Origin of the sequence: Rhodoferax sp. (assembly GCF_013297935.1) — a bacterium.
In the GTDB taxonomy this organism is placed as follows: Bacteria; Pseudomonadota; Gammaproteobacteria; order Burkholderiales; family Burkholderiaceae_C; genus Allorhodoferax.
The window spans coordinates 223,413-279,773 of record NZ_JAAFIX010000004.1 but is presented as its reverse complement, the minus strand read 5'-3'; the positions used below and the strand labels follow the sequence as shown (position 1 = coordinate 279,773).

Annotated in this window: 55 protein-coding genes and 2 tRNA genes (1 of these 57 cut by a window edge); 33 read left to right on the top strand and 24 right to left on the bottom strand. The window is 56.1% G+C overall.

Annotated elements, in window-relative coordinates; genetic code table 11:
• A partial coding sequence (locus QZW03_RS08605; protein ID WP_296509571.1) for an SCP2 sterol-binding domain-containing protein occupies positions 1-374 on the top strand: 374 nt, incomplete at its 5' end.
• Positions 375-382: 8 nt separating this feature from the next.
• Positions 383-859, top strand: a complete 477-nt coding sequence (locus QZW03_RS08600; RefSeq protein WP_296509570.1) for a MerR family DNA-binding transcriptional regulator — start codon at positions 383-385, stop codon at positions 857-859.
• 76 nt (positions 860-935) lie between these two features.
• On the opposite strand, the gene QZW03_RS08595 is transcribed toward QZW03_RS08600, so the two are convergent.
• A complete protein-coding gene (locus QZW03_RS08595; protein ID WP_296509569.1) occupies positions 936-1,598 on the bottom strand; it encodes an NUDIX domain-containing protein in 663 nt (220 codons plus the stop codon).
• A 122-nt stretch (positions 1,599-1,720) separates the two neighbouring features.
• Here QZW03_RS08595 and QZW03_RS08590 point away from each other — a divergent pair, with 122 nt between their 5' ends.
• From QZW03_RS08590 to QZW03_RS08565, 6 genes are read left to right on the top strand one after another with little or no spacing between them, the layout of a single operon-like run.
• On the top strand, positions 1,721-2,527 hold the full coding sequence (locus tag QZW03_RS08590) for an isochorismatase family protein (protein ID WP_296509568.1): 807 nt from the start codon (positions 1,721-1,723) through the stop codon (positions 2,525-2,527).
• A gap of 9 nt (positions 2,528-2,536) precedes the next feature.
• On the top strand, positions 2,537-3,766 hold the full coding sequence (gene pncB, locus QZW03_RS08585) for a nicotinate phosphoribosyltransferase (RefSeq protein WP_296509567.1): 1,230 nt from the start codon (positions 2,537-2,539) through the stop codon (positions 3,764-3,766).
• A 47-nt stretch (positions 3,767-3,813) separates the two neighbouring features.
• The gene (pnuC, locus tag QZW03_RS08580) at positions 3,814-4,392 is read left to right on the top strand and encodes a nicotinamide riboside transporter PnuC (RefSeq protein ID WP_296509566.1); all 579 of its coding nucleotides are present in this window, start codon (positions 3,814-3,816) and stop codon (positions 4,390-4,392) included.
• The gene (locus QZW03_RS08575; RefSeq protein WP_296509565.1) at positions 4,389-5,489 is read left to right on the top strand and encodes an AAA family ATPase; all 1,101 of its coding nucleotides are present in this window, start codon (positions 4,389-4,391) and stop codon (positions 5,487-5,489) included. The genes pnuC and QZW03_RS08575 overlap by 4 nt, the downstream gene beginning before the upstream one ends.
• Positions 5,490-5,526: 37 nt before the next feature.
• Complete coding sequence (locus QZW03_RS08570) at positions 5,527-7,236, top strand: NAD+ synthase (RefSeq protein WP_296509564.1); 1,710 nt, start codon at positions 5,527-5,529, stop codon at positions 7,234-7,236.
• 24 nt (positions 7,237-7,260) lie between these two features.
• Entirely contained in the window at positions 7,261-8,301 is a 1,041-nt protein-coding gene (locus QZW03_RS08565) for an NUDIX domain-containing protein (protein ID WP_296509563.1), read from the top strand.
• A gap of 140 nt (positions 8,302-8,441) precedes the next feature.
• Here QZW03_RS08565 and QZW03_RS08560 read toward each other — a convergent pair whose 3' ends face one another.
• Positions 8,442-8,828, bottom strand: a complete 387-nt coding sequence (locus QZW03_RS08560) for a translational machinery protein (protein WP_296509562.1) — start codon at positions 8,826-8,828, stop codon at positions 8,442-8,444.
• A gap of 149 nt (positions 8,829-8,977) precedes the next feature.
• Between QZW03_RS08560 and QZW03_RS08555 the strand changes: the two genes are divergently transcribed.
• The 3 genes from QZW03_RS08555 to QZW03_RS08545 all read left to right on the top strand — a co-directional run bounded on the left by QZW03_RS08555 (position 8,978) and on the right by QZW03_RS08545 (position 11,264).
• The gene (locus QZW03_RS08555; protein ID WP_296509561.1) at positions 8,978-9,577 is read left to right on the top strand and encodes a type IV toxin-antitoxin system AbiEi family antitoxin domain-containing protein; all 600 of its coding nucleotides are present in this window, start codon (positions 8,978-8,980) and stop codon (positions 9,575-9,577) included.
• Positions 9,574-10,476 carry a nucleotidyl transferase AbiEii/AbiGii toxin family protein gene (locus QZW03_RS08550; RefSeq protein ID WP_296509560.1) on the top strand — a complete coding sequence of 301 codons (903 nt, stop codon included), beginning with the start codon at positions 9,574-9,576 and terminating at the stop codon, positions 10,474-10,476. Before QZW03_RS08555 ends, QZW03_RS08550 begins: the two co-directional genes overlap by 4 nt.
• Before the next feature lie 122 nt (positions 10,477-10,598).
• Entirely contained in the window at positions 10,599-11,264 is a 666-nt protein-coding gene (locus QZW03_RS08545; protein ID WP_296509559.1) for an SPOR domain-containing protein, read from the top strand.
• Between the two features lie 132 nt (positions 11,265-11,396).
• On the opposite strand, the gene QZW03_RS08540 is transcribed toward QZW03_RS08545, so the two are convergent.
• Both QZW03_RS08540 and QZW03_RS08535 read right to left on the bottom strand, forming a co-directional pair.
• A complete protein-coding gene (locus tag QZW03_RS08540; RefSeq protein ID WP_296509558.1) occupies positions 11,397-12,302 on the bottom strand; it encodes a PEP-CTERM sorting domain-containing protein in 906 nt (301 codons plus the stop codon).
• 181 nt (positions 12,303-12,483) lie between these two features.
• Positions 12,484-12,603: transfer RNA gene (locus tag QZW03_RS08535), tRNA-Met, on the bottom strand.
• A 162-nt stretch (positions 12,604-12,765) separates the two neighbouring features.
• On the opposite strand from QZW03_RS08535, the gene QZW03_RS08530 reads away from it, so the two are divergent.
• From QZW03_RS08530 to QZW03_RS08510, 5 genes are all read left to right on the top strand, one after another.
• Positions 12,766-14,175, top strand: a complete 1,410-nt coding sequence (locus tag QZW03_RS08530; RefSeq protein WP_296509556.1) for a site-specific integrase — start codon at positions 12,766-12,768, stop codon at positions 14,173-14,175.
• Positions 14,172-14,660, top strand: a complete 489-nt coding sequence (locus QZW03_RS08525; RefSeq protein WP_296509555.1) for a hypothetical protein — start codon at positions 14,172-14,174, stop codon at positions 14,658-14,660. Before QZW03_RS08530 ends, QZW03_RS08525 begins: the two co-directional genes overlap by 4 nt.
• 213 nt (positions 14,661-14,873) lie before the next feature.
• Positions 14,874-15,092 (top strand): hypothetical protein, encoded by a 219-nt coding sequence (locus tag QZW03_RS08520; RefSeq protein WP_296509554.1) that lies wholly within the window; start codon positions 14,874-14,876, stop codon positions 15,090-15,092.
• 25 nt (positions 15,093-15,117) lie between these two features.
• Positions 15,118-16,065, top strand: a complete 948-nt coding sequence (locus QZW03_RS08515; protein WP_296509553.1) for a hypothetical protein — start codon at positions 15,118-15,120, stop codon at positions 16,063-16,065.
• A 977-nt stretch (positions 16,066-17,042) separates the two neighbouring features.
• Entirely contained in the window at positions 17,043-18,371 is a 1,329-nt protein-coding gene (locus tag QZW03_RS08510; protein ID WP_296509552.1) for a hypothetical protein, read from the top strand.
• A 309-nt stretch (positions 18,372-18,680) separates the two neighbouring features.
• Here QZW03_RS08510 and QZW03_RS08505 read toward each other — a convergent pair whose 3' ends face one another.
• The gene (locus QZW03_RS08505; protein ID WP_296509551.1) at positions 18,681-19,490 is read right to left on the bottom strand and encodes an NYN domain-containing protein; all 810 of its coding nucleotides are present in this window, start codon (positions 19,488-19,490) and stop codon (positions 18,681-18,683) included.
• Positions 19,491-19,699: 209 nt separating this feature from the next.
• Between QZW03_RS08505 and QZW03_RS08500 the strand changes: the two genes are divergently transcribed.
• Positions 19,700-21,025 (top strand): DUF5623 domain-containing protein, encoded by a 1,326-nt coding sequence (locus QZW03_RS08500; protein WP_296509550.1) that lies wholly within the window; start codon positions 19,700-19,702, stop codon positions 21,023-21,025.
• A 72-nt stretch (positions 21,026-21,097) separates the two neighbouring features.
• On the top strand, positions 21,098-21,853 hold the full coding sequence (locus QZW03_RS08495) for a hypothetical protein (protein ID WP_296509549.1): 756 nt from the start codon (positions 21,098-21,100) through the stop codon (positions 21,851-21,853).
• 47 nt (positions 21,854-21,900) lie between these two features.
• On the opposite strand, the gene QZW03_RS08490 is transcribed toward QZW03_RS08495, so the two are convergent.
• The 9 genes from QZW03_RS08490 to QZW03_RS08450 all read right to left on the bottom strand — a co-directional run bounded on the left by QZW03_RS08490 (position 21,901) and on the right by QZW03_RS08450 (position 33,402).
• Positions 21,901-22,899, bottom strand: coding sequence for a site-specific integrase (locus QZW03_RS08490; protein ID WP_296509548.1), 999 nt, complete (start codon positions 22,897-22,899; stop codon positions 21,901-21,903).
• A 308-nt stretch (positions 22,900-23,207) separates the two neighbouring features.
• Complete coding sequence (locus tag QZW03_RS08485) at positions 23,208-24,071, bottom strand: restriction endonuclease (protein WP_296509547.1); 864 nt, start codon at positions 24,069-24,071, stop codon at positions 23,208-23,210.
• 74 nt (positions 24,072-24,145) lie between these two features.
• A complete protein-coding gene (locus tag QZW03_RS08480; protein WP_296509546.1) occupies positions 24,146-25,039 on the bottom strand; it encodes a nucleotidyltransferase in 894 nt (297 codons plus the stop codon).
• 8 nt (positions 25,040-25,047) lie between these two features.
• Complete coding sequence (locus QZW03_RS08475) at positions 25,048-26,013, bottom strand: patatin-like phospholipase family protein (protein WP_296509545.1); 966 nt, start codon at positions 26,011-26,013, stop codon at positions 25,048-25,050.
• Positions 26,014-26,037: 24 nt separating this feature from the next.
• The gene (locus QZW03_RS08470) at positions 26,038-26,367 is read right to left on the bottom strand and encodes a M48 family metallopeptidase (RefSeq protein ID WP_296509544.1); all 330 of its coding nucleotides are present in this window, start codon (positions 26,365-26,367) and stop codon (positions 26,038-26,040) included.
• On the bottom strand, positions 26,364-29,339 hold the full coding sequence (locus tag QZW03_RS08465) for an HsdR family type I site-specific deoxyribonuclease (protein ID WP_296509543.1): 2,976 nt from the start codon (positions 29,337-29,339) through the stop codon (positions 26,364-26,366). Before QZW03_RS08465 ends, QZW03_RS08470 begins: the two co-directional genes overlap by 4 nt.
• Before the next feature lie 29 nt (positions 29,340-29,368).
• Positions 29,369-30,238, bottom strand: coding sequence for a DNA damage-inducible protein D (gene dinD, locus QZW03_RS08460; protein ID WP_296509542.1), 870 nt, complete (start codon positions 30,236-30,238; stop codon positions 29,369-29,371).
• Entirely contained in the window at positions 30,235-31,554 is a 1,320-nt protein-coding gene (locus QZW03_RS08455) for a restriction endonuclease subunit S (protein WP_296509541.1), read from the bottom strand. The genes dinD and QZW03_RS08455 overlap by 4 nt, the downstream gene beginning before the upstream one ends.
• A 3-nt stretch (positions 31,555-31,557) precedes the next feature.
• On the bottom strand, positions 31,558-33,402 hold the full coding sequence (locus QZW03_RS08450; RefSeq protein ID WP_296509540.1) for an N-6 DNA methylase: 1,845 nt from the start codon (positions 33,400-33,402) through the stop codon (positions 31,558-31,560).
• 514 nt (positions 33,403-33,916) lie between these two features.
• On the opposite strand from QZW03_RS08450, the gene QZW03_RS08445 reads away from it, so the two are divergent.
• From QZW03_RS08445 to QZW03_RS08435, 3 genes are all read left to right on the top strand, one after another.
• Entirely contained in the window at positions 33,917-35,041 is a 1,125-nt protein-coding gene (locus QZW03_RS08445) for a hypothetical protein (RefSeq protein WP_296509539.1), read from the top strand.
• Positions 35,042-35,450: 409 nt separating this feature from the next.
• Positions 35,451-35,849 (top strand): type I restriction endonuclease subunit M, encoded by a 399-nt coding sequence (locus QZW03_RS08440; RefSeq protein WP_296509538.1) that lies wholly within the window; start codon positions 35,451-35,453, stop codon positions 35,847-35,849.
• Position 35,850: 1 nt separating this feature from the next.
• Entirely contained in the window at positions 35,851-36,615 is a 765-nt protein-coding gene (locus QZW03_RS08435) for a hypothetical protein (RefSeq protein ID WP_296509537.1), read from the top strand.
• Here QZW03_RS08435 and QZW03_RS08430 read toward each other — a convergent pair.
• Positions 36,593-37,006, bottom strand: coding sequence for a helix-turn-helix transcriptional regulator (locus QZW03_RS08430; protein ID WP_296509536.1), 414 nt, complete (start codon positions 37,004-37,006; stop codon positions 36,593-36,595). The two genes, QZW03_RS08435 and QZW03_RS08430, sit on opposite strands and share 23 nt — an antisense overlap.
• A gap of 116 nt (positions 37,007-37,122) precedes the next feature.
• Here QZW03_RS08430 and QZW03_RS08425 point away from each other — a divergent pair, with 116 nt between their 5' ends.
• Positions 37,123-38,151: a dienelactone hydrolase family protein gene (locus QZW03_RS08425; RefSeq protein WP_296509535.1), complete on the top strand. Its 1,029-nt coding sequence runs from the start codon at positions 37,123-37,125 to the stop codon at positions 38,149-38,151.
• A gap of 658 nt (positions 38,152-38,809) precedes the next feature.
• On the opposite strand, the gene hrcA is transcribed toward QZW03_RS08425, so the two are convergent.
• Positions 38,810-39,814: a heat-inducible transcriptional repressor HrcA gene (gene hrcA, locus QZW03_RS08420; protein ID WP_296509534.1), complete on the bottom strand. Its 1,005-nt coding sequence runs from the start codon at positions 39,812-39,814 to the stop codon at positions 38,810-38,812.
• Between the two features lie 40 nt (positions 39,815-39,854).
• Between hrcA and QZW03_RS08415 the strand changes: the two genes are divergently transcribed.
• The 3 genes from QZW03_RS08415 to rapZ are packed head-to-tail and all read left to right on the top strand — an operon-like array spanning position 39,855 to position 43,319.
• Complete coding sequence (locus QZW03_RS08415; protein WP_296509533.1) at positions 39,855-40,751, top strand: NAD kinase; 897 nt, start codon at positions 39,855-39,857, stop codon at positions 40,749-40,751.
• A gap of 20 nt (positions 40,752-40,771) precedes the next feature.
• A complete protein-coding gene (gene recN, locus QZW03_RS08410) occupies positions 40,772-42,421 on the top strand; it encodes a DNA repair protein RecN (RefSeq protein ID WP_296509531.1) in 1,650 nt (549 codons plus the stop codon).
• A gap of 7 nt (positions 42,422-42,428) precedes the next feature.
• On the top strand, positions 42,429-43,319 hold the full coding sequence (gene rapZ / locus QZW03_RS08405) for an RNase adapter RapZ (RefSeq protein ID WP_296509530.1): 891 nt from the start codon (positions 42,429-42,431) through the stop codon (positions 43,317-43,319).
• Between the two features lie 3 nt (positions 43,320-43,322).
• Here rapZ and mutY read toward each other — a convergent pair whose 3' ends face one another.
• The 3 genes from mutY to mutM are packed head-to-tail and all read right to left on the bottom strand — an operon-like array spanning position 43,323 to position 47,210.
• Positions 43,323-44,384: an A/G-specific adenine glycosylase gene (mutY, locus tag QZW03_RS08400; RefSeq protein ID WP_296509580.1), complete on the bottom strand. Its 1,062-nt coding sequence runs from the start codon at positions 44,382-44,384 to the stop codon at positions 43,323-43,325.
• A 5-nt stretch (positions 44,385-44,389) separates the two neighbouring features.
• Entirely contained in the window at positions 44,390-46,351 is a 1,962-nt protein-coding gene (locus tag QZW03_RS08395) for a dynamin family protein (protein ID WP_296509529.1), read from the bottom strand.
• A 43-nt stretch (positions 46,352-46,394) separates the two neighbouring features.
• Positions 46,395-47,210: a bifunctional DNA-formamidopyrimidine glycosylase/DNA-(apurinic or apyrimidinic site) lyase gene (gene mutM, locus QZW03_RS08390; protein ID WP_296509528.1), complete on the bottom strand. Its 816-nt coding sequence runs from the start codon at positions 47,208-47,210 to the stop codon at positions 46,395-46,397.
• A gap of 39 nt (positions 47,211-47,249) precedes the next feature.
• Here mutM and QZW03_RS08385 point away from each other — a divergent pair, with 39 nt between their 5' ends.
• The 8 genes from QZW03_RS08385 (at position 47,250) to QZW03_RS08350 (ending at position 53,402) form a co-directional block, all read left to right on the top strand.
• A complete protein-coding gene (locus QZW03_RS08385) occupies positions 47,250-48,986 on the top strand; it encodes a tetratricopeptide repeat protein (RefSeq protein ID WP_296509527.1) in 1,737 nt (578 codons plus the stop codon).
• The gene (locus QZW03_RS08380; RefSeq protein ID WP_296509526.1) at positions 48,983-49,486 is read left to right on the top strand and encodes an outer membrane lipoprotein LolB; all 504 of its coding nucleotides are present in this window, start codon (positions 48,983-48,985) and stop codon (positions 49,484-49,486) included. Before QZW03_RS08385 ends, QZW03_RS08380 begins: the two co-directional genes overlap by 4 nt.
• Positions 49,487-49,494: 8 nt before the next feature.
• Positions 49,495-50,370, top strand: a complete 876-nt coding sequence (ispE, locus tag QZW03_RS08375) for a 4-(cytidine 5'-diphospho)-2-C-methyl-D-erythritol kinase (RefSeq protein ID WP_296509525.1) — start codon at positions 49,495-49,497, stop codon at positions 50,368-50,370.
• A 14-nt stretch (positions 50,371-50,384) separates the two neighbouring features.
• Positions 50,385-50,461 (top strand) — tRNA-Gln (locus QZW03_RS08370).
• Between the two features lie 79 nt (positions 50,462-50,540).
• Entirely contained in the window at positions 50,541-51,503 is a 963-nt protein-coding gene (locus QZW03_RS08365) for a ribose-phosphate pyrophosphokinase (protein WP_296509524.1), read from the top strand.
• Positions 51,504-51,605: 102 nt separating this feature from the next.
• Entirely contained in the window at positions 51,606-52,229 is a 624-nt protein-coding gene (locus QZW03_RS08360) for a 50S ribosomal protein L25/general stress protein Ctc (protein WP_296509523.1), read from the top strand.
• A gap of 100 nt (positions 52,230-52,329) precedes the next feature.
• Entirely contained in the window at positions 52,330-52,968 is a 639-nt protein-coding gene (gene pth, locus QZW03_RS08355; protein WP_296509522.1) for an aminoacyl-tRNA hydrolase, read from the top strand.
• Between the two features lie 23 nt (positions 52,969-52,991).
• The gene (locus tag QZW03_RS08350; protein ID WP_296509521.1) at positions 52,992-53,402 is read left to right on the top strand and encodes a hypothetical protein; all 411 of its coding nucleotides are present in this window, start codon (positions 52,992-52,994) and stop codon (positions 53,400-53,402) included.
• A 30-nt stretch (positions 53,403-53,432) separates the two neighbouring features.
• On the opposite strand, the gene QZW03_RS08345 is transcribed toward QZW03_RS08350, so the two are convergent.
• The 5 genes in view from QZW03_RS08345 to QZW03_RS08325 are tightly spaced (at most 32 nt apart) and all read right to left on the bottom strand, a layout consistent with a single transcriptional unit that may run on beyond the window.
• On the bottom strand, positions 53,433-53,696 hold the full coding sequence (locus tag QZW03_RS08345; RefSeq protein WP_296509520.1) for a YfhL family 4Fe-4S dicluster ferredoxin: 264 nt from the start codon (positions 53,694-53,696) through the stop codon (positions 53,433-53,435).
• Between the two features lie 32 nt (positions 53,697-53,728).
• Entirely contained in the window at positions 53,729-54,181 is a 453-nt protein-coding gene (locus QZW03_RS08340; RefSeq protein WP_296509519.1) for a universal stress protein, read from the bottom strand.
• 18 nt (positions 54,182-54,199) lie between these two features.
• Complete coding sequence (gene coaD / locus QZW03_RS08335) at positions 54,200-54,688, bottom strand: pantetheine-phosphate adenylyltransferase (protein WP_296509518.1); 489 nt, start codon at positions 54,686-54,688, stop codon at positions 54,200-54,202.
• Positions 54,689-54,709: 21 nt separating this feature from the next.
• Positions 54,710-55,354 carry a 16S rRNA (guanine(966)-N(2))-methyltransferase RsmD gene (gene rsmD, locus QZW03_RS08330; protein ID WP_296509517.1) on the bottom strand — a complete coding sequence of 215 codons (645 nt, stop codon included), beginning with the start codon at positions 55,352-55,354 and terminating at the stop codon, positions 54,710-54,712.
• A 21-nt stretch (positions 55,355-55,375) separates the two neighbouring features.
• On the bottom strand, positions 55,376-56,361 hold the 3' portion of the coding sequence (locus QZW03_RS08325; protein WP_296509516.1) for a pitrilysin family protein. 355 nt of this gene lie beyond the right edge of the window; the window shows 986 of its 1,341 coding nt (coding positions 356-1,341); its start codon lies beyond the right edge, outside the window; the stop codon is at positions 55,376-55,378.

Here is a 56,361-nt window from a genome sequence, read left to right as displayed (position 1 = left end):
CACTATGCATTACGTTATGCTCGGCCACTACCATCCGCCACGGTCCATTCGATTTACCCGACACCGGAGAACACAACATGTCCCTCGAATCCGCAACCCAAGCCATCCGCGCCAAAGTGGGCGACGATAGCGGCCTCAACGCCACCCTGAAATTCGACATGGGCGCTGACGGCGTCATCGTTATCGACGGTGCCAGCACCCCCAACACCGTGAGCAACACCAACACCGATTCCGACTGCACTGTGGGCATCACCCTCGACAACCTGCAAGCCATGTTGGACGGCGACCTGGAGCCCGCCACCGGCTTCATGGCCGGCAAGCTCAAGGTCAGCGGCGACATGGGTGTCGCCATGCGCCTGCAGCGCGTAATCTGACCCTGCACATGGCCAAAAGCGCCCCTGTGCCCGACGCACTGACCGACGCGCAAGCGTTTGTCGACTCTCACCGCGACGAGGGCACCACCGAACTCTTCGGCATCACCGAGCTGTGCCGGGAGTTCGGCATCACCCTGCGGGCGCTGCGCTTTTACGAAGACAAGGGTCTGCTCGCCCCCCGCCGGGTGAACGGCGCCCGCGTCTACACCCGGCGCGACCGGGCACGGCTGGCCCTGATCCTGCGGGCCAAGGCCATCGGCTCGCCGCTCTCTGAAATCAAAACCTATCTAGATTTGTATGGCGACCACGGCGAAGGCCGTGCGCAGCAGCTGCAATACGTGATCACGCGCACCGACAACGAGATCACCGAGCTGGAGAAAAAGCGCGCCCAGATCGACGCCACCCTGGCCGAGCTGCGCGTCATCAACGGCAGCTGCCGCGCACTGCTGATAGAGCGCCAGCGCAAACACAAGGTCAAAGCTTGATTGCTCAGGGTTTAGTGCCAAATTGGCACCTAGCCAACGTGGAATATGCGCAAGCAGCTCCTAAATCAGGAGCAGTTCACAGGCCTCTATCCCGTACTGAGAGCCTGTCTCGGTATTTCTTTCGGACTACGTAAACCTGACTAGGTCGACTCCTACCGGCATTTCGCAGCAGACCTGGGACAGGCTCCAAGAGATCCAAGTCAACCAACTTGCGTCGGAAATTCGCCATATTGATGCTCTCCCCTAGGACAAGCTCGTAAGCAGCGTGCAACTCGGGAATCGTGAACTCCTCGGGACACAAGTGCACCGGCAGCGAGGAATAGCTTGCTTTGCTTCGAACCCGCGCCACAACTGCAGAAACTATCTGTCCATGGTCAAAGGGAAGGTTGGGCAGGCGATTTACAGGAAACAGTGTGATGCGGGCCGACACTACCGGGACAAGCGCATAGTAGACCAAGGTTAGCGACCAGCCACGAGAGTCACGCACCGGGCCAGAGAAGCTACCGAACTCTTCGAGATAGGGGCTCTCCACATCGACCTTGTCGCGCAAAACCCGGGCTGCAGCTGCCTTGGCCGAATCATCTTCTTGAGTATGTATAAAGCCCCCTGGCAATGCCCAGTGTCCAGCAAAGGGCTCCGCCTCCCGCTTATGCAAAGCAACGCACAGCTCATTGTTTGCAATGGTAAGCAGTACCGCATCGACAGTGAGAATAGGAGAGTTCATGAAAGCAGCTTGCATATAAAACCATTAGACAACTAAATCACCAAATTTCCAATTGAAATATTTAGTTGCAATTTGAATTTATATTGAGTACATTTAAGCCAAGCCACGAGGTTTCATCTCTCTCAAGGAGCACCGTCATGAAGAAGCTACTCGTCATTGATCCACAAAACGACTTTTGCGATATCGCTGGCGCAGCCCTGCCCGTGGCGGGGGCCAGCGCCGATTTACAGCGCCTAACATCCTTTGTTGCACGAGTTCCACTGGACGACATTACCGTCACATTGGACTCTCACCCCAGCGTCGCGGTGGAGCGCACAACCTTCTGGAAGACAGCAGATGGCAACTCGCCCGCGCCATTCAGCTTCGTTACCCGCGCCGATGTGATTAATGGCAAATTTACTCCCCGGGACGCATCCCTTACTGCGCAGGTGCTGATCATGCTGGACCAACTGGCGAGCACAGGCCGGCCAGGATTGATGATCTGGCCGGTGCACTGCGTGACTGGTACCTGGGGTCACAACATATTCACTCCATTGGCCAAACAACTGAACCAATGGGAATTCACCCGACAACGCGCAGTGCGCAAGGTTTTGAAGGGCGAGTACCCCCTGACCGAGCACTTTGGCGTCTTTGAAGCGGATGCGCCAGACGAAGCCGTTCCTTCTACCCAGTTCAACAACACCCTTGCGGCAGAACTGACCCAAAATGTGGATGTACTTTTTGTTGCCGGCGAAGCAGGTAGCCACTGCGTAGCGTCCAGCATTGACCAACTCATGCGCTACCTAAACGGGGTCGCAGAACAACGCCCTCGCATCATCTTGCTGACTGACTGCATGAGCCCCGTCACCGACTTCGAAGCGGACCAGAACGCCTTCGTGCAGCGTGCCACGGCCTGGGGTGCCGAAACAATGACCAGCGCCCAAGCAAGCGCAATGTTCAACTAGGAGAAACTTGTGAGCCAGACAAGAAACAACACCCCCGTCATCCGCAGCTTGCTGGAAACAGACCTGTACAAATTCACCATGCAGCAACCGATGCTGCACTCCATGCCGACCAACCAGGCGGAATACCGCTTCGTGTGTCGAAACACGCCAGAGTTTCCGCTGGCCGAACTGGCTGCCGAAGTGAATGAACAACTGGATGCCTTGTGCACCCTGCGATTCAAGGAAGACGAACTGGCATACCTGGCCGGGCTCCGCTACATCCGGTCTGACTACATCGACTTCTTGCGCCTGTTCCAGTTTCAACGCCGTTTCATCACCGTGTCCACGCAAGGCGATTCATTGTGCATCACGGCCAAAGGACCACAAGTCCATGTGATGGGATTTGAAATCTTTGTGTTGGCTATCGTCAATGAGTTGTACTTCCGCCGGCTGACGCAGGAGCGCGGCGGCAAGGAAGTCTTTATGGAGGAAGGCCGCCATCGCCTGCAAGCCAAGATCGTTCAACTGCGCGACTATGCGCCGAGCTTTCCACAACGGCACCCGTTTGAATTCTTTGACTTCGGAGTACGCCGGCGATTCTCGGGAGAGTGGCAGACAGAGATGGTGCAAACACTGGCACGCGAAGTTCCGCAGTACTTCAAAGGCACATCCAATGTTCTGTTAGCCAAGGAGTGCGACTTGGTCCCCATTGGCACGATGGCACATGAGTACCTGCAAACCTTCCAGGCTACCGGAGTTCAGCTCAAAGGCTTTCAAAAGGCGGCGCTGGAGACATGGGTTCAGGAGTACCGCGGCGACCTGGGCACTGCCCTCACCGACGTGGTGGGTATGGATGCGTTTCTCGCCGATTTCGACCTCTACTTTGCCAAGTTGTTTGATGGCTTGCGGCACGACAGTGGAGATCCGGTCGAGTGGGGCGAAAAGGCATTGGCGCACTACGCCAAACTCAAAATTGATGGAAATACCAAACGTCTCGTCTTCTCGGATGGCCTCGATGTTCCCACTGCGTTGCATCTGCACCAGCACTTTGCCAATCGCGTGCAGACTGGCTTTGGCATTGGCACCAACCTGAGCAATGACACCGGCTTGAAACCCCTGAACATCGTGATGAAGCTCGTCAGCTGCAATGGCCAACCGACGGCCAAGCTCTCGGACACGCAGGGAAAAACTTTGTGTGAAGACGCCACCTTCCTAGCGTACTTACGACAGATCTTCCAGAAACCCGAATTGGACTCTTAGCCATGGACATAGGCTCAATCCTTAGCGATACATTTCAGATCGGCACAGTGAACTTAGCAATCGGCGATGTACTAGGCTTTGTTACCGGGCTGTTATGTGTCTGGCTCACCGCCAAAGCCAGTATCTGGAATTTCGCGTGGGGCATTGTCAACAGCCTGATATTGGGTTTGGTTTTTCTAGACCAGAGACTCTTTGCCGACTCCGCGCTACAGGTGGTTTTTGTCGCGCTTTCAATTCAGGGCTGGTGGCAATGGAAAGTACGAGGCAACCCTTTGGCGAATGGCTTCGGATGGACTACCTGGCGTGAACAGGCAATACTGCTTGCGATTGCAATCGTGATGGCGTGGTCGATGTGGTTGATCTTGGTAGAGCTGCGTGGTAGCGCGCCACCCTTGGACGCACTCATCACCACGCTCAGCATATGCGCACAGTGGCAACTCAACCGGCGTCAAGTTTCCAGCTGGTACTGGTGGATCGCGGTGGACTTGATTTCTGTGCCTCTCTACTGGAGCCGCGGCCTCTATCTGATTGCGTGTCTCTATGTCGTCTTCTTGGCACTGTGTGTATATGGCTTGCGCAATTGGCAACAGACCCGTCGTGCGCAATCACCTTTGGCCTTGGCATGAGTAGACGAAATTTCCGGCATGGCCTCGTGATTGGCAAGTTTTACCCGCCACACTTGGGACACGAATACCTGATTCGTACTGCGGCCGCGCACAGTCAATCGGTGACCGTAGTTGTGATGGGCGCAAGCACTGAAAAGCTAACCATCGTACAGCGTGTGCAATGGTTACGCACTGCCTTTTCGGATCACCCCAACGTACGAATCGTGGGCGAACTTGATGACGTACCGGTGGACTACCAGGACGAAGAAATCTGGCACGCACATGTGGACATCATGCGTAAAGGCGTTCACCAAGCTGACGAAAGCTGGAACCCAAAGCCCCCGGTGGACGCCGTCTTCACTTCTGAACCCTATGGCGAACGCCTCGCCAAATACTTTGATTGTCCTCATGTCTGTTTGGACAGAGCAAGGAGTCTCTACCCCACTTCAGGCACTGCGGTGCGCGCAGATGTGGCGGGCCAATGGCACATGTTGTCGCCCGCAGTGCAGGCTGGCATGGCGCTGCGTGTGGTCGTATTGGGCGCAGAGTCCACTGGAACAACCACGCTGAGCAAGGAATTGACAGACGCACTCCATCAGCGCGGCGGAGTTTGGACACGAACACAGTGGGTGGCCGAATACGGCCGCGAATACAGCGCCAACCTGCTGGCTTTGGCAAGATCAAACGATCCGCAAGCTACTTCAGGTGACATTGCTTGGATATCTCCAGACTTTGTTCAAGTCGCCCAAATGCAATGCCGCCTCGAGAACGCTGCAGTAGCGCGCGGTGGTCCAGTATTGATATGCGACACCGATGCCTTTGCCACCCGCATTTGGCACGAGCGATACATGGGCGCAGGCAACGCTACGGTAGATGGTATTGCCGCCAATATGCCGCCACGCGCACTTTATATTCTTACCAGTGACCGGGATGTTCCCTTCGAAGATGATGGACTGCGCGACGGAGAGCATCTTCGAAGTTGGATGACCCAACGATTCCGCACAGCACTTGCATCTCAAAACGTACCTTGGATCGAAGTTCACGGCTCGCCGAAGTCGCGTTGCAGCGATGCACTGCTAGCCTTTGACAACCTGTTTTCCCAGCAATGGGCCTTCTGACTTTCACGATAGTTCTCAAACCTGCGTAAGCAATGACATGTTGAAAATTACCAGCGCACAAATCAACCCCACCATCGGAGACATCCAAGGCAACATTGCCCTGATGCTGCACGCCGCACGACAGGCGCGAGATGAACATGCCCACATGGTTGTCTTTCCTGAACTGAGCCTCACAGGCTACTACCCTGCCGACCTGCTCGACGACACACATTTCCAGACCCGATTGGACGTGGGACTTGAGCATCTAAAACTCGCCAATCGCGAGACTCCGAACCTCCTGTGGGTAGTAGGTACCCCCATACGCCGTCAAGGCCCCGGCAAAACATTCCACAACGCCCTGTTGGTGCTGAAAAACGGCGAGATAGTGGTGGAGTACTTCAAGCAGCTCCTTCCCACTTACAACATCTTCGACGAGCGTCGTCATTTTGAGCCCGGACCCGATGTGGCGCGCGTTCTTCGAATTGCCGACCAGCAGGTGGGCCTCATGATTTGCGAAGATGGCTGGAACGACGATGGCAATGACTACACCGTCAATCCATTCCAACGCCTGGCTGACGCATCGCCCGACCTCGTGGTGTCCATAAACGCCAGCCCAAGCAACGTGGGCAAACGAGAGCAACGGCACATTGTTTTCGGCAAAGCTTGCATGCGCCACAAACTTCCCTTGCTGTATGTGAATCAGATCGGAGGGCATGACCAACTGGTCTATGACGGAGCCTCCTTCGCCATGGATGCCGAGGGACATGTTGTCTTTGAAGCAAGACGTTTTGCCGAAGACGTGACCACTCTGACCTTTCACAGCCACAGCCAAAGCTTCACGGATGCACACGGCGAAGCGCTAGCGCCTGTCGATAGCGCGGGCCTGTCCACCATGGAGTTCTACCGCCAGCAAATTGTGCTGGGGCTCAAAGACTATGCACGTCGCTGCGGCTTCAGGACGGCCGTCGTCGGTTGCTCGGGTGGAATCGATTCAGCCCTGACATTGGCATTGGCAGCCGAAGCACTAGGGCCCGGGAATGTAGTCGGCATCACCATGCCCTCCAAGTTTTCGAGCGAGGGCAGCGTATCGGATTCAGCGACCTTGTGCAAAAACCTGGGCATCCAACTGCTAGAGCATCCCATTCGCAGCATCGTCGCCGAGTTTGAATCAGGATTTGTAAGCGCATTTGGCACACCATTGCAAGGCCTGCCGCTGGAGAACCTGCAGGCGCGTGTACGTGGCACCACGCTCATGGAATATTCAAATGCCTTTGGGCATCTGCTACTCACCACCGGCAACAAATCCGAAGTCAGCGTGGGCTACTGCACTCTGTACGGCGACACCAATGGTGGACTGGGGCTGATTGGTGATCTGTACAAGACGGAAATTTTTGAACTCTGCCGGCATGTCAACGCTACGGCCGGGCGCGAAATCATTCCCGCAGCAATCATCGAGAAGCCGCCTTCAGCCGAACTGGCACCGGGACAGAAAGACACCGATAGTCTTCCACCCTATGAGGTTTTGGATGAAATCCTCAAGTGCCTCATTGAAGGCGAGCGCCTGCCAGAATGGGAACGCCAACGCTCAGAATCAAAAGTGGCAGAGTTGCGCACTGAAGCGACCGGCAGAGCCCTGATTGAACGGGTTAAAAAAATGATTGCTCGCAACGAATACAAACGCCGTCAAGCGCCTCCCATTCTGCGCGTTCGCGGACGTGCATTTGGCAGCGGTCGCCAAGTCCCGATTGCAGCAGTGCAATACGCCTGACAAATTTTTTCCCTGGGTACCTGTATGACTCCAAACACTTCCCCCCAGTTGGGCACCGCACTCATCGTCGGGCGCTGGCAAATCTTCCACAAGGGGCACGAAACCCTTTTGCGCACCGCGCTCAGCATGGCGCATCAGGTGATCGTGGTTATCGGCTCTGCTTACCGGTCGCGCAATCCGCAGAATCCGTTCACTTGGCAGGAGCGCCAGAGCATGATTCTGTCCACCCTGTCGGAGTACGACAGGACGCGCGTGCAATTTTTACCTGTACGAGACTACTACGACGACACGCGCTGGAACGCAGCCGTACGCGAAGGTGTGAAGAAGCTGGTACCGGGTGCACCTTCCAATGGGATCACTCTCGTCGGCTTCAAGAAAGACCACACCAGCTACTACCTGAACAACTTCCACCCCTGGGCCTGGAAAGAAGTCACGCAAGACATCGAAATTGATGCAACAGCATTGCGCAACGTCTTCTTTGAAGGCGCCGACCCTGATGCACGCCTCGAAGTCATGCGCCCCTATGTCAGCGCCCCGGTACTGGCTTACCTGCAAGCTTGGGCGCGCTTGGCGGTGTATGCCGAAAGGGTGAAGGAGCATGCCGCGGTGATGACCTATCGCAAGCGTTGGGCGGCCCCTTTCCACTTGACTGCAGATGCTATCGTTCAAGCCAGCGGACACGTCTTGCTCGTGAGACGCGGTGGAGACATCGGCCACGGCCTGTGGGCCCTCCCCGGAGGGTTTGTTGACCCGGGCGAACGCATGTACACCGCAGCCTTGCGCGAACTACATGAAGAGACAGGCTTGAACTCGCTAGCATCCACCATGCAAGCCGCCTTCAAATGCAGCGTGGTGTTTGATCACCCCGGTCGCAGCCCGCGCGGGCGCATCATCACCCACGCCTGCCATTTCGATTTGGGCAACATTGGTCTGCCTGAGGTCAAAGGCGCCGACGACGCACAGGAAGCCCGGTGGATCCCACTAGAGCGCCTCGCCGGCATGGAAGACCATCTGTTTGACGATCACGCTGCGGTACTGGACCATTTTTTTGATTCGTATCGCTAGATTTCGACCAACACTGATCAAGCACCAGCGCAAACCCAAGGCCAAAGCCTGATGACGCGGGGTTGAGTGCCGAATTGGCACCTAGCCACCGCAGAATATGCGCAAGCAGCTCCTAATTCAATAGCAACTTAGCGCGCCACTCAGGCCAGCATCTGGTCTTTGGCTACAAAGTATTTGCGGGCGTAGGCCACCAGCTGGGCGTCGGTGGGGTGGTCAATGCTTTCCACACCCACTACCTTGCTGCCCACCTGCGGGTCGTGGCTGTGCAGGTGCTTGATGAGCTGCAGCTTGGCCTGCGCGGGGCCCACCACCAAGATTTCTTCAGCGCCCTTGAGCGCGTCGGCAATAGCGTGCAGGTACTGCTTGTCTTCGGCTGCTTTGCCCGAACCCACCACGCCGCCTTTGGCGTGCAGGTGCGAATGCGGGTGCTTGGGGCGCACGATGGAGGCCTCTACATCGCCCGATGCAATGTGCATAACATGGGCTTCGGAGTGATCTAACCAAACGACTGCGTGGTAATGCGACATGGAACTTCTCTCTGTGGGTTGAACAACACCTCCAGCGTAGGCGTCTGGCTGCGGCGGGTGTTGCGTTGGGTCAAGGGCATCGCACGCATTTGCGAAGTTGCTATTTGCACTACTTGCTAATAAGTAATGCAATTAATAAACTCCGCACCATGAACCAGTCAGACCACATCCTCGCGCTCGCAGCGCAAAAGCACCTGCTGCGTGCGGCTGATGTGCGGGGCATTGGTTGCTCGCCCCAGCTTCTGATCCGCCTGCACCAAGCCGGCAAACTGCAACGGGTAGCGCGGGGCCTGTACCGCCTGTCCGATGCAGACTTGACCGAGCACCACACCCTCATCGAGGTCTGCCAGCGCCTCCCCAAAGCCGTGCTGTGCCTGCTGAGCGCCCTGCAATTCCACAACATTAGCACCCAAATACCGCACGAGGTGTGGGTCGCGCTGCCAGAGGCCAGCCCGACCCCCTCTTTGGGTTACCCCAGCCTTCGGGTGACTCGCCTGCGCGGCGACGCGTACACAGCAGGCATTGAAGAATTCACCGAGCAAGGCGCCGCCCTGCGGGTCTACAGCGCGGCCAAAACCGTGACCGACTGCTTCAAATTCCGCAACAAAATCGGCCTGGATGTCGCGCTGGAGGCACTGAAAGACGCCTGGCGCAGCCGCAAAGTCACCATGCCCGAGCTGCAGCACTTCGCCAAAATCAACCGGGTGGAGCGGGTCATGCAACCTTACCTTGAGGCCGTCGCCGCATGAGCACGCATGCGCCGGCCTCCATCCTCGCGCGGCTGCTCTCGCTGGCCAAGCAGCGGGGCGACGACTACAGCCTGCTGCTCAACCGCTTTGCCCTGGAGCGCTTGCTGTTGCGCTTGAGCGCATCGCCCCACGCAGACCGCTTTTTGCTCAAAGGCGCACTCTTGTTCGCGCTTTGGTACGACACCCCCCACCGCCCCACGCGCGACGCCGACCTGCTGGGCTTTGGCCCCGACGACGAAGCCAACCTGGTCGCCACCTTTGCCGACTTTGCCACCATGGACATGGGAGACGGCATTCTGTTCGACCCCGCCTCCATCAAAGCCAGCCCCATTCGCGAAGACAACACCTATGGCGGCACCCGCATCACGCTGGCAGCACGCATAGGCACCGCTCGCTGCGCATTGCAAGTCGATGTGGGCTTTGGCGATGCAGTAACACCTCAGCCGCTCACTCTGGCTTACCCCACGCTGTTGCCAGGCTTTCAGGCGCCCCGCCTGAGGGTGTATCCGGTGTACACCGTCTTGGCCGAGAAATACCACGCCATGGTCATGCTGGGCCAAGCCAACAGCCGTATGAAAGACTTTTACGACCTCGCCGTCATCGCGCAACGCAGCCCCCTAGACGGCGCCACACTGGCTGCTGCCATCAGCGCCACATTTGCGCGGCGGCAGACGCCACTACCCGCAGAGCGACCACTCGCACTCACCCCGGCATTCGGTAACGACACCGCCAAACAGCGCCAGTGGCAAGCCTTTTTAAACAAAAACCGCATCACCGCCGCCGGGCTGCCCGACACCGTGGCGCTGCTCGATACGCTACTGTGGCCCGCCACCCTTGTGGCAATGAGCCAAAGCAATGCCACTGCCACGTGGCAACCGGTATCTGCCCGCTGGGTGTGAGGCCTGCAAACGGCAAAAACATGCTTTACATACAGTACATTTTGAGGATTGCGCCGGCGTGGCCCGTGCAAGCGGTGGCAACACCATCCCGTGACCCGTTATTACGAGAAAGCAGCAGCTCCATGTCTTCTGTGCACCACTTGCCCTTGCCCTCTAACTCCCTGCGCGCCGCCCGCGCTGTGCTGGCCGCCGGTGTGGTGGCAGGCGCCCTATCGGGCTGCGCTATCTGGCCCAAGGCACTCACCTGGGGGGGCAACGATGCGCCCGCGCCTGCACCCGCTGCTGCAGAGCCCTTGGCACCCCCACCCGCTCCGCCGGTAGTGATGGAAGAAGCCCCCAAACCCAGCCCGGCGCCCGTGCCCTCCAGCGTGGCCGAAACCATCACCATCGAGCCTCAGCCGGTCATGAAGAGCACACCGGTCATGGCCCCGCCAGAGGCCCCCTCCGCCAAGGCCGCCGCCAAAAGCAAGGCCAAGGGTAAAGACATGGCCGCGCACGACGCTGGACACAAAGCCAGCGCCAAGTCCGCCGCCCCCAAAGGCAACGGCGGCGAGCTGGTGCCCGGCTTCTATATCAACGTAGGCTTGTTTGCCGTGCCCACCAACGGCACCAACGCCTTCCGCACCCTAGAGAAGGCCGAGCTGCCCGTGTTCACCGATGTGGTGAAAAGCAAAAAAGGCCCCCTCACCCGCGTGCGCGTGGGCCCTTACCTGAGCAAAGACCTGGCCGATGCTGCGGCTGAGAAGATCAAGGGGATGAAGCTGGAAGCGGTGGTGTTTCAGCGTTGAGGGGCTCTTGCGCTGATGCCTTCAGCGCGGAATGAGAAAAGCCTGTGGGTCGTGAGACGCACAGGCTTTTCAATTTGGAGAGTCGGCTAAGTGGACAACAGCGCTAGTCGAACACTCGGCTCGCTCTGGATGTCAGGCAACCTTAGACTTCCGGCGCGCAAAGCGACCTACGACCAACAAACCGGCCAGCATCAAGGCATAGCTTTCTGGCTCCGGAACGGCAGCAGTGATGCGGGTGCCGCCCGTTCCAGAAATCTGCAGGGGATCCGCGATATTGACAGATACCCCACCGCATTCGTAGGCACATCCATCAGGATCTTCCCAGCGCGCAAAACTCGAAAGGGTGTAAGTGACATCGACGGCCTGACCCGCCGCAAACGAACCCAAGTTCACCGCGCCTGCGAAACCCTCTATGGAGTAATTGGCTCGTTGCTGCTCATAGTCAGCAGCAGGCTGGTACCAGACATCACTATGCGCCACAGGAACACCGGTTTGAGCCAAGCTTGCTCCGGCTCCATTCAGGGTCAAGGTCTGACTTGCTGACCAAACAGACTGACCATTCACCGAGATGTCAGCAACAAAGCCACCCTGCATGTTGCGCGTGGCCACATTAGCGGTCCAGCCTCCCAAACGCACATACCCGCCAGTGATGTCGATATTCATGCTGTAGCTCATCGGCACCAAGCCATTCACAAAGCTCGTGTGCCACACCGATGAAGCTAACGCGGTACCACCAACGTTCAGGCCAATGGAACTAGACATATCACCCAGCACGCTTGTGTAGGCGTTTAGATACATATAGGTTGAATGACCGGCGGCGTCAGGATCGTCCGTTCGAACGAAGTCGTCGGAAGTGGCCGACACATCGGGGCTCCCCACGTTGGCAATAGAAGCCCCATTCAGGGTGTCGAGATAGGTCCCTGCATTCAGTCCGATCGGGTCATAGGACACGATGGCTTTCACATCCTGAGCGTGGGCAGAGCCCAGAACAGACATGATTACTGCAACACTGGAAGCCCAAACTTTTAAATTGCTCATATTCCTACTTTGGTTTTAACTCATCGAAATGAGCGACTGCAATGACAGCCCCTCCCCCGGGATCAAGTTTAAAGACCACTTAGGACACAAGGGATAGTTCTTTCAGACTATTCGCTGAAAGCGGCAGGAAACAAAAAAACCCGCTGCGAGAGTCGCAACGGGTTTGAAAGAGATGTGTGAGTGGTAGGCCGTGACAGACTTGAACTGTCGACCAAAGGATTATGAGTCGAAATGAGCCAGTCTTCATGAGTGTTCATCGCAAGTCACTCTTGCCCCGTTTTCTCTTATAAATCAACAGCTTAGCGCGCTGGCGGGCTACTCTCCTTTTCATCGCCCGCTAAGCCACATCACTACTGTTGGTTGTAATACGGTTGCAGCGACTCCCAGATTGCAACCACAGTAGCTCAAAAAATATTTTTGAGTAGCGGGTTCACAGGTCTTCTCCCGAAACTGGAACCAGCACATGCCATCAAATTCGACAACGCAACCCTACACTCCACGCCACAAATCCGAGATTAGTCGCGTCGTCTTCACCAAAAAATTTCTGGATGCACTGTCACCGGCTTCCAGCGCAAGTGCCCAATGGACCTGGCACTATGACATTCAAGTACCCGGACTCGCCATCGGTGTCGGTCCATCTGGAATCAAAAGCTTCTATTTGATACGCAAGTTCAAACGCCAGTCACGTCGCTTCTTGCTGGGTAAGTACCCTACGGTTGAGTTGAACACTGCAAGAACGATGGCACGGGACTTCAACGCCAAATTAGCACAAGGTATTGATCCCAAAGCCGCAGTCACAAGCGGGATGACATTCGCAATGCTCTTCAAAAAGTTTATGACCGACTACTCATATCGGCGCAATCGAACGGCTGAGATGAGCGTCAAAGCCTACGCTCGGTACCTTGCGACTGACCGATACGGAGTGAATTTGGGGAACAAATTGGTCGATGACATCACCGATACACACATCCAAGCCATCTTCAACGGCGTATCCAATCACGCCCCCATTCACGCAAATCGCGTACTGGCATTGATGCGCTGCATCTTCAATCGTGCTATCACCTGGAAGATCAGAACTGGCGATAACCCATGTAAGGGAATCGAAAGAAACAAAGAGAAGTCCCGCGAACGGCGCGTTAGCCGCTTCGAAATACCGTATCTCTTTCGGTCACTTGAATACGAACTCAATGACACCCTGCGGGACTTCATCTATGTGGCGCTGTTTACTGGGGCACGGCGTGGCAATGTGCTTCCAATGCGCTGGGATGAAATTGACTTTGATGCGTGCTACTGGCAAATTGATTTGACAAAAAACGGTACCTCACAGACTGTTCCATTGGTACCCACTCTCGTGGAAATTTTGAAAGTGCGGCGAACAAAGATCGCATCAGAATGGGTCTTTCCGGCCAACAGCAAGTCTGGGCACTACATGGAACCCAAAAAGGCTTGGAAAACTCTGCTGGAACGAGCAACAGCACTCCGACTGATTGATCGCCTCGCAGAGCACTACAAATGGTCCGACAGTGAAAAACTGATTGCAATTGGCAATGTGGTCGCCGCTCCATTGACTGGATTCACCACCTATTCTGAAATGGCAGAAGAAGCCAGAATTTCATTGAAGCCATTGGATATGCGGGATATACGTGTCCATGACCTCCGTAGAACAATGGGGTCATGGCAAGCGGACCTCAATACCAGTCTGGCAATCATCGGCAGAACGTTAAACCATCAGTCGCCACAATCGACAAAGGTCTATGCACGATTGTCACTTGACCCTGTTCGTCAGGCAATGGAAGCCGCAACCGCAGCGATGCTCGCTCACAAAACAGTCCGTCAGGATAGCCTGCAAATGGGCATGGAGATTACTAAATGAAAAGCAACAGCAAGAAGAATCGAGTCGCCGACTTGGAAGCACAACACGATCCAGAGGGAATCTACCGCTCTGTAGAAGCAAAGCATGCGGCCGAAATTGGACGAGTCCGTCTTGATTCGTTGACAAAGGGAACACAAGAATTGGCGTTACTACGGGGTGCAACAGAACCTAACGATCCATTTGAACTATTGGACCACCTGAAGAACCACCCGCCATCGGTTGAGTCGATTTGGATTCTGTTGATGGGAACTCAACTAGATTCCAGTTTTTTCAAAAAAATCGCCAACAAGCGACACAAGTTATCAAAAGCACTGAAGGAATCGGCACTAGCTGACTTTCATGGTTCAACACTCTCAAAGAACAATGTAGCCATACGCTTCCATGAAGCATTGCCACCTTTGTCACCGGAAAGTCCAAAAACCAAGATCGTCTCAAAGAAGACCGTCCGCAATTGGCTGGCTGGGGTTGAACGGCTGAAGCGTTAGAAAAAATGCTCCCGCTGCGCGCAGCGGGAACTGCACAGCAACGACATTGACAGGTTCAATAGAGACCTCTGTAACCAATCACCAAAAGGAGGTGAACATGTCTCGAAATCTTGTCCAGTTCTCTCGGCGCTTTGCCGACCACAAACCCAATCCACAGCCGACCCGTTTGCGAATCTTATGGATCGTGCATTTGGATACCCTGAGGAGCACACATTGAGCACCCTACTTGAACGTGTTCTGCCTGATGATGAATTGCTGGTGCCAGATAAAGTGGCCGCATCCATCTTAGGTTTGGACAACCCAAAAACACTTGCAAACTGGCGCTCACAAAGACGCAATACCGACCTCGAATTCATTCGTATTGGTCGCAACGTCCGATACCGCCTCGGTACTCTGAGAGCATTTCTCAAGAGCAAGACTATCAAAGGTTGAGCGCACATGCGCATTAGGAATCAATATGGAACCTACTCAATTAGTGAATCATGAAAGTGAGATTGCTCCGCCCGTCACTGTCGACGGGCATAACGGCAACACTGGCGAGTCTTTACCTACGCAAGATGTGTTGAATGACTACTGCTGCTTCAACAAAGGCGATCTAGCAATCGTAGTGTTGGGCAAAGATGTCAGCCCCATTATTGCAATGGTAGGTATTGAGGAAGTGGTACTGAACGGCAAGATGATTGCCGGAATGTCGAACTCCAAAACAGCGCATGTTCAGTCCCTTGTTTGCGGGTCAGATCGGAATCTGAAACTGGCCACGGACGTGAGGGCACGGATTCAAAGCGCAAACAAGCGCAGCACCACGCTGGTTGATGGTAAGCCGAGCTTTCAGCATCTTTCCGTTGAGGGTGCCAGAGCGACCATTAATTCGACTGATGCGGTTGCAGGCAACTGCGTGTCTATTTACCAAGGTTGCGCCGCGCTTGATGGAGCCGACAGTTTGCCCGCGATTCAAACGTGGAAGGACTTTGCTGCTAAGAAGAAGCTAAAGGTGCTTATGTTTGTAGGCGAGAAGAATTTTGACAAAGGTGGCATCGCAGCACAATTTGCAGACCACATCATCAAGGTTGAAAACTGCGAATCTGATGCTGGATGGGAATCCGCCATGTCACTGGAGTCGAAAGTCTTGGTAGACCTCTTGGGCTCCAGCAATGCAGACAAGACGTTTCTACAGGCAAAGGGGCTCCGCGATCAATTGAAGTTTTCCATCGAGGCCTTTCTATCAGCAGATGCGTTCAGTCGATCCATATGGAAGTTAGCAGAGTCAGGCATGGCGCAATCAACGATTGCAGAGAAGGTCGGGAAGAACAAATCCACCATTTCCCGAATTTTGGAAAAGTTGCCGAAGATCGACAAGCGACAGCGCAATGCCTCAGTACCGCAGCATGTTGCAGAAGTTGCATGAATTAGAGGACCAGTACTTAATCAACGCAACCAGCGCAACCACTCCCAATACCGGACAACTCGAAGACTTCAACCTCAAACGGAATTTATTCCAGAAGGTCGATGCTCTTGGTAGATGTCCAACTCGATCGAAAACCCAACTGCAAAGTCGCAGTCGATCAGCCCCTGATTTAAGCGCCAGCACTCTGGCTTGACGATCAGGACTCGGGTGACCTTCGAGTAGGTCAAAACACCCTTTAGCTAAACCAATCGCTGATGTTTTACATCAGCCTGGGCGTAGCGTTGTCTCAACGCTTCAACCCAGACCAAATCGAAAGTAAATTATGAACCTAGCATTTTCAGCCCCAGGTACCGTGACCATCTGTGGAGCTTCCTTTCTCGGGCCACACAAAGACGGGCAAGAACGCATAAAGAGCGGGCTCAGCAGGGTACTAACCAGCGGGAATCTCTATGAAGTCAAATGGAATGACTTTGGCACTCCGTCTGCGAAGAAGGTCAGAACAACGCCTGGCTTCTCACAAAAGACAAAGGTCACGCACCGCATTTTTGGAATTGATCGTTCGACAGGCCAGGAGTTCTTTATGGAGGGGGTACTCACTTGCTATGTCCCAGCTCGCTACAAAAAAGCTGCGAAAGACCGCGCCATCTTCAACCGAGTCTTTGGAGACAATGAAGAAGCAGAACTGTGCTGCAACTGTGAGATATGCCGCGAGGTAGAGCGACTTAAACCAAGCCTTGCCCGACAGCTACTTGGTTAAAAGTGCCAACGCCGGTCTGCCCATCGCGCCGAGTGACTGCAAAACAGTGCCTTTGACACTACGTCAAAGCGGTTTTCGTGAACGTCACGCTGTAAATGACTGTTGGCATGTCAAAAGCGTCAACGCCGGTTACGCCAAAAACACATGACAAGCAACTTCGTGCAGTTGATGCCTTCCCCAATGGTATTGAGCGCATCAACTGCCCTATTCAATGGAAAACATGATGATGAAGACCTCGCAGAAACACACCAATAAGAACACTATACGTAGTGGTAAGACTATCAACAGTAGTAACTTTGGTATTGATGATTACCTTAGTGATTTGAATGAACCTGATGAACCAGTCAGCAAGACCAGTAGCTCAAAGCACGATGGCACCATCACACCCAAGAGCATTAAGGTCATTACACCAACCAGTACAGGCAAGTCGCTGCATGTGCTGAACCAAGATGGACAACGCGCCAACAAGGCACAGCGCCTTACTAAAGCGGTAGCAGCCAAGCCATCGACCAACAGCACACAGCAGCGCAAGCCTGACCAGCAGATCATGGGCACCACCAAGCCCACGCAGATGAGTTGCGACAAGATCGAACTCAACGCCTATGTAAGTTCGCATGAACTCGAAGGGGCGGTGCAGCGTGCTTTGGAAATGGTGCGGGAGAAGGAGCTGGTCAAGAGCACCAGCAAACAACGGCATTACAAAAACGTGTTCAAGCTGCCGTTTGAAAGCGGGGCCTACGCGATGTTCATGATGACCCCGAACAAAGCAAACATCAAAGCACAGATGCAGCTAGTGTTCAACCCAAATCCCAGTCATATGAACTTGGACGATGCGCGCATGATGAGAAAAACATTTCGCAAGTTGTTTGGTTTGAATGCTCAGGCCATTGCAAGTGCCATGTTGTTCCACCGTGTTGACATTTGCGCCGATTTTGACCACCTCATTGACGACCTGATCATTGATCTTGATGGCGTAAAAGTTGGAACACGGTTTGGTTTGACGACGGCTAACGGCGGCACCATCAAGTCGATTTACATGGGCGGAGTCGAATCCCAGCATCACGGTGTAGCCTACGATCAAGTCGCAAGCGATAACTACAAGGCGAATGTGGGTGAAGTCACCAGTCGCCGCCGCTCCTTGCGTGAGGATGCAGAAATAGCTTTTGATGCCACCGTACAGGGTCTGCGCATTGAAAGCCGCCGACTATTTAAGCAGCCTATAGGTATTGCGGAGTTGAGCAAGCAAACCGATATTTTCGGCGGCTACAAAGTTTGGGAGGTCAAACCGCGTCCTGGCATCCGAATGTCACCCGAGTTCGTTCACTACATTGATTGTGTTCGCCTGCGTGGGTTCAACGGTGCACGAAGTTGGTCACTTGCCAATGCCGCTGACAAGCAGGCAACTATCTCGCTGATCGCAGGCCATGAAAAGACCCTGCGCCATATGGTTGCCGACTGGTGGCGACCAGAAGACTTCAATGCCAGCTTGCTTGATGTCTTACGACAGTCACCGGCATGGCTCTTTTTGTCGGTGCTGGACAAGCGCTGACAGTTGGTCAAATCGGCGTTTTGGCGGTCTTTTTAGTCACAGCCAGCGGTGGCTGCATCCGATACCAGAAAAGTCGCTCAAACGTCGTTTTAAGCCGGTTCTGGCCACCATCGCCAACCAGCCAAGTTCAGCAGCGGTGCCACCGGACTCAAATTCGGTCGGTAAGTGATGGACGGCGCATGCTTGTTTCAAGCATGTAACTGATGCTACTGTTACCGATACACACTGAACGTGCCCTATCAGCTTCCACCAACTGGACATAAATCAAGACCCACATCAGCATAGTCCCCAGTGTGCCCCGTAGCATTCCTATTGCGGCGGCAAGATGAAGCGGACTTGATTGGGCTTACCTGCTGGCATCAACTCGAAATGGTGAGGGAACTTCTTGAACAGCTTCGTGGAGGTCGCACTCTTTGCAAGTAACTTTTCGTCATGCAAGACCTTAGCCACATCACCCAATGGTTGCCATTGCCCAGCCTTCAAATTTGGCACCGCCGCTAGGATTCTTGGAACTGTGACGGCATCGCTTGCCGCGCCTGTGGACTTCTTGGCAGGGACCTTCTTTGCCACCGCTTTTTTTGCCGCTGCTGGTTTGGGACTTGCAGTCTTAACGACAGGCAATTTTGTTGCTGCCTTCTTTGTGACGGCACGTACTGGTGCGGTCGCTATTGGCTTGGGTTCTACGACTTTGGGCCCGTCAACTTGATCGCCACCCACATAGATCACTTGATCGTAGGCTGGCACAGCATCCTGCGCCATCTTGCTCCGTTCGGTAACGCAAACGACCTTGATACCCCGCTCCCGAAGTCGCACAACCAGCGGCACAAAGTCAAGATCACCCGAACCGATAACCATAAGCTTTGGTCTTGGAGTCATGCAGGCCAACTCCATAGCGTCCACACCCAGCGACATATCAGTGGTGTTTTTGGGGAGAGGCAGATTGACGAACAGACGAACAGCCCAAGTGCGCAACGTATCTGCCAACCCTTTCAAGTTTTCAGCACTGCCATAGGCGCGTCGAATTGAAATTGAGCCCTCTGTTCGCTCAAGCGTCTGGAATGCCTCATCTATCCATGCCGGTGATGAGAAATTGTCGGCGTCAATCAAAAATGCAATCACTGTCGGTCTCCCCTGTTTACTGACATTAGAACAGCGATATTAATTTTCATACCCTGCCATAATGGAACCGGCTTTGGGCAGAAGCCATCCACCCGTCAAAGAAAAGCTGTTGACAGCACTGCCGACATCCACTTCCCACCTCTTCATTTCATGTTCAGGTCCGAGAAGCGGCAGACGGGTGACGTTTTGCGTGGGCCAGGAGAACTGTTATGTCGAGTGAGAACATTCGTCCGTCAACTTTGGACGGCATTAAGCGCCTAGCCAAGTCAATCAAAACCGAACGTGCAATTCAGCACGCAGTGGCCCTTGATGAAAGTGCTCGATTGGCTGGGTTTGAGAATTTCCGTCATGCGCGCAACAAGCTGCAATTTGACCAGCCCAAAACACACAAGTTGCGCAACCTCCATCGCGTCTTTCTTACTGTGTACTGGCGCGACAAAAAGACTGACATCCGAGGACGCGAAACGCTAGAGCTTCACCTCTCCACTTTGTGGAGTGATTTGGTCCAGCCAGTCCATTTTCAGAACCACCGGGCGATAGCGAACTTTCGCCGTGAGGGGCCAGATCATCTAGCTAAACCAGAACTTGCTGACTCGCAGTCACGTGCAAGGTATTACGCCTGCGCGGCGGCGCGCGCTCTACAGTTTATGGATGCGACAAAGCTACGGCCTTCAAAAAGCCACAGCCGAGCCTATCCGGGTGGACGCTCCAGCAATGCCGTGCCTGCTCACGATCATGAGAGTGTTTGGTACGACCCGGAAACGAAACGGTATCTGTACGTTGACGAGCCCTATGAGGAAGCAGTCGAACGGGCGATGAAAGAGCGGGAGGCTTGGGCAATGAGCCATGGTTTCACAATCATGAAGCCATCATGGCCCGGAATGTACTTTCCCGATGGTGGCACCCGCCTCTACCTTATCGCGGATTCACAGAAGGGAATTCCACTGGCACCTGTGGTCGCTGCACTTGAGCGGCTGCCTGCTCCGATAGTCGAGGCAAATTGGAATGGGGAGTCTGCACCTTCCCTGCCGTACTTTGTCAGTCCTGGCACTATCGAGCATGCGAAAGCAATCAAATTGCCACCTCAGAAGCCCCGCAAACCGACAACGGGCAAGCGCAATACTGTTGGCTATGTTCAGACTTTTGTTGGTGCACAGCGGAGGCCCAACGGCACGATGCCAGTGGAGATGCATGCCAAGGTAGGCGAACTCTTGAAGTCAGTGCTGGTTGCCAGCTATCACCGCAAGGGTGTTTACAACCGAGTCGACGGAATTCGCAGCGAGCTTGATGAATGGACTATGCGTGAATACAACCGCGCAGAGCTACCCAGCGAAGTGTTCTTTGACCTCTACTATCACGAGTCTCGCAACACCTATGAACGCTCACTTTCGGAAAATGACCGACTGAAACATGCCCACAGCTTGGAAGAAGTGAAGAGAATTTTGGCTGCGCATTACCCAGACAGTAAACCTCTGCGCTCTGTCTTGAACAAAGTCGATGGAGCAATCAAGTCAATGCAGACTTGGGGAGCTTAGATGTGTGGTGACAAGTTCCCCCTGAATTGATGGAACCTGTCACCATTTCTGCGACTGTCTCGAAAGACATAAATGGAACACATAAACCACCGTCCTGCAATTGTTCAACCGAACTCGCCGCTTAGAAGAATACCCGCATCATTTAACGTCAGGCAGCGGGCCTACTTTGATGGAATCGTCTATTCCATTGAAATCGCTGACATGGCATACCGGCGACTGAGGGAAACGCTTTGGAGCATATCGAAGAGGATTGATGAGGACGATGACATTCAAGAGTATGTCCATGCTGTCGCTGATGCTTGGCTGGTTATCGACTCTCTCAACCGTTTGAGAGCACTTTGTATATCAGCACCATTGATTGCTGGAAATGAATACTGCCGAGGCTTTGTCCAGAGCTTGTATCCGGTCAAAGGTATGCGAAACAACGTACAACACCTAGATGGTCGAATTGACAACATGGTCAGAACGAAGCAGCCGGTATGGGGCTCGCTTAGCTGGGCCGTAGTTACTGACCATCCCCCTACAAAAGCCAGACTTCACACATTGGTTGCTGGGTCATTCAGGCCGGGCGAACATGAGATGGTCGATATCGGCGGGCGCAGTTTTTTGATGCCCGTGGACGCGATAACTCTAACCGCAGGTGGCGAGTCGTTAGAACTCAGCGGTTTGATGGTTTCCACAGCGGATTTCACTGCGCTGGCCGAGGCTGATTTGAGCCAGCTAATTGAGCCAGGTGAGCCGTACACCAGAGACTTGCATCTCATGACAGAGGTAACCTTCAACGATAGCGAAGTGCCTTCTGGAAAACTAAAGATCACGTTTTCCTGATTCAGGTTTGCTGCCGATTCGCATCAGAAAGTCCGCAGTACCAAATTTCACAGTAGGCTAGGCGTCTTGTTTGAGAGTGGTCTGACATAAGTCGCAAGGTGCACATCATTGACATGACGAGTCACCGCCCTTATCTGCCAGTTTGCAAGGCCAGCGATTGACCCTTCAGTACAAAAGCCAGCCCTAAGCGAGTGTCCACTGAAATCATTAGCGTTTGCCCCTATGCGTGCAGCCGCTCGTTTGACAATCAACGCCACGCTCTGCGGTGATAACTTACCCGGTAGTACACGGTCGCTGCGTGACACTGCCCGAAACACTGAACCCTCAACAATCTGCGCCAAAGCAAGCCACTCTTGAACTGCGGCAACTGCACACCGTGAGCCGTTCGCCTTCGGCACAAAAATCGTCTGTCCATGACCCTCGCCATCAGTCTTACTGCGACGGACCAGCACATCCATTCCCCCATCCAAAAACGTCAAGTCAGCTACCTCAAGCGCACACGCTTCGCTGCGTCTCAACGCACCACAAAAAGAAAGCATGAGGACTGCTTTGTCGCGGGCAAAAGCTATTTTTTTCTGGCTCTGCTCTCCCACGATCATCATTTCAATCAAAGTGCTTTTAACAACGGGGGTTACACGTCGGGGGCGAACGCCATGTGTTCGCCGGATACCTGCCAAAGCTTGCTGCACGAGTAAAGATTTAACGGGAGATGGCAGGTTTTTCCGCATCGCGGCCTTGTGCAGCGAAACCATGCGCCGTTCCAGCGTGCCAACTTTGTGGTTCCCAGCATATTTCGCCAGATATTCAAGAACAGCAGCGGGAGGGCTTTCTGCAAAAATTTCATTGATAGCCAGGTGGCGCATGTCACTGTCAAAGTTTCGGCGTGTGGATTCAGCGGTTGCAGCTTGAATGTAGCCATCTGCAATGGCCGAAAAATCGCCGGAAACGACCTTTGGCGGCTTCTTTGGAGCTTGTCTGTTTGTGTGTGGCTTGCTGGTCTTGGCATCGCTCAAAGCGGCTGTATTTTGGTCAGGGAATTTGGACATTTTTTGCCTTTCTGGAGGGGTAAAAAGACGTGCAAAACCATACTCCGAAGCTATTGCTTTGGAAACGGAAGCACTACATTCGATGGGTTGAACGACGAATTAAATTTCGTCGCGCTCTCAGGCGTAAAGACGTGCGGAATTAGCACGCGCCGAGGGCATTGCAAGAAGAAAATTAAGCGGGAAAACTTAGAAGAAAAACTAAACTGACACAGGGCGCGACAGTCGATACCCCTCGCCATTTCGAGCAAGAAGTATTTTCAATTTTGCCAGGCTATCTACAACCAGGCAAGCGGTGGACATTTCTCAAGTTAGCCTAGTTGCCGAATACCTCGACAAGTAGGAAATTTTGAGCAGCCCCAGAATTCACCGCCAGCATTGCCACCTTTGCGAGCCGTACGTTTGACCATGCCAGAACCACACTGCGGGCATGCTGGTTCACTTGAGGCGGCTTGTTTTACCATCTGAGGACGGCTGGCAGGCTGTTGCGCTGCAGCCGTTAACGATTGCTTCGCCTGCTTGATCATGGCGAAAAGCTTTGGACCATCCACTAACTGAACATTGCGACCATCAGCAAACGCTTTCGCATCATCGGTAAAGCGCCCGGAAGTAACCACAAAACCACCAGTTGCGCCCTTAGCGGCCATCACGCCATACAACTCGCGCACTACGTCTACGCCAACTTTGTAGGCTTTCCACTGCTTGCACTGAACAAGAAATTTCTCACTGCCCTTGGTCAGGGCCAAGTCAATGCCGCCGTCAGGCCCACCACCACCAGTTTCGGTAACACGGTAGCCCTGCAATCTGTACGCTTCGCCCACCAACATTTCAAACTCACGCCATGACATGCCATCCAACGCATTGGCACTCTGCGCCTGAGCAACGTCCGCTACTAAGGTCGTGCGCTGTTTGCGTCGAACCAATGACATAGCGGCACCAACCAAGCCGACAAGCGGAACCAGATACTGCCCAATTGAAGCAAAGCTTGCGAAGACCGTCTGCGTGATGAGATTACCGACTTGCCCCGGCTGGACAGCCGTTACCTGAACCGGCGCGGCCATACGGTGCAAAACCACATAGCCAACTGCGGCAATTGCAACACCAGCCCACCACGGCATCAATGACACTAAATCAAGCATGTCCTCTAAGGGGCTCGTCTTACGTTTTCTCGCCATCAAAATCTCCCTGTGTTTCGCTTTTTACTAGGCCTTCAACGCTTGGACAGGCCATACGTGAAAGAATATGAGCTTTACCAGTTATTCCAAAGATTGATGGCGGCATTGATAAATGCATCACCGTCAGCCTTTGGCCAGCATGTGTGGGTCGAATCTCTAAGTAAGTAATACTGCTCGTTTGCACACACCAACTTTTCTTTTTCAGCCTCTTCCTGAAGCCAGTTGAATGCATTGATAAAGCAGGTTTGATAGCTTGTAGAGAATAGATTTGAAGGCACGTTGTATAGCAACCCTTCGAGATAGTAAGAGGGTGCAACGCCTGCTTTGAGTAGTCCATCATCGACACACCGGCTGCGCATATTCTTCAGAATCCTCACCATCGGCTTCAACCAACTATTAGTTGCCTGATGCTTTGCGGTCAGGTTCACAGAGTGCTGCTTTGGGTAGTTGGCAATTCGTTCACCTGCAGAGTTCCAAAAACAAATGCCTTCCGTATAGGAGCTTTCGCTTTCATTTTTGAATTTGTAATAGCGCCGGAATTGGGCTGCCACTATCACGTCAGCCTTGCGTCGATTCCCGTTGGGAGATATAGCTATCGCCTTACCGCCTTCTTTCACGTCTTTGCCGTACTGTGCAGTCAGCGTCTTTAGTACATCCCGTTTGAAATCATCATGCGTGTAGGCAGCATCAGAATAGGCTTGCTTGTGCGCAGCTTTCTCGCCTTCGTTCAATTCGGAAAAATCGCTGTAAAAGCAATCGTCAAGCCTGATTACAAGGTCCACATCACTTTCGGCATAGATGTTGGTGTCATTGCCGTATGAACCCTGCAAAAATACCTTGTAGTTCTTGCTCGCGTATGGCGTTCCAGCAGCCTCAAGAGTGTTCTTGATCGAGTTGTAGGTATTGCTGGACTGCTGAATGGAGCCCTGATGCGACCACGTATCCAGTTGTGATTCACTAATTGCCATGCCTCACCTCACATTAGGAATTCTTTTAGTTGATCTTCTCGGGGTGCAAAGGACTCTCGCCCCCGCTGCCGAAGAACATTGAGCTTGTCTAAGTTGTGTTCCATCAGATCGGTGGCCATCTCAGGTCGCTCAAACGTGTCGCTTACTCGGATTGTTGGCACGTCCCGAAACAATATTGTCCGCAACTGGTCCATTGATTGAGTATTGATTTCAAGCGTCTTTTGCAGAAGTTCAATACTGTTAAATGGAATTCTTTTGACGATCTTCATGTACCACTTGTTGGGATCGGGATAGACCCCAACTCCGACACTTACAACACGAAGGTCCGAACGATCTTTTTTGAGGGCAGCCACAGCATCCGCAATGGCATATAGCGTTGGATTATTCGCACAATAACCACCGTCCAATAGCTCAACCTTGTCCCCCGCCGAGGTTGTAACTGTCGTACGTTCAAAGAAAGGGAAAGCTGAGCAGGACGCCTGCACGGCATCAGCGATTAAGACTCCAAAGCCTGGCGCAAATGTTCCTACCGACCCATGTGCTTGCTTCACATTTCCCTTGAAGATCATGGGTCGTTCGCTCATCCACTTAGTAGTGACAACACCAATCCCGGTTTTTACATCAGCGAACGTCTTTTCCTTAAACACTTCATGCGCCAGCGATTTAAGAGCAGCAGTACGCCCACTTCTTGTGCGACATGACATGACCTTTGGCACGTGTTCTTTGTAGAGGGAATGAATTTCATCGACCTCGTATCCAAGGGCAATCAATGTCGCAATGATCGCGCCTGTACTCGTACCGAAAATAATGTCAAACCGTTTATAGAGCGGGCAATTCAACATTGCCTCAATCTCTTTCAAGACGCCAAGGGTATAGAACCCCTTGGCACCACCTCCATCCAGTGACAGGATTCGACAGCGAGAGTCACTCGGATATTCAGTCGTCAAGGTCGATATTTTTTGTATTTCTTGCACTTGTTCTTCCTCCCTATTTGGCGCTCAGGCGCGTTGTTCAGATGAGCCGGGCCTTTGCCTGAAGTCGTCAAACTTTTGCCAACCCGGTACATGCGCCGTCAGCACAGCTTTGAATACTTTTCCGTGCATTGCATACCGCATGTGCAAAAGTTCATGCACGATCACATAGTCTTGAAAAGACGCATCCATGTCTGCAAGGTCTGTGGCGAGCGTTACCGTTCCTGCGGATGAACAGGAGCCCCATTTGTGCCGCATATCTTGCACTCGTATCACTCGCGGATTCACACGCAGTTTGATTGCCCACGCATGTGTTTTACGCCGCAGTTCTTGTACCGGATAGAGGGTGGATTTCATGAGTCGCCCTCTGCCAATAGCGTTTTGATAATGAGGTCAACGACTCGGGCGCGTTCGACTTGCGATAGCGCCAGAAGGGGCTTGTACAGTGTGCCGCGCAACCTGCGTTGTTCGTCAGGGTTTACTTGGGCGTTGGGGAACTTGGTCAGCAATTCTTCAGCCTCTTTGGCAAGCTGCATGGGATCAACGCCTGCCGTCTTCAGTGAAGCGTCGTCTCGAAGCGTCCATGAAACTGCAAACGCCTTGGCAGATAAGCCGCTGGCTTTGGCGGCTTGCATGGCTTTATCTTTTTCTGCCGCAAGGGCTGCCAACTCGTCCATTGCCGCAAGCCCAGTAGTTTTGCGTTCTTCCAAGTCTTTGAGAATACGTTCTGCTCTGTCCTTCAGGGGTTGGAGAACGGGAGCAGCGGCAGGGTTCTCATCTATCTCATGCTGCAATCCGCGCACGAGGTTGAACACCTTTCCTTCATCAGTTCCATCCTCACCACGCAACGACTGGAGCGTTTTAACGTCAAAGGTCACGGTCTTGGTTAACCTGCCAAGCCCATGCTGCTCTGCGTTTTCTTCAATAAGGCGACGCGTCTTGTAGGCCAGATCAGCCACAAAACCCACCTTTTCGGCGTAGGCGTTGCGGACTGCGGCATAGAGTTGGGTGAGTTGTTTGTACGTGCTGATGTGGTCACGCAGTTCAGGTGAGGGTGAGAGAATTTCCCAAAGTGCTTCGACTTCTTTGTACGCCTCAAAGAATGTCTTGCGTGCTTCCGGCACAAGAAAGCGGCCAAACACCAGACGTTCAAGCTTTTCGTCAGGGCCACCGCCCTCGGGCATTTGCAGATACTCTTTCTCTGCCTGCTCGATTTTCTTCAGGAAATCAGCCAACAAGACATCGAGGTCTTCAATGACTCCACTTACGTCTGAAGAGTCAAATTTCAGCGCCTTCTTCAACTCGCGCAGCACGCCCACAAAGTCCACAACCAAACCTACTCGCTTTTGCACGCCATTGGCATCCACATACGGGCGGTTAACACGGGCGATTGATTGCAACAGCACGTGGTCACGCATCGGCTTGTCGAGATACAGGCAATACAAAGGTGGCGCGTCGTACCCCGTCAGCAGTTTGTCTGTGACGATCAGAATCTTTGGGTTCTCGGCGGGCTTCTTGAACAGTAGACGAACATCTTCCTCGCGCTCACTGGATAGCTGCAACTGCGCTACCAATGGGCGATCAATCACATCTGCCGCGCTTTCGGTATAGACCGCTTCAGTCCACTCGGGCGGAAGCAGTTTGTCTAGCTCCTTCTTATACTTTGCGCACGCCTCGCGATTGACAGCAACGACGAAAGCCTTGTAGCCCAGCGGCAGCACGCTTTCCTTGAAGTGGTTAGCCACAAAAGCCGCCACCTTTTCAATCCGATCATCAGCGGTAAGGAAGGTGCGCAAGCCAACGGCGCGGTCAAGCACTTTGTTCAACTCTTCAACGTCAGTTACCCCCTCGCTGCCAGCCAGAGCAAAGAACTCTTTGTCCAATCGCTCAATGGGCACCGTCATTTCCGACGGTGCCATGACGTGCTTAATTGGGAGCGTGGTTTCATCGGCGATGGATTCAGCAATGGAATACTTGTCCAAGTACCCCAGATCATCCTGCGTGCCAAAAATCTTGAACGTGCCTTCGCCTTGCGCGGTTCGGGAAATGGGCGTACCAGTGAAGCCAATGATGGTGGCGTTGGGGACCGCAGCCATCAGGTACGTTCCCAAGTCCTTGGCAACCGAACGGTGTGCCTCATCAATAAATACATACACGTTGTCACGCAGGCAACTGTCTTTGCGAATCGCTTCAAACTTGTGAATCATCGAGATAACAAGGCCGCGATAGTCCGCGTCTAACAAGGCTTGAAGTTCATTCTTGTTTTTGGCACGAGTCACCGCAATGTCTTGTTGCTGCATTTCACCCAGCAGACGCTCAACCCATCCCTTTAACTGCCCCTCAAGTTCGGTTCGGTCAACCACCAAGATGACGGTCGCATTGGCAAATTTGGCCTTGTCTTCAAGGATTTGCCGTGCAGCGGTCAGAAGTGTGAATGTTTTGCCAGAACCTTGTGTGTGCCAAACCAAGCCGCGTGTCTTGGTCGGGTCAGCGCATCGGGTCAAAATGGCATCAATGGCGCGGCGTTGATGCTGGCGCAGGATGGATTTTCGGGTCTCACCATCCTGCACATAAAACAAAATCCAATGTTGCAGTGTGCGCAGGAAGTCATTTCGCTCAAAGAAAGCCTGCACAGCAAAGCGGTAGCTTTCTTCTGGTGCTTGCTTCCAACGTGCCATGTCTCGGCGGTTTGCATTCCAGGTCACGCCATACCAGTAGTCCAGCAGGTGCGTTACGTTAAACAGTTGGGGCGCTGCCAAAAGTTCCGGGGTCTCGAACTCATATCGGCGAAGTTGCTTAATTGCACGCTCTATGGCGTCCCCATCCTTGGGGTTCTTGTGCTCCACAATGGCAACGGGAATGCCGTTGACCACAAACATTACATCGGCACGATTGCCTTTGCGAGCGGGGGGTTTGATCTTCCATTCCCACGTGACATGGAATGCGTTGGCCTCGATATTGTCAAAGGCAATCAACGTGATGGGGCGGTGGCGCTTTTCTGCTTCGTCATACCATTGACGTTCACCACGTAGCCACGCCAGCATTTCACGGTTGCCTTCAATCGTGGCAGGGAGTGCGTCTAAGGTTTCAACCACTGAGCGCACAGCATCCACCGTCAACCACGAATTGAAGGCGCCGATCTTTTCTTCCAGCAGCAGGCGAAAGAATGCACCCGATTCGCCGCCTCGGTAACCCCGTGCATCGTCAGGTGAAATGGCCGTCCAACCAATTTCTACGGCGTGCTTCACCATGGGGAACTGAACTGTTCCTGCTTCGCTGATCTTTAGTCCTGAACTTTTGCCGCTGGGGTTTGGTTGTCCGCTGGTCATCGTGTGCCTCTTGACTACTTCGTACTGAGTTACTTGTTGCCGGACTTTTTGCTGGACTTACCAAGCAAGCGGGTGGTCTGCGCAGGCAGCTTCTTTTCTTCAGACTTCAGGCGGCGCTCCAACTTCTTCACGTCTTCCGCAACAGGCAATTCTTCGGGCACGATTTGCCTGTCTGTCAGCAGCTTGCGCACATCGCGGTTGTTCTTGACGTGTTCTTGGGTGATGTTGGCTTCACCCAGCAAGTTTTGCTGCTTGACTTGGGTGTTGGTGATTTCGTTGACGAAATCTTTCGCCTTAATAGTGATGGTAGGCAAAAAATCAGCCAGCGGTCGGCCATCAGGCACTGCGAGGCGGTTCTTCATCCCTTGAGTGGTGACCCCGCCGAAGAGGGCTGCATCTCCCTTGCTCAAGATGCGACCGAAGCCCTGTCCATCAATGCCGCGCTCGTAGAGCACGCCGGAAAGCTCTTTTTGTGACAGCGTGAGCTTCTCACGCGCCTGCACGCGCTCCCACTCTGCCATGCGGGTTTCGATGATTTCTTGCTTACGGGTCTGCACCGCAAAGTAGGTCATGGCGAAAGCGATCGCATCCTTGCGAGGGTCGCCGTTCTGCGCCACAAGGTAGCAGGCGTAGCGAGTCAACGCCAGATCGTCCACTTCGCGCTGGGCACCCTTGGCCAGGTCGATCATTTTGCTGACGTCAGCAAAATGATCTGACACCGCTTGGCCCGCCTTCTCGCAAGCCATCTTGGCCTTGTCGATCACCGCTTCAAAGTTGCGCCACTGCGTGTAGCCCAACAGTTCTTGAAGCTCACGCGCCAGCCAGTACTCAACGCCCTCGTTTTGGTGGGCACAATCCTCAAAGCTTTTGTGCAGCCGTTGAATGATTTCTTTTTTCACGATTGCTCCCTTATTCCAATTTTGGGTCGTGGTTCTCTAGGCGCAACCACGGACGTGTCTATTTCCTCGGCAGTAACCTCACCCGTCATCAGCTTGTTTAGCAACGACCGAAAAAGCTCATCTAGCACCGATTCCCTTTGCTGATGCAGCGAAATCTTGCGATCAATAGAATCAAGGATCGTGACGATCTCCTGCTGCTCCGCAAGATCAGGAAGCGGTATGTGCAAACTTTTCAGAAATGCACAAGTCAATGCCCCCTTTGTGCTGCCGCCCCCAGATGCAACTTGCCGAAGGTATTCATACTGAGTTTCCAGGTATCCCCGGACGAAGCTGGGGTTAGCTTTGCTTGTATCTGTTTGGAGATATGCAACGTGCTGGCTAACCGTTGCTTCAATAGTAAGTACCGCACAATGCCCCAGCGTCTTTCCCTGCCCGGTAATTGCCATTAACACAGCGCCAGGCTTAACTCTTGGCAAGTGACATTTGGCTAAGGCAGTGTCGGTTACGAACTGATCCGCTGACGTAATCTCACGGTCATAGACTTTGGCACTTGTCAACCAAGGATAGAAACCGCCAACCCAATACTCCGGCTGTGTTTTCTTGGGGGTTGACCCGTTTCCAATTTTTCCAAGCGTTCCAAGTTGAACAATTTCCCAACTTCCAGGAGCCAAGCCAATTTCAGTTTCTTTCTGCAACTCACCTCTCATGCCGCGCGTGAATAGATTTCTCATCGTTGCGGTTTTTAGCTTGCGCGCCAATTCATGCTGGCTCGCTTCAGTTCGCCTGGCTACCTGTACATGGCTCAGTAGCTGTCCAATGCTCTTTTGTTCATCCGCTCTCGGCCAAGGTACTTCAATTTCTCTGAATCGCGCACCTATGATGCTGGCTTGTGCAACATGTGAACGAGCAAGCATCTCGGACTTCCCTATCATCCAATGATGGAATATTGCGAAACTGAGATAGGCTGGGTCTATTGAATTCTCCAGCAGTCGAATTCTGGTCATATGGTTTGAAAAGACCAACTCCTCGTCGCTTGTCCAAAGCGCGCATTTCCCCGCAAGTTCTTTTGTATTTGTGTTGTTGAATACGATGTCACCCTTTTGAAGGCGTGGCTTTTCAGATGCAGCGTGAAAGGGGATTGACTTGATCTGATCCAGATGAATGGAACCGTCCGTTCCCACATTGAACGGCCGAATATGAACTTCTCCATCTCCATTTGAGTTATGACCTCCGAAGGGGAAACCAGTGGTGACTTGGATTTCATTTGCATCAATAAGATCACCAAGAGTTCGATGGCTAAAACTTGATTCGTACATTTTTCAGCCCCCAACAACTTTCGCGAGCATGGCAAAAAGCTTTTCATCTACCTGCCTGCCCATTTCAGCAAGGCTCCTAGATTTATCAATCAAGTCAACCAAACTGTCTCCGCTTGCCGACTCAGATTGCCCTACCCATCGACTCGGACTAAGGTTGTAGTCCGTTTTTTCAGCTTCCTCGCTGCCAATGATGACTAACTCACCGTCTACCGCTGCGCCCCTCTGGTACAACGCAGCGATGGCTCGAATCTGGTCTTCTGGTAAATAGTTTTTCGGCTTGCCCTTGAGGTAGCGTTTGCTCGCATTCAACAAGATGATTTTGTCTTTGCGCGCAGCAGGCTTGCGTTTAGACAAGACAACAATCACGCCAGCAGCGGTGGTGTTGTAAAACAAATTTTCGGGTAACAAAATTACGCCGTCGATCAAGTCTCTGTCCACAAACCATTTGCGGATGTTGCGTTCCTTGTCTTCATTTTTGGAACCTGATCCGCGTGTCACTGCTCCCGTATCCAGTACGACAGCAGCACGGCCATGATCACTTAGGCAACTTAATGTGTGCTGCAACCACGCCCAATCGCCTTTGCCGCTTGTAATGCCGCCAGTAGTACGAAACCTATCAAATGGGTCATTCGCGAATAGATCTGGTGCAAACGGCTGATTCCACATCGGGTTTGCAACCACGATGTCATGGGTGCGAATCTTGCCATTGGCTTCACGGAACTTAGGGTTAATCATGGTGTCGCCCCGCGCAAGCTCCACTTCCATGTCGTGAATGATGGCGTTCATCTGTGCAACGGCATAGCTTTCAGCCTGCAACTCTTGCCCAGACAGTTTCAGCGGTACGCGGCTGGTGGGGTCAAGCTCACGCGCCACAAGCTGCAATTTGATGAGCAATCCAGCAGAGCCACAGGCGTAATCAAGGCATGTCTCGCCTGGTCTAGGCCGCATGATGTGCGCCATCAAAAAGCCGACTTCGGTTGGCGTGAAGAACTCGCCCGCACTTTGCCCCGAACCTTCGGCAAATTTGCGAAGCAGGTACTCATATGCACGACCCAAAAAGTCCGGCTGTACGTCGGCAAGCCCCAAGCGATAGCGAGGGTCAGAAAAGGTCTCGACCACCAAGCGCAATTTTGCTGGGTTGATGTCTCGTTCACCATTGCGTTCGGCTGCAAAGTCCACAATGTCGATTACCCCAGTCAGTGACGGGTTGTGCTTGACCACGGCACGCACTGCTTTGGTTAAGTGTTCGCCAATGTCTTTTGGTGAAGTCGGGCGGCCTTTTTCATCCAGCGGCCACTCAAATGGCTTTTCATCTTTGTCGTAACGGCCACTGATGACTTTCCAGCGTGCTTCCGCAGGCAGGTAAAACCGGAGCAGAGAATGGTCAGATTCGGCAATTTCCAATGCAGTGGCGCGGTCGCCATAGTCTTCTGCCAAGCGGCCAATCTCATCATCAAACACGTCCGACAACCGCTTTACGAACAGCAGTGGCAGCAAGTAATCTTTGAATTTGGCGGCGTCTTTTTCACCCCGAATTGAACAAGCTGCATCCCACAGCATTTGCTCCATCGGCTTAGTAGTTGGAGCCGCGTTGCTGTCTTTCATGCGACGGCGACCAACTTTTGTGCTTTCAGGTGCGTTGGTATCCGCGTCGGACTCCATGCCAGCCTCTTGCTTCATTCGCTCAAGCATTTCAAGCGCGGCACGTTGAGGCTTGGAGTCGCCACCTTCCCAGCGGTTTACAGTGGTAAAGGCGACACCAAGACGTTCAGCAAACTGTTCTTGTGTCAGACCGAGATGGTTGCGCAGTGCGCGGATGTCGTTGGGAGAAGGGAGAATTTTTGCCATGTTTGCAATATATGCGATATTGCAAAGCCGTGCAAGTTTTTTCTCAAATCGCGAAAATATGCTCAAAAATTAAGCAATTTCGCCACTTCAGTAGTCTGGCCAGTACTTGTCCATGAAGCACTTTTTTTACCGTTTTGAGGCCGTTAAAGTGGCTGTTTAGGGGGCAAAAACACCACTTTCAGATGGTCAACCGGCTACTTCTGATGGCTTTTACATCGAAAATCGTCTAAAATACAATTATTGGTTGCCAATTCCATGAAATAGCGGTTTTTGATCGAATTTTCAAGATCGGCAGCCGATGCTAAGCAAGCTCTGTTCGCCAAGAATTTTGGCTTGCTTGACCCGCCCCAAGCACACTGTTTGAGGCCGTCGCCCAACTTCACCGGGCGGCACTGAAATCCCACGTATTCGAGCACCTTCAGACCGTGTTCCTGAGCCTTCAACGCATCAGGGCGCTTCGTCGTGCTCGTTTGCATCCCTGAAACCCTGACCGATCCTGCGCCGTCGCCAGCCCATGACGGGCGCAGCGATGTCCGGAGTCTTGGAGAAAAACATGTGCCTCGATAAATCCCTGAAAGAAGCCTTCGACACTATCCGTAAGGCCGCCTGCTTTGACAGCCATAGTCTTGTTCCACACCCTGAGAACCTAAATTTTCAGGCCAGTGAAGAACGCCGTGCCATGCACCGATTGGGCACTCAATTGGCCGAGATTGTAGGCACCCCTGCTGGCGAAGATTTGCAGCATTGCGCTCACACTGTGCGACGCTATTTTTGGAACGAGCTGGGACTGTCCCAGCCGCCCGAATTGCCCACCGATGTGCCGCGTTTCTTGCTCAAGCCAGATCACGCCATAGAGCGCAGAATCGGCGCACAGGAGCTGGCTGACCAACTGGCGGCGGTAACACTGAGCGATACGCCCGCGCTGTGCATCGTGGCATCCAAGTTGTCGTTGTTGTCGAAGCTGTTGAATTTGGGCGACACGGCCATCAAATATCTAGGGCTGGCCTACGCACATTGCAGCATCCACAGCCTGACCAATGACGAGTCCAGTACCCTCAAAGTCGCACTGTCTCATATTGGCTTGGCAGACGATGCCCACCTCAATCGTGCAGTAGCCGCTTTATTGAATGTGCCACTGGATGATGTTCAGGCCCTGTTTGCACCATCGTCAATACTCGTTTCTTTGAGATTCGTTGATGCTGCCCCCTTCAATCGAAGGCGCACTTTACGGGATGTATTTGTACTTACCGATGAGTTTGTGACGTTGCTGGAAACACCGTACCGATCACACCAAGCACTACTGGCAGGCATTCTGGAACCGGAGCATGACTTCGATTTGTTGGACGATGGCACCACGCCTATTGGCTATCTCTATGAGATTTTGCCCAAGGACATAGCCGAAGCTTATGAGTGTGCGGTGCTAGGTCGGCCATTGAAATCCATTCACCTTCAAGCATTGGTCAGTTGGTACACCGCAGGGTTTCGCATGCTTCCGTCGTTTTACTCGCCATTGGCTGGTCACATCACGGTAGAAGCTCTGCGCGATGCGATCAAACGAGCGGCACTGGAATGCGCACAAGCCAACAAACCGTTGACTTCTCATGCACTGGTCAAGGCACTCTACGCCGCATCGACGTAAGCGCATGACCACGTCAAGCGGTTTACAGGACAAAAAAAATGCAGCAATCAAGCCACGGAATACTTGACCCGGATGATGCCCCGGCTGGCTTTTTAGCGGTCCTCAAAAGTGAAGTTGCTACTGCCGATCTTGGAAACATCTGTCGAGCTTGCGATTGGCGCAGTGGGTGCAATGGCCTTGAGCACCGCTGCATGACCTACACGGTCATTAGTCGAATCGACGGGCGCGAACTCAAACGTCAAGACGGTTGCAGCGTCGTATTCAAACGTCGCGCTACTCCCGACGAAGTGCCCAGCGGCTGACGCAGTTCACGCAGCACTGACACCCTGATTTTTCAGAAAAACGAAGTATCGGATAGCTCATGCCGAGGCTTTGATACGACCAATTTTTTAACAACACGGAAAAGATCATGACCACCAACAAAGACATCCAAACCGACACGGAGCAGGTAAAGCCGCCAGTGACCATCATCACCAACGCTGCCAAGTTCCAACTGGGGCAGTGCGTAGCCACACCGGGCGCGCTGGCACTGCTGGAGAAAACTGGATTCAGCGTAGCGTTTCTCATCAACCGACACCTTCATGGTGACTGGGGTGACGTATGCAAAGAGGATGCCGAAATGAATGAGTTGGCGCTGATTGATGGCAGCCGCATCATGTCGGTGTACCGCCTGGTTTCGCCCGAAAAGCTCAAAGCAACGTCACGTTCAAAGCGTTCGGAACTGCCAACTGTATGGAGCATTACGGAAGCAGTTGGTGACTATGGCCGACGTGCCAGTAGCTGCCTGCTTTTGCCGGAGGAGTACTGAAATGACGGCGCAGAAATCGCAACAAAGTGCTGTCGTTTCGTATCGGTTTCAACGGTACTTTCACATGCTGCAAACCTCGCACTACCTAGCCGTGCAAACAAGTCAAAGACAACTTGCGACACCTCTGACGTTTTTTCAAGGGAAAACCGATGGTTGCTGCGGCCTGATGGTGTTCCTGTCCCTGCTTGTAATTTTTGATCTAGCGAAAAGTTCGGCGCTTGAAAATCTATCAAGAAGGAAGCACGGAATCCCTGCGCTTGTCTGGTCAGCGTTTCAACACACATACTTTTCTGGCGTTCACGCAGATGAATTCGTCGCTCTGGTTGACTCGCTCAAGTTGCCGCTGAACTTGACCCTGCGCGAAAGCAAAGAAGGCGGTTTAGACCGCTGGGTGGTGGACTGCTTGATGCGCGGCGAACTACTCGCCATCGTGACGGCCAACGCGAAGAACTCCAAGTTCAAGCATTGGACACTGGCCCTCGGAATTGAGGGCTTGGTAGCAGGGCGTGAAAGCAGACCAGACACGATTTTGCTGCTTTGCCCATCGGCCAGTGAGCCAAGCTACAGGCCGCACAACGCAAGGCTCCGTGTGCCGACCACTGGCCCCGGTAGTCGCGCCGGAAAGTCTGCCGAAGAACTAATCCAGTCGCCCAAAAGTAAGGTAACGAGCAAGCCCCTCCACTGGCTTTACGAGTCCGGTGACTTCGCCACAGAGCAAGTGCGCTTGGTGTCAGCGGTTCGGTTCAGGTACGCCGACTGGAATTAACGGAGTTGGATGAAACAGCGGCTTTTGCTGCTCGCCTTGCCAACTTCTGCGCTGGTTTGTCTAGTGTGGCTTGGTTTGCACGGCGCTTGTCGCCGCCCTCAGCCACTGGCTTCATCGTGGCAGTGATGCCCTCAAACAACGTCGGAAGTGTGATGCCCAGTGAGTAACAGAGGGTAGCCAGCGTCAGCAGAGATGGATTTATCCGACCTGTCTCCATTTTGCTGATGCGCGACCGCTCCACTTCCGCGTCATACGCTAAATCGACCTGCGTCTTATTTGCTGCTTCGCGGTGCCGCTTGAGGTTCTGTCCCAGTGCAAGCGTCACCGGATTTGGCAATGGACTCGTCGAACTGTTGGCACCCCGGCTGCTTTTCGGGGCTGAAGTTTTCATACTCCAAGGTTCGGCCAATGTGCTTTTCAGGGAAACGTCTTAAACGACACAGTACATTCAGATATGTGTCGTTCGCAGCACATTACTTTTACAACGTAATCAAGGAGAAACAAAAAATGAAACACCAATTGAAATGCCTGCTAGCGGCAGCCGCCCTAGGTTTGAGTGGCATGGTTGCTAATGCAGCCCCACTCTCCGATCTGTCCTCTGGTCAGAATGGACGCATCGAGTTCAACTCCATTACGCCCCAAAGCATCTGGAGCTATGCCCGGAAGAACATGACCGATACCAAATCCGTGACCGTTTGGGGCGATTTGCTGATGCCCAAGAACACCAGTGGCAAAGTACCTGCAGTGATCTACTCACATGGCAGCACCGGAGCAAGCGCGGCAGCGTTTGATGTTTGGGCGAAAGAGCTGAACAACGCAGGCATCGCGCTGTTTGTGGTGGATAGCTACAAGCCGCGAGGCATATCGGAGACACAGACCAACCAAGACCAACTTAGTCCTGGCGCTCAAATCGCCGACTCCCTGAATGCTCTTAGGCTCCTTGCGACGCATCGAAGTATCGACTCAAGCCGCATCTACAACATGGGCTTCTCGCGTGGCGGCAGCATTGCGTACTACACGGCATGGCCTATGTACCAGCGACCTGTAGACACCGCTGGTGCGAAATTCGCAGGACACATTGCGGTGTATCCAGGCGTTTGTGAAATCCGATACCGCGCCGATGCCAACGACAAGGCAACAGCACCGATCTTCATGGCGCTCGGAACCAAGGACGACATCATCAATGAGTCCACTTGTAAGCAGTACATGGCGGAGGTTGCAGCTAACGGGAACAACGTCACCGTCAAGAGCTACCAAGGCGCATATCACGGCTGGGACACACTGAACCGCTTCGGCTATCTCCAGAACTCTCACGGTGCGTACGACTGCAACATGGAGCTACAGATGACCGATAAACCGGGTGGTGGTGTCGGCATGAACGCCAAGGATATCAAGAATGGAAAAGCACTCACCAGCTACGACGACTGGAATGCTGCTGTCAAAGGCTGCATGCAGCACAAACCAATGAGCTACGGCGGTGATGACAAGCAGCGTGCGTCGCTGATTGTTGATGTCCTCGAATTCATCAAGAAGTAAGACACAAAAACAAAAGCCACCCGAAGGTGGCTTCTGAAAGTTTTGGTAGGCCGTGACAGACTTGAACTGTCGACCAAAGGATTATGCGTACCACTTCGACTTTCGCCGCCCGTTTCCGGTTTGTGGTCTGGACTCTATCTTGCCTTTCGGCCTTCCCGTCGAGTCTCTACACGTTCTCCTTACGGAGCTTCGCTCGGTATTGGCATGGCGCTATCAGCGCCAAAGCTTTCACCGAATTTGAGAAGTTCTACATCCAGGCAGAGTTAACTTACCCAGTGCAACCCATTTTGAAAAAACCATGCGCTTTCGCGTTTAGGTTTCTTCACTTTAAGTCCTCTGCTCTAACCAACTGAGCTAACGGCCCAAAACTTTTTCCAGCACTGAGAATCGGAATTCATCGCCGATCACCACTGCTGGTTGCAATACGGTTGCAATGTCCACCTCAGTGGAGTTTTTGCAACTGCAACAATTTCAAAGGAGTCAACTAACTTAAGTCAACAAACCATTACAAATCAAACACTTACAACGCCAGCCCGCTAGAGCCATGCCTGTCCGGAAATTCTAGTCCCCGAACAGAGCAATTGATTATGAGTCCTCTGCTCTAACCAACTGAGCTAACGGCCCAACCGAACCGCAGATTGTAGCCGCCTGCAGAGGGCTATTTGTGGTGGCTCAGCGCGTTGCTCACCAGCTTGGAGGTGATGTCCACGATTTGAATCATGCGGTCATAGGCCATGCGGGTGGGGCCGATCACGCCTAGCGTGCCGACCACTTTGCCGTCCACCTCGTAGGGGCTGCTGACGATAGACAGGTCTTCAAACGGCACCACCTGGCTCTCGCCCCCGATGAAGATGCGCACGCCTTCGGCCTGGCCGGTTACGTCCAGCAGGCGCATGAGCTGGGCCTTTTGCTCAAACAGCTCAAACGCGCGGCGCAGGTGGCCCATGTCGCTCGAAAAGTCAGACACCGACAGCAGGTTGCGCTCGCCCGATATCACCACTTCGTCTTGCGTCTCCGAGATCACCTCCGAGCTGGCGTTCACTGCGGCCTGCATGAGGGCGGCAATTTCGCCGCGCAGGCTTTCCACCTCGCTTTGCAGGCGCTGGCGCACTTGCTCGATTTCCAGCCCCATGTATTGGCTGTTGAGGTAGTTGGCCGCCTCGGCCAGCTGGCTCTGGGTGTAGTCCACCTCGGTGTAGATAACGCGGTTTTGCACATCGCCATCAGGCGCCACGATGATGACCAGCAGCCGCTTTTCAGACAAGCGCAAAAACTCAATATGGCGGAAGGCCGAAGTGCGGCGCGGCGCAATCACCACTCCCACAAACTGCGACAGGTTGGACAGCAGGTTGGCGGCGTTAGAAATCACGCGCTGCGGCTGGTCGGGCAGCAGGCTGTGGGTGGGGAGCTGACCGTGCTGCACGGTGAGCATGGTGTCCACAAACAGGCGGTAGCCCCGGGCAGTGGGCACCCGCCCTGCCGAGGTGTGGGGGCTGACGATGAGGCCCAGGTCCTCCAGGTCCGCCATGACGTTGCGGATGGTGGCGGGCGAGAGTTCCAGGCCGGATTCCTTGGACAAGGTGCGGCTGCCAACGGGCTGTCCATCGGCGATATAGCGCTCTACGAGCGCCTTCATCAACATCTTGGAACGTTCATCGAGCATGGCGGTCATTTTAGTAACCTATTTAGTGTCTAATTTGCCCATGTTGTCCCAATTTAGGCATGTCGCTCTGATCGGCAAGTACCAAACCACCGGCACCAGCGCTGCCGGGGCCTCGTCCCGCAAATCGCTGGACGAGATTGCCCATTATTTGATGGACCAAGGCTGCGAAGTGGTGGTGGAGGCCGACACCGCCGCCAACACGGAGCTCACCGACTACACCACCCTGGATGTGGCCGGTATCGGCACCCACTGCGACCTGGCCCTGGTGGTCGGCGGAGACGGCACCATGCTGGGCATAGGCCGCCAGTTGGCCCGCTACGGGGTGCCGCTCATTGGCATTAACTCGGGGCGGCTGGGGTTTATTACCGACATCCGCTTCGACCAGTACAAAACCACCCTCGCGCCCATGCTGGCCGGTCACTACGAGGTAGACGACCGCAGCCTGATGCGGGCCCGCGTCATGCGCGACGGCCACTGCGTGTTTGAGGCCGAGGCCATGAACGATGTGGTGGTGAACCGCGGCGCCACCTCGGGCATGGTGGAGCTGCGGGTGGAGGTAGACGGGCACTTTGTGGCCAACCAGCGGGCGGATGGCCTGATCATTGCCACCCCCACCGGCTCTACCGCCTACGCCATGTCGGCCGGGGGGCCGCTGCTGCACCCCTCCATCCCCGCGTGGGTGATGGTGCCGATTGCACCGCATACATTGTCAAATAGGCCGATAGCCCTTTCAAACACTGCGCGAATAGCTATCGAAATAGTAGCAGGGCGCGATGCCAGCGCCAACTTTGACATGCAGAGCCTGGCCAGCCTGATGCACGGCGACCGCATTGAGGTTACCCGCTCCGAGCACGCCGCCCGCTTTTTGCACCCCGTGGGCTGGACCTACTTTGACACCCTGCGCCAGAAAATGCATTGGAATGAAGGGGTGGCCTAAGCGCCACCAACACTGAACACATGGCACTCAAGCGAATTGTTCTCAGAGACTTTGTGATCGTCAGCGAGCTGGAGCTAGACTTGGAGTCCGGCTTTTCGGTGCTGACAGGCGAAACCGGCGCAGGCAAATCGATATTGATTGATGCACTGCAGCTCGTCACCGGCGCGCGCGCCGACACCGGCGTGATCCGCGAAGGCGCGGCCCGCACCGATGTGAGCGCCGAGTTTGACAACGCGCCGGGCCTGCAAGCCGTGCTCGACGACGCTGGTTTTGAGCGTGGCGACACCCTGCTGCTGCGCCGCACGGTGGACACGCAAGGCAAAAGCCGCGCCTGGGTAAATGGAAGTCCGGCGACCGCCCAGCAATTGCGAACCATCGGTGAGCAGCTGCTCGACATTCACGGCCAGCACGCTTGGCAGAGCCTTACCCGGCCCGACGCGGTGCGCGGCCTGCTGGATGCGTATGCCAAGGTAGACACCAGCGCCCTCACCGGCCTGTGGGCCACCTGGCGCCAGACCCAGCAAGCCCTTACCCAAGCCCAAGCCGCGCAAGACAGCCTGCAGCGCGAGCGAGAGCGCCTGGCCTGGCAAATTGGTGAGGTCGACAAGCTCAACCCCGCCCCGAATGAGTGGCCTGAGCTCAACGCCAGCCACAGCCGCCTGGCCAATGGGCAGGCGCTGATTGACGCCGCCCAAGGCGCCGTGAACCTGCTGGAAGACGACGACACCAATGCGCTGGCTCCGCTGCACGCTGCCTTGCAGCTGCTGCAAGCCCAGTCGCACCTGGAAGCCGAATTCAAAGACGCCATCGAGGCGCTCAACTCTAGCGTCGCGCAGATTGAAGACACGGTGCACAGCCTGCGCTCTTATGCCCGCCGCGCCGAGCTGGACCCGGAGCGCCTGGCCGAGCTGGACGAACGCATGTCGCTCTGGGTGAGCCTGGCGCGCCGCTACAAGCGACCGCCCGAGGAGCTGGCAGAGCTGTGGGCGAGCTGGAAGACCGAGCTGGCCCAGCTGGACGCCGCCGCCGACCTGGACGGCCTGCAAGCCAAGGAGCGCAAAGCCCAGGCCGCCTTCATGGCCGAGGCCAAAGCCCTATCCAAGCAACGCGCCAAGGCCGCGCCCCTGCTGGCCCAAAGCATCACCCAAGCCATGCAAGGGCTGGGCATGCAAGGCGGCCGGTTTGAGGTGGCGCTGGAGCCACTGGCCCAGCCCCAAGCCAGCGGCTTGGAAGACGTGCAGTTTCTGGCCGCTGGCCACGCCGGCAGCACGCCGCGCCCGGTAGGCAAGGTGGCCTCGGGTGGTGAACTGTCGCGCATGGCGCTGGCTATTGCGGTGACCACCAGCCGCTTGGGCACCGCCCAAACATTAATTTTTGACGAGGTGGACTCGGGTGTGGGCGGCGCAGTCGCCGAGACCGTGGGCCGCCTCATGCAGCAGCTGGGCAGCGACCGCCAGGTGCTAGCCGTGACCCACCTGCCCCAAGTGGCTGCCTGCGCGCACCATCATTTAGTGGTGTCCAAGCAGCTGCAAGGCAAGGCCACGCTGAGCACCGTGGCCCCCGTGGGCGGCGAGCAGCGCGTGGCCGAAATTGCCCGCATGCTGGGTGGGGAAAAGCTCTCAGGCACTACGCTGGCCCATGCGAAAGAAATGTTGCAGTCTGGCCTATAAAAAAACAATGAGCTCTCTACATACGTCGATGGAAATTGTGCTGATCACCGGCATGTCGGGCTCCGGCAAATCGGTGGCGCTTCACGCCTTGGAAGACGCAGGCTTTTACTGCGTCGACAACCTGCCCCCCGAACTGCTGCTGCCCTTTGTAGAGCTGGAGCGACAGCACAATGCGCAGCGCGTTGCCATTGCCATGGATGTGCGCAGCGCCACCTCTCTGCCACTGGTGCCGCAGCAACTGGCGGCCGTGCGGGCGCTGGGCGTGGTGGTCAAACCTTTGTTTCTGGACGCCACCACCGACACGCTGGTGCGCCGCTACTCCGAGACCCGGCGCAAGCACCCGCTGTCGCAAGGCAGCTCCGACCATGGCGAGCGCGACGAACGCCGTGCGCTGGTCGACGCCATTGAGCTGGAGCGCGAGCTGCTGGCCGACCTGCGCGAGCAGGCGCATGTGATTGACTCCAGCATCATCCGCCCCTCGCAGCTACAGGGCTACGTGAAAGCGCTGATTGCTTCGCCCGGCGGGCAGCTCACGCTCGTGTTTGAGTCGTTTGCGTTCAAGCGCGGAGTGCCCACCGATGCGGACTATGTGTTCGATGTGCGCATGTTGCCCAACCCGCACTACAACCCCGAGCTCAAGCACTTGACCGGGCGGGACCAGCCGGTGATCGACTTCCTGAAAGCCGAGGAAGCCGTGGAGCTGATGCAGCACCATATTTCGCACTTCCTGGAGAGCTGGCTCGACGCCCTGGCCCGCGACCACCGCAGCTACGTGACCGTGGCTATTGGCTGCACCGGCGGGCAGCACCGCTCGGTGTATTTGGTGGAGCAGCTGGCCAAGCGCTTCAGCGGCGAGTGGGTCACGCTCAAGCGCCACCGCGAGATGGATGCACGCTAGGCGCTAGCCTTCCAACAGCTTGCGCACCGGCGCCGGTAAACCCGCGGCGGCCCACTCGGCGGAGGTGAACCAGGCACCATCGCCAACACTTTTTGCTATCAAATTAGTAGCTACCTGCGCACATTCCACCTGGGCTGGATGCATAAAAAGGTCTTTATGCGTGAGCACATGGGTCACTGCAGGCATAGACCGCACGCCGGCAGCAAGCCCCGGCGGCAGCACAGCCCGCAGGGCGTCTTCGCTCTCAAACAGCGGGAAGCACTGCAAGCCCGCCCACACCCCCGGCGTGGGGCGCTTGCTGAGCCACACCGCACCATCCTCCCGCTGCAGCCACAGCAGCCACAGGCTTTGGCTGCTGCGCTTAAGCTTGCGGGTGCGCACCGGGTAGCGCTCAGCGTCGCCCGCCTTGGCGGCGGCGCATTGGCTGTTGACCGGGCAGAGCAGGCAGCGGGGCTTTTTGGGGCTGCAGATAGTGGCGCCCACGTCCATCATGCCTTGGGTGTAACGCGGCATCACACGCGGGCCCTCGGCGGCCACTTCAGCCTCGGTGGGTAGCAAGGCGGTGGCGTGGTCCCATAGGGCGCGTTCGTTGGCGGCTGATGCCAGGTCGGAATCAAAGCCCAGCGCGCGGGTGAGCACGCGCTTCACGTTGGCGTCCATGATGGCCACGCGCTCGCCAAAGCACAGCGAGGCAATGGCTGCCGCAGTCGACCGGCCTATGCCGGGCAGGGTAGTCAGGGTGGCCGCATCGCGCGGGAAGGCGCCGCCATGCAGCTCCATGACCAGCTGGGCGCAGCGGTGCAGGTTGCGGGCGCGGCTGTAGTAGCCCAGGCCGCTCCACAGGCCCATGACCTCGTCGCTGCTGGCGGCCGCCAGGTCTGCCACTGTGGGGCAGCGGGCCAGGAAGCGGTCGAAGTAGCCGATGACGGTAGCCACCTGCGTTTGCTGCAGCATGATTTCCGACAGCCACACCCGGTAAGGGTCTTGGGTGTTTTGCCAAGGCAGGTAGTTGCGGCCGTGTTGGGCCTGCCAGCGCACGATGGCGGTGGCGAAACGGGGCTGCACCACCCTTAGACCAGTTCCACGTCTAATTTGGTGGCCGGCTTGGCGCTTTGCTGTGCAGCCACCAGGTAGGCGGTGAGCTCCAGTAGCTTGGCATCGAGCTCATTGAGGGCGGTGCTTTGCAGGTTGATCTCGCCGATACGGTCGTCCAGACCACCGGCTGCCTGCGAAATACGGTCAATCGCTTCAATGCGGCGGGCGAAGTTACGGCGGCGCTCGCGCAGCTGCGCATCCAGCTGGGCCGCAGACGACTTGCTCCAAAGCTCCACCTCGCCCAGCGCAGTTTCGTGCACCGTGCGCAGCCGGGTCGAGAGGGCTCGCACCAGGCGGTCGGCAAACTCGGGCTGTGCCAGCTTGAACGCATTGCCCAAGCCCATGTATTGCAGGTGGTTGCGTTCGATGGTGTCGAGGTCGGCGGTAAACCGGGCCATGTCGGGCTCGACCGGTGGCTGCAGCGAAAAGCCGTATTCGGCATTCAGGGCCGTAAAGCTCGCCTCCAGCATGCTCTGGATCTCGGCGCACAAGCCTTGCACCCGCTGCAAGTTGGCGCGCAGGCGGTCAAAGGTTTCGCCGTAAGCCCGCTTGACGCCGAGCTTGAGGCCTTTTTGCAGCAAGGTGTCGCTGAGTGCGGCCATTTCCTTTTTGAGCATGGCGGCGCCCAGGGTGTTGAACACATCCCGCAGCAAACGCAGGTGGACCGAGCGCACCGCATGGATTTTGGCGCCACCCTGGTCAAACTCCGCCTGCTCTTGCGAGATGCGGTTGCGCATGTGCTTGATGACGTTGGCGTTTTTGCCCTGCAGGCCTTGCAGCTCCATCATCTGCTCGGTCAGGTCGCGCTTGCGGATGTTGATGACGCGGCCCGTCTCTGCGCGCAGGTCGGTAATGCCACTCTTCATGGCTGACGCCAAAATTTGCTGGCGCTTACCCATCATGCCGTGGCCGAGCACATCTTCGAGCACCGGCAGGCAGCTCTGGCGCAGCAGCGCCTCGTCTTCGGTGACTTTGGCAACCAGCCCTTTTTGCGCGGAAACGGCAATCACCCGCTCTTTGCGAATGCCCAGAATATCGGCCGTGCTAGCGCGCTGGCGGTCGATCTGGCTCTGAATCTGGGCCGGGGTGCTGAGGGCGTCCCACAGCGTGTCGATCTTGTTGAGCACCACCAGGCGCGCATCGGGGTCGGTGGACTCGGTAATCAGGTGCTCACGCCAAATCGACAAGTCGGACTTGGTCACCCCGGTGTCGGCCCCCAGCATGAACACCACCGCATGGGCCTGCGGAATCAGGCTAACGGTCAGCTCCGGCTCGGCGCCTATGGCGTTCAAGCCCGGGGTGTCCAGAATCACCAGGCCCTGCTTGAGCAAGGGGTGAGCGATGTTGATGAGGGCATGGCGCCAGCGCGGCACCTCGACCATGCCTTGGGCGTCCACCATGGGGTTGTCTTCGGGGGCTTGGGCGTGCCAGAAGCCGAGGGCGCGGGCTTCGTCTTGTGTAACTTTGCGGGTTTCGGCCACTTTTTCCAAGGCCTTGGCCAACTGCATGGGGTTGTTCACATCAAGGTCGATGCGTGCCCATTTCTCAGGGGCCATGCGCCACTCCATGAGGGCCTGGGGTTGCAGGCGGGTCTCGATGGGGAGCAGGCGCAGGCAGGGTGGCACATCGGCGTCGTAACCCATTTCGGTCGGGCACATGGTGGTGCGGCCGGCGCTGGCCGGCATGATACGCCGACCGTACCCTGCGAAAAACAGGGCGTTGATCATCTCGGACTTGCCGCGTGAGAACTCGGCCACAAAAGCCACCATCACTTTGTCGGAGCGCAGCTGGGTTTCCAGGCGCAACAAACGCTCTTCCACACCGGCATCCAGCAACTCGTGGTCTTTCAGCCATTCGGCCAGCAGCTTCAAGCGCAGCGCGAACTCACGCCGCCAGGTGCCGTGTTGGTCAAATTGATCGTTGAATGAAGTAGCCACGTAGTCCCCCGAGGAATCGGCCAATATAGCACCTCACCCCTCGTTAGCGCTTCTGGCAAACCATGCAGAAATAGGTGGAGCGCTGACCCTGCCGGATCGCGCGCACCGGTGTGGCGCACACACGACAAGGCGCGCCTTCTCGGCCGTAGACATTGGCTTCCAACTGAAAGTACCCGCTCTCGCCATTGGCATTGGAAAAATCCCGCAGGGTGCTGCCGCCCTTCTCCACCGCGCGGCTCAGCACATCTTTCACGGCCGCATGCAACTTGGCCACCCGGGGCTTGCTGATGCTGTTGGCGGCAGTGGTCGGGCGGATGCCCGCCAGAAACAGCGCCTCGGACGCATAAATATTGCCCACCCCCACCACCACCTCGCCGGCCAGCAGCACTTGTTTAATGGGCGCCTTTCGCTGACGCAGGCCCGCCAAGAAGGCGGGTAACTCAAATCCGTCACCGAGCGGCTCTACCCCGAGGTGGCCCAAGAGCTTTTGCGCCACCGGGTCAGCCTCGCCTGCCGCAAACACCACCGCGCCGAACCGGCGGGGGTCGTGCAGCCGCAGCGTGCCTAGGTCGGTGACCAGATCAAAGTGATCATGCACCCCGGCCGGAGGCAGCTGCCGGTCGAACACCACCGACCCCGACATGCCCAGGTGCACCAGCAGCAAACCCTCACTCAAGTCGACGAGTAAATACTTGCCGCGCCGCCGCACACCCCGCACCCGCATGCCCGCCAGAGACGCCGGGGCACACTGCAGCGGCCAGCGCAAGGGCTTGCCCATGTGCACCGCCGAGATCGTGGCCCCGGTGATGCGGTCTGCAAAACTGCGACGGGTGACTTCGACTTCGGGCAATTCAGGCATGGGCTCTCTCGGGTACAGGGGTTGGATTATTATGGTCCGATGCACCGCACCCAACGCTTCATCGCCATCGCTGCCGTCGTGGCCGGACTCACCCATTTCGCGCCCGCCCGGGCTGCGGCAGCTGAGCCTGTCACGAATTCAGACCTCAATGCAGGGCTGATGTACCAGATCCTGATTGCGGAGATGAGCGCATTCAATGGCGACGACACCAATGCCTTTTCGCTTACGCTGGATGCAGCCCGCCGGGCCAATTCACCCCGGCTCTACGAGCGCGCCGTGGAGCTGGCGCTGCGGGCTCGCAGCGCTGACTTTGCGCTCGACGCAGCTCGCGCCTGGTTGCGCGGGTATCCGGCCTCGAAAGAAGCCAACCGCTACGTATTGCAAATTTTGATCGGCACGAACCGCCTGGCGGAACTCGCCGAGCCGCTCAGGCGCGAGCTTCAGGGTTTGACAGGCAAAGACCGGGTCGGCAGCATCAATGTGCTGCCGCGCTACTTTCCCCGGGTCACCGACAAGGCCTTGGCGGCAACAGTCGTAGAGCAGGCCCTGGCGCCGGATTTGCCAACCACCGCGTATGGCCCTGCCGCCTGGAGCACCGTCGGGGTCATGCGCTTCGGCGCTGGCAACCTGCCCGGCGCGCTGGAGGCCGCCCAGCGCGGTGCCGCACTGGACCCCAGTGCCGAAGAGCCCGCCGTGCTGGCGCTGAATTTGATGGAAACCAAAACCCCGGCAGCCGAGGCCATCGTCCGCAAGTACCTGGACGGCAAGGCACTGCCCGAGATCCGCATGGGCTACGGTCGCGCCCTGATCGGCGGCCAGCGCTACGCAGAAGCGCTGGCGCAGATGCAGCTGATCAACCAGCAAAAGCCTGATTTTGTAGATGCCTGGCTGGTTCGGGGTTCTCTGGAGATTCAGGCCACGGGCGCGGCAGCGGCTGAAAAGTCACTCAGAAAATACCTGAGCCTGCTGCCCGCGGAACAGGACCCCAACGACGAAACCGAAACCGGCCGCGGCGCAGTGCAGGCCTATTTGTTGTTGGCACAGATTGCCGAAATCAACGGCCAGCCGGACGAAGCCAATGCCTTGCTCCAGCGGATCAAGAGCCCCCAAGACGCCTTGCGGGTGACCACCCGCCGCGCCACCCTGCTGGCCCGCCAAGGCAAGCTCGACGAGGCCCGCGCCGCCATTCGCAGTGCGCCCGAGCTCCTGCCTGACGATGCCCGCACCAAGCTGGCCACCGAGATCCAGCTGCTGCGCGACTACAAGCAAATGGCCGAGGCCTACACCTTGCTATCCCGCGCGGTGAAGGCCTATCCGGAGGACAACACGTTTGCCTACGACCTGGCCACCGCAGCCGAGAAGCTCGGACGCCCCGACGAAATGGAAACCCTGCTTCGACAGCTGATCGCCAGGGCCCCCGACTACCACCACGCGTACAACGCGCTGGGCTACTCGCTGGCCGATCGGGGCGTGCGCCTCACTGAAGCGCGGCAGCTGATTCAAAAAGCCTTGGAGTTCGCTCCGGGCGACCCGTTCATTGTGGACAGCTTGGCTTGGGTGGAATTCCGCAGCGGCAACCTGCCGGAGGCTCAGCGCTTGCTCCAGCAGGCTTTTACCGCCCGGCAGGATGCTGAAATAGCGGCCCACTTGGGCGAAGTGCTCTGGGTTTCCGGTCAGCGCGAGGCGGCCACCAAAATCTGGCGCCAGGGTCTGGAGCTGCAGAAAGACAATGACACCTTGCAGGAAACCATCCAACGGTTGAACCCGTCGTTATGAGCCGGCTCTCCCGAGTCTGCGCGCATCTCGCGCTGAGTTTTGCTATTGTTTTTATAGCAGGTTGCGCAATAAATACGAGGGCTACAGGCACTTTTCCTGCTGATTCCCAGTGGAGCGGGCGCCTGGCGCTCAAGGTGCAGAGTACGCCGCCCCAGGCATTCAGCGCAGACTTTGAACTGGGCGGCTCCCCCACAGCGGGTCTGCTGGCTTTCTACTCCCCGCTAGGCACAACGGCGGCGCGCCTGCAGTGGGCGCCCGGAGCAGCGACCTTGGTTGCTGACGGTGCCACCCGGCAATTCGACTCGCTGGAGGCCTTGGTGCTGCAAGCCACAGGCGCAGAACTTCCCGTATCGGCGCTTTTTGACTGGCTTCAGGGCTCTGCCACCGCCGCGCCGGGATGGACCGTCGATCTGAGTGGCTTAAAGCAAGGCCGCCTGAGCGCGGTGCGGGAGGCTGCGGAGCTCCCGCGAGTCGAGCTGGGCATCGTGCTGCACAGATAATCACTGCCATGCAGTCGCTCTACGACATCCCCGCCCCCGCCAAGCTCAACCTATTCCTTCACATCGTGGGTCGCCGCGACGATGGTTACCACCTGTTGCAGTCCCCGTTCATGCTCATTGACTGGAGCGATACGCTGCACTTTGACATCCGCAGCGATGGGCGCATCAGCCGCGAAGACCTGAGCTGGCCCCTGCCCGGCGACGATCTGGTACTGCGCGCCGCCCGTGCCTTGCAAGAAGCGTCCGGCTGCACCCTCGGTGCTCATATCGGTATCTACAAATCCATCCCCGCGCAGGCGGGCATGGGTGGCGGCTCTTCAGATGCGGCCTCCACGCTGCTAGCGCTGAATCGCTTGTGGCAATTGAACCTGCCCTTGAGCGTGTTGCTCGAACTGGGGGTCCGTCTCGGCGCTGACGTGCCATTCTTCCTCGGAGGACGCAACGCCTGGGTCGAGGGAATCGGTGAAAAGCTCACCCCCATCGACATCCCTGTTTCAAGCTGGTTGGTGGTCAAGCCGGATGCCGGTTTAGAAACGAAAAGAATTTTTTCTGATCCAAACTTGAAACGCGACTCAGAGTGCGCTACAATCTATGGCTTCGCTGCACACACTTTCGAAAATGTCTTAAAGACAACAAGAAATGATTTGCAGGCCATAGCCCAGACGCTGTGCCCCGAAATGAACCAAGCCCTTCAGTGGCTGAATTCAAAAGGACTCAGTGGTCGAATGACTGGTTCAGGAAGCGCGGTTTTCGCGCACTGCACTCAAGACATTGAAACAGGCGATGCGCCTACTCAGTGTCAAGCCAGGTTGTGCAGCAGTTTGGATGTTCACCCCCTTCAGGGATGGGCACCCAGCGATGGTTTATCGGTGGGTAGCATTTAGCTACCAACCCGTGTAGGGGAGTCGCCAAGTTGGTTAAGGCACTGGATTTTGATTCCAGCATGCGAAGGTTCGAATCCTTCTTCCCCTGCCAAATTGCTGTTCGGGCCGGTCCCGATTCAGCATGCGATCTGTGAAAAAATAAACCCACTCTCTTCGCTGGACCTTCCCACATGCAGGCATTCACACCCCCTGATTTCATGGTTTTCACCGGCAATGCCAATCCTGGCATGGCGGAAGACATTTCCAAGCACCTCGGCATTTCGCTGGGCGCTGCCACCGTAGGCCGCTTCTCGGACGGTGAGGTCACTGTCGAGATCAACCAGAACGTTCGCGCACGCGATGTGTTTGTGGTTCAGAGCACCTGCGCTCCCACCAACGAAAACCTGATGGAATTGCTGATTATGGTGGACGCGCTCAAGCGCGCTTCTGCCGAACGCATCAGCGCGGTGATTCCTTACTTCGGTTACGCCCGCCAGGACCGTCGCCCCCGCTCTGCCCGTGTGCCTATCACGGCCAAAGTGGTGGCCAACATGCTGCAAGCCGTGGGCGTGGACCGCGTGCTGACCATGGATTTGCACGCTGACCAGATCCAAGGCTTCTTTGACATTCCGGTGGACAACATTTATGCGTCCCCTGTTTTGTTGGGCGATTTGCGCCAAAAGAACTACAGCGATTTGATCGTGGTGTCCCCCGATGTGGGCGGCGTGGTGCGCGCCCGTGCGTTGGCCAAGCAGCTGAACTGCGACATGGCCATCATCGACAAGCGTCGCCCCAAGGCTAACGTGTCGGAAGTCATGCACGTGATCGGTGAGATCGAAGGCCGTAACTGCGTGATCATGGACGACATGATCGACACCGCAGGCACCTTGGTCAAAGCCGCTGAAGTGTTGAAGGCGCGCGGCGCCAAGAAGGTGTACGCGTATTGCACACACCCCATTTTCTCCGGCCCGGCCATTGAGCGTATCGCCGGTGGCGATGCCTTGGACGAAGTCGTCGTGACCAACACCATTCCGCTGAGCGCTGCAGCTGCGCAGTGCAGCAAGATCCGCCAACTCACCGTGGCTCCGCTGATCGCCGACACGATCCAGCGTATTGCCAAGGGCGATTCGGTCATGAGTTTGTTCACCGAGTAACACTACTCGGTGCAAAAAGCAGATGCTGCCGACGTCGTGTCGGCGGTGTCTTTTTAAAGTCGGAGCCACACTGGTCGCGGTGGGCTCTTTTAGGAGTTAGATATGAAATTTGTCGCTTTTGAGCGCGCTAAGCAGGGCACGGGTGCGAGCCGCCGTCTCCGCGTTACCGGTCGTACACCTGGCATCGTTTACGGTGGCACTGGCGAACCCCTCTTGGTTGAGCTGGACCACAATGCTTTGTGGCACGCCATCAAGAAAGAAGCTTTCCACTCCACGATCCTGGACATGGAATTCAACGGCAAGGAAAGCAAAGTTCTGTTGCGCGACGTGCAAATGCACCCCTACAAGCAACTGATCTTGCACATCGACTTCCAACGCGTGGAAGCCAACACCAAGTTGAGCATGCGCGTGCCTTTGCACTTCAGCGGTCAGGAAAACAGCCCCGCTGTGAAGACTGACGCTTGCTTGATCAACCACGTCATCACTGAGCTGGAAGTGGCTTGCTTGCCAGCCGACCTGCCTGAGTTCATTGCTGTGGACCTGAGCGGCCTGGAAAAGGGTAAGTCCCTGCACGTGAACGACTTGGCTCTGCCTAAGGGTACTGCTGCTGTGACCCACGGCAAGCCAAACCCCGTGGTGGTATCCGTTGTGGCTCCTGTGGAAGAAGTGGTTGCACCTGTTGCCGCTCCTGCAGCTGATGCCAAAGGCAAAAAAGGTAAGAAGTAATTAACGCCTCGCGTTAAGCACTTGAAAACGGCCCACCTCGGTGGGCCGTTTGCTTTGGGGCCTACCGCAAAGCCCCCGGTTGTAAGCCATAATTTTCAGCATGATCAAACTGTTTGTCGGCCTGGGCAACCCCGGCCCTGAGTATGACGGCACACGCCACAACGCCGGTTTCTGGTGGGTTGATGCCCTGGCACGCGAGCTCAAGCTCACACTCACCATGGACCGTGGCTACCACGGCTTGTTGGCGCGCACGACCCTGCAAGGCCAAACCGTTTGGTTGCTTGAGCCGCAAACTTTTATGAACCTCTCCGGTAAATCCGTAGGCGCACTGGCACGCTTCTTCAAAATAGCGCCGCAAGAAATTCTGGTGGTTCACGACGAGCTGGATGTCGTGCCCGGAGAAGCCAAACTCAAATTCGGCGGAAGCCATGCCGGACACAACGGCCTGCGGGACATCCACGCCCAACTGGGAACGGGAGATTACTGGCGCTTGAGGCTGGGTGTCGGCCACCCGGGCGTTAAGTCTGAAGTCGTGCACTGGGTGCTCAAAAAACCCTCTCTAGACCACCGTATTGCCATTGACCAAAGCATTGACCGCTCCCTGAAGGCCCTGCCCCATCTGCTCGCGGGGGAGATGGACAAAGCCACCATGCTCATTCACACCAGCAAGCCGCCACGACCCAAGCCACCCCGGCCCACGGTCGCGCCCGACGCGCCCCCGGCGCCCGCCGACCACTAAGCCACCCACCACCGGAGCCACGTATGCGCCAGACCACCATATTTGCTATGCTTTTTGTAGCTTTAGGGGCAATATCGACGGGGGCTAGTGCCCAAAAGGTTTACCGGTGCGGCAATACCTACAGCCAAACGCCCTGCGGCGATGGCAAAACGCTGGACACCTCCACACCAGGCGCGAGCAGAGACATCGCTCGCAAACAAAGCGTAGACAAAGAAAACAAGCGCCAGGTAGCAGCCGCCAAGGCCTTAGAAAAAGAGCGCTTGGCCACCGAGGCAGAAGTCAAGAAGCGCCACGATGCAGAGCTCAAGGCACTAGAGCAAGAAAAGACCCGACAAGCCAAGGACCAAAGCAAGGGTCAGGGCGGAGACACTGCCAAGAAGAAAAGTGGACCGGAGTTCTTTACCGCCAAGCAGATGCCTGCCACCAAACCTTGACCACCCACGCGGCCGCAGAGGCGGCGTCGCTCAGGCGGGTTTAGGCGTTAAGGCCTGCAGACGCAGATACTTCTGCATCAGGGTTTCTTTGCTTTCGGTGAACTCCGGATTCACCGGGATACAGGAGACGGGACAAACCTGCACACACTGGGGCTCGTCGAAATGCCCCACACACTCGGTGCACTTGTGCGGGTCGATTTCATAAATCTGCTCGCCCAGATAAATTGCCTCATTCGGGCACTCGGGCTCACACACATCGCAATTGATGCATTCGTCGGTAATTAACAGTGCCACAGCAGTTCACGCTCCATGGCGAGATTATCGCCTCAGGGGCTCAATCCCTCGTCGTCGGGGGGGAGTTTGACAATCAACACCGGCACGGCACTGGTCCGCAAAACCTCATTGGCGACAGATCCCAGCAGCCCGCTGCGCAGCGCGCCTGCTCCTTGGGCACCCATCACCACCAGGTCCACGCCATGCCGCTCGCCCACTTCGGTCGCCGTATGCGCAGGGTCTCCGGTCTCGACCTCGCAAACACAATCCACCCCGGCAGCTTCCAGCAAGTTGCGCGCAGGCTCCAGACAATGCATGCCCGCCTCGGTGCTCACACGGCTGATGACTTCGGGGTCGTGCGCCACCACCAGTTCGTACAAATTGGCGGGCTCTTGCACATTGACCAACACCACGCTGACAGACAAGCCATCCGCCCGGGCTCGAAGCACCCAGCGCACCGCCTCCATCGATAACTCCGAACCATCTACCGGCAGCAGAACTTTCATGGCAACCTCCTTGAGGTATCAGGGTGTCAGGCGGTCCATCAGACGTGCATGAACCACCGGCGCCACGAAGGCGGCGACGTCGCCCTTGAGCGTGGCAATCTCCCGCACCAGCGTACTCGAGATGAACTGAAAACGCGAGTCCGGCGTGAGGAAAACCGTTTCTACGTCAGGGGCGAGCGACTTGTTCATGCCGGCGAGCTGCGCCTCATAGTCGAAGTCCGTGACCGATCGTACGCCGCGCACCATGGCACGAGCACCATGGGCTACTGCGAAGTCCCTGACCAAGCCACTGAAGCTCTCAACCTGCACATTGTCGAGCGGCTGAAAAACCTCGCGCGCCATTTCCAGGCGCTCTTCAAGGCTGAACATGGTTTTTTTATGGTGCGCGACCGCGACCGCCACAATCACCGTGCCGAACAGGCGCGAAGAGCGACGGATCAAGTCCTGGTGACCCAGCGTGATGGGGTCAAAGGTCCCGGGGAACACAGCAATCGTGGCGTGGGGCATGGTGAGCCTTGGGTGAAACCGTCAGGGGGCCGACAGTGCTTGCAACAAATGGGCGTGGACCGCGCCCGCCTTCAGGTGCCGGTAGACCTGCAGGCCATAAGCACTCAAAGTCTCATCGGTATAGGCCGTGGGCGCCTCCAGGTACACCCAGCCGCCGGCTGCCAGTGCATGGGCGCAGGCACTGAGGGCAGGCTCAAACAGGGGCGCATCAAACGGTGGATCGATAAAAATCACATCCAGACTCGCCGGCGCGGCTTGCCGGATGGCGGCAATGCCGTCACCCCGCTGCACCATTACCATGCCCGCATCGAGCTGGGACTGGGTTTTCTTGAGCTGGTCAATCAGCGCCGTGTCTTGCTCAATCAGCGTCACCTGCCGCGCGCCACGCGACGCGGCCTCAAAGCCCAGTGCGCCGGTACCGGCAAAGGCGTCCAGGCAGCGCAGGCCACTCATGTCCTGACCCAGCCAGTTGAACACGGTCTCGCGCACCCGGTCGGGCGTGGGACGCAGGCCGGGCTTGTCGGCAACTTTGAGTTTGGTGCGCTTCCAGAGCCCGCCGATGATGCGGATTTCATGGCTCTGGGCTGCGCGAGGGCGCTGCGGTCGCTTGGCAGCGCCCGCAGCGCCACGGGAAGATGTTGTTTTGGAAGAAGCTTTGGCGTTCATGCGGTGAGCTTACCGCACCGGCTACGGGGCACCCAACACCACGGCAGCCATGCGCTCGGGTTGCAGCACCCTGGCCATGGCCGTGCGCACTTGTTCGGTGGTGAGCTTGTCGACTTGTTGTGTCCAGGTATCCAGGTAGTCCAGCGGCAAGCCGTTCCACGCGATGTTGGCTACGTTGTCGAGCAGCTTTTTGTTGCTGTCGATCCGCAGCGCAAACCCGCCGATCAGGTTGTTTTTGGCGGCCTGCAACTCCTGCTCAGTCGGGCCCTGTGCCACAAACTTCGCCAGCACCTCGCGCACCAAAGTCAGTGCTTGCTCTGCCTGGTCGGGCCGTGTCTGCAAACCGATGGTGAATGCACCTGCGTGCAGGCCGGGCGAGAAGTAGCTGTAAACACTGTAGGTGAGCCCCCGCTTTTCGCGCACTTCTTCGGTCAGCCGGGCGGTGAATCCGCCACCCCCCAAGATGTGGTTGCCGACCGTCAGGGCAAAGAAATCAGGGTCATTGCGCCGGTAGCCGGGCTGCCCCAACAGCACATGGGCCTGCGCCGAAGGGAAAGCCAAGCGCTGCTCGCTGGCCGCCGCCAGGGGCTGCACCTCGGGCACAGGCGGCAGCTTGGCGCAGCCGCTCTGGGGCAAGCGGGCCAGCAGCTTGGTCACCAGCACGTCGGCCTGCGCGCGGTTGAGGGCGCCCACGATGCTGACCTGCACCGCACACGCCCGCAGCACACGGGCGTGCAAGTCGCGCAGCTGCTGCACATTCGTGCGGAGCAGGCTCGCCTCATTCGGCTCATAGCCATAGGGGTGGCTGCCATACACCGCGCTGCTGAAGGCACGGGCCGCCAGGGTTGCAGGGCGGGTATTGGCTTCCTTGAGGCTGGCGATCAACTTCGGCCGGTCGCGTAACCACAAGGCCTCAGGAAACGCAGGCTCGCCCAACTGGCGGGCGGCCAAGGAGAGCGCCTTGTCCAGCAGGTCCGGGTAGGTCAGAGAGCGCAAGCCGAAGCTCA

Coding starts and splice junctions, on each gene's coding strand:
- QZW03_RS08465 (WP_296509543.1), bottom strand. CDS start 29,339: ATGACCAGCGGACAACCAAACCCCAGCGGCAAAAGTTCAGGACTAAAG.
- rapZ (WP_296509530.1), top strand. CDS start 42,429: ATGAGCTCTCTACATACGTCGATGGAAATTGTGCTGATCACCGGCATG.
- QZW03_RS08455 (WP_296509541.1), bottom strand. CDS start 31,554: ATGTACGAATCAAGTTTTAGCCATCGAACTCTTGGTGATCTTATTGAT.
- QZW03_RS08570 (WP_296509564.1), top strand. CDS start 5,527: ATGTTGAAAATTACCAGCGCACAAATCAACCCCACCATCGGAGACATC.
- ispE (WP_296509525.1), top strand. CDS start 49,495: ATGCAGTCGCTCTACGACATCCCCGCCCCCGCCAAGCTCAACCTATTC.
- QZW03_RS08365 (WP_296509524.1), top strand. CDS start 50,541: ATGCAGGCATTCACACCCCCTGATTTCATGGTTTTCACCGGCAATGCC.
- QZW03_RS08380 (WP_296509526.1), top strand. CDS start 48,983: ATGAGCCGGCTCTCCCGAGTCTGCGCGCATCTCGCGCTGAGTTTTGCT.
- QZW03_RS08560 (WP_296509562.1), bottom strand. CDS start 8,828: ATGTCGCATTACCACGCAGTCGTTTGGTTAGATCACTCCGAAGCCCAT.
- recN (WP_296509531.1), top strand. CDS start 40,772: ATGGCACTCAAGCGAATTGTTCTCAGAGACTTTGTGATCGTCAGCGAG.
- QZW03_RS08590 (WP_296509568.1), top strand. CDS start 1,721: ATGAAGAAGCTACTCGTCATTGATCCACAAAACGACTTTTGCGATATC.
- QZW03_RS08495 (WP_296509549.1), top strand. CDS start 21,098: ATGGAACACATAAACCACCGTCCTGCAATTGTTCAACCGAACTCGCCG.
- QZW03_RS08350 (WP_296509521.1), top strand. CDS start 52,992: ATGCGCCAGACCACCATATTTGCTATGCTTTTTGTAGCTTTAGGGGCA.
- pth (WP_296509522.1), top strand. CDS start 52,330: ATGATCAAACTGTTTGTCGGCCTGGGCAACCCCGGCCCTGAGTATGAC.
- QZW03_RS08415 (WP_296509533.1), top strand. CDS start 39,855: ATGTTGTCCCAATTTAGGCATGTCGCTCTGATCGGCAAGTACCAAACC.
- QZW03_RS08425 (WP_296509535.1), top strand. CDS start 37,123: ATGAAACACCAATTGAAATGCCTGCTAGCGGCAGCCGCCCTAGGTTTG.
- QZW03_RS08515 (WP_296509553.1), top strand. CDS start 15,118: ATGGAACCTACTCAATTAGTGAATCATGAAAGTGAGATTGCTCCGCCC.
- QZW03_RS08360 (WP_296509523.1), top strand. CDS start 51,606: ATGAAATTTGTCGCTTTTGAGCGCGCTAAGCAGGGCACGGGTGCGAGC.
- coaD (WP_296509518.1), bottom strand. CDS start 54,688: ATGCCCCACGCCACGATTGCTGTGTTCCCCGGGACCTTTGACCCCATC.
- QZW03_RS08550 (WP_296509560.1), top strand. CDS start 9,574: ATGAGCACGCATGCGCCGGCCTCCATCCTCGCGCGGCTGCTCTCGCTG.
- QZW03_RS08480 (WP_296509546.1), bottom strand. CDS start 25,039: ATGGCAATTAGTGAATCACAACTGGATACGTGGTCGCATCAGGGCTCC.
- QZW03_RS08435 (WP_296509537.1), top strand. CDS start 35,851: ATGACGGCGCAGAAATCGCAACAAAGTGCTGTCGTTTCGTATCGGTTT.
- QZW03_RS08575 (WP_296509565.1), top strand. CDS start 4,389: ATGAGTAGACGAAATTTCCGGCATGGCCTCGTGATTGGCAAGTTTTAC.
- QZW03_RS08510 (WP_296509552.1), top strand. CDS start 17,043: ATGATGATGAAGACCTCGCAGAAACACACCAATAAGAACACTATACGT.
- QZW03_RS08530 (WP_296509556.1), top strand. CDS start 12,766: ATGCCATCAAATTCGACAACGCAACCCTACACTCCACGCCACAAATCC.
- QZW03_RS08385 (WP_296509527.1), top strand. CDS start 47,250: ATGCACCGCACCCAACGCTTCATCGCCATCGCTGCCGTCGTGGCCGGA.
- QZW03_RS08490 (WP_296509548.1), bottom strand. CDS start 22,899: ATGTCCAAATTCCCTGACCAAAATACAGCCGCTTTGAGCGATGCCAAG.
- QZW03_RS08525 (WP_296509555.1), top strand. CDS start 14,172: ATGAAAAGCAACAGCAAGAAGAATCGAGTCGCCGACTTGGAAGCACAA.
- QZW03_RS08440 (WP_296509538.1), top strand. CDS start 35,451: ATGACCACCAACAAAGACATCCAAACCGACACGGAGCAGGTAAAGCCG.
- QZW03_RS08450 (WP_296509540.1), bottom strand. CDS start 33,402: ATGGCAAAAATTCTCCCTTCTCCCAACGACATCCGCGCACTGCGCAAC.
- QZW03_RS08600 (WP_296509570.1), top strand. CDS start 383: ATGGCCAAAAGCGCCCCTGTGCCCGACGCACTGACCGACGCGCAAGCG.
- QZW03_RS08500 (WP_296509550.1), top strand. CDS start 19,700: ATGTCGAGTGAGAACATTCGTCCGTCAACTTTGGACGGCATTAAGCGC.
- QZW03_RS08595 (WP_296509569.1), bottom strand. CDS start 1,598: ATGCAAGCTGCTTTCATGAACTCTCCTATTCTCACTGTCGATGCGGTA.
- QZW03_RS08565 (WP_296509563.1), top strand. CDS start 7,261: ATGACTCCAAACACTTCCCCCCAGTTGGGCACCGCACTCATCGTCGGG.
- QZW03_RS08540 (WP_296509558.1), bottom strand. CDS start 12,302: ATGAGCAATTTAAAAGTTTGGGCTTCCAGTGTTGCAGTAATCATGTCT.
- QZW03_RS08340 (WP_296509519.1), bottom strand. CDS start 54,181: ATGAAAGTTCTGCTGCCGGTAGATGGTTCGGAGTTATCGATGGAGGCG.
- mutM (WP_296509528.1), bottom strand. CDS start 47,210: ATGCCTGAATTGCCCGAAGTCGAAGTCACCCGTCGCAGTTTTGCAGAC.
- hrcA (WP_296509534.1), bottom strand. CDS start 39,814: ATGCTCGATGAACGTTCCAAGATGTTGATGAAGGCGCTCGTAGAGCGC.
- QZW03_RS08545 (WP_296509559.1), top strand. CDS start 10,599: ATGTCTTCTGTGCACCACTTGCCCTTGCCCTCTAACTCCCTGCGCGCC.
- rsmD (WP_296509517.1), bottom strand. CDS start 55,354: ATGAACGCCAAAGCTTCTTCCAAAACAACATCTTCCCGTGGCGCTGCG.
- QZW03_RS08445 (WP_296509539.1), top strand. CDS start 33,917: ATGACGGGCGCAGCGATGTCCGGAGTCTTGGAGAAAAACATGTGCCTC.
- QZW03_RS08485 (WP_296509547.1), bottom strand. CDS start 24,071: ATGGCGAGAAAACGTAAGACGAGCCCCTTAGAGGACATGCTTGATTTA.
- QZW03_RS08555 (WP_296509561.1), top strand. CDS start 8,978: ATGAACCAGTCAGACCACATCCTCGCGCTCGCAGCGCAAAAGCACCTG.
- QZW03_RS08470 (WP_296509544.1), bottom strand. CDS start 26,367: ATGAAATCCACCCTCTATCCGGTACAAGAACTGCGGCGTAAAACACAT.
- QZW03_RS08430 (WP_296509536.1), bottom strand. CDS start 37,006: ATGAAAACTTCAGCCCCGAAAAGCAGCCGGGGTGCCAACAGTTCGACG.